Source organism: Streptomyces sp. NPDC002588, from assembly GCF_040295925.1.
Taxonomy (GTDB): domain Bacteria; phylum Actinomycetota; class Actinomycetes; order Streptomycetales; family Streptomycetaceae; genus Streptomyces.
On sequence record NZ_JBEOWF010000005.1, the window covers coordinates 57,672 to 114,562 of the forward strand.

Genomic DNA, 56,891 nt, shown 5'->3' on the forward strand with positions numbered 1-56,891 from the left:
GACGTTGACCACGTCGACGCGGTGTTGTTCGCAGTAGGCGGTCAACGCCTCGGCGTCGCGTCGGAGTTCCTCGTCGCAGACGTGCACCTCATGGCCCTCGACGAGCCAGAGCAGTTCCTCCCAGGACATGTCGAAGGCGAAGGACACGGTGTGCGCGACGCGCAGCCTGCGCCCGCCGGCCGAGGCGATGGCGGGTTCGAAGATCTCCTTCTGGTGGTTGAGCTGCATGTTGGTCAGGCCCCGGTAGGGGGTGACGACGCCCTTGGGGCGGCCGGTGGAGCCGGAGGTGTAGATGACATAGGCGGGGTGCTCCAGGCTGAAGCGCACCCGCACCGGCTCCGCGGAGAGGCCGTCCAGTTCGGCGCGGGTCCGCGGGTCGTCCAGCAGGACGCGCGGCATCTCGCCGTCGAGGGTGGCGGAGACCGCGGAGGTGGTCAGGAGCAGCAGCGGGCGGGCGTCGGCCAGCATCAGGGAGAGCCGGTCGGCCGGGTGGTCGAGCTCCAGGGGCAGGTAGGCGGCGCCGCTGCGCAGGACGGCGAAGAGCGCCACGACCATGTCGAGGGAGCGCCCGAGGCCGAGCGCCACGACCCGCTCGGGACCTGCGCCCCGGTCGATGAGCAGCCGGGCCATGCGGTTCACGGCCGCGTCGAGTTCGGCGTACGTCAGGGTGCGCTCGCCGAGGACCAGGGCGCGCGCGTCGGGCGTGCGGCGGGCCTGGGCGGCGAGCAGGTCGGCGACGGTGTCCTCGGGATCGGGGACCCGGCTCGCCGCCCACTCCGCGGCCAGCGCGGCGCGCTCCTCGGGCAGGGCGGGGTCGAGGGAGCCGACGGGCGCGGACAGGTCGGCGGAGAGCCGGTCGATCAGCAGGGCGAAACGATCCAGCAGAATCTGGGCGCGGTCGGCCGGGACCTGGTCGGGGCGGTGGGTCAGGGTGACCTGGATGCGCTGCCCGGGGGTGACGACGAGGTTCACCGGGTAGTGGGTGGCGTCCACGTTGGCGACGGCGGTGGCGCCGTGCCGGGTGCGCAGGCCGGCGAGCCGCTCCTCGGTGTCGCTGTTGCGGAGCACGAAGAGGGTGTCGAACAGTTTGCGGTGGCCGGTCTCCGCCTGGAGCACACCGAGGCTCAGGTGCTCGTGCGGCATGAGGTCGAGCCGCTCGGCCTGGATGCGCCTGAGCAGGTCGAGTACCGGCTCGGCGGGGTCGTAGGCGATGCGGGTGGGGACCGTGTTGAGGAAGAGGCCGATGATCCGCTCGACGTCGGGGACCTCGCTGGGCCGGCCCGCGACGGTGGTGCCGAAGACGACGTCGGCGCGGCCGGTGGCGGAGGCCAGGGTGAGGCCCCAGGCCGCGTTGAGGAGGGTGTTCAGGGTGAGGCCGTGGGTGCGGCCGGCCGTCCGCAGCCGCTCCCCCAGTTCGACGGGCAGCCGTATGTCCAACCGCTCGGGGATGACCGGGTCGAGGCCGTCGGCGGCCGGCACCAGCAGGGTCGGCTCCTCCAGGCCGGCCAGGGCGGTGCGCCAGGCGGTGGTGGCATCGGTGTCGTCCTGCTCCTCCAGCCAGGTCAGGTAGTCGCGGTAGCTGCCGGGGGCGGGCAGCGCGGAGGCGTCGCCGCCGGAGGCGTACAGCGCGAACAGCTCGTCCAGGAAGAGCCAGGCCGACCAGCCGTCCCACAGGATCAGATGGCGGCCGACGACCAGCCGGTCGCCGCGCTCCGCGCCGAGTCGCACCAGCAGCAGCCGCAGCAGCGGGGGCGCGGACAGGTCGAAGCGGCGGCCCCGCTCGTCGTCGGTCAGCTCCGCGAGCCGGGCGTCCTGTTCGGCGCGCGGCAGGCCGGAGAGGTCGGCCTCCTGCAGCGGGATCCCGGGGTCGTCGACGATGAACTGCACCGGGCGGCTGAGCCCGTCGCTGGTGAACCCGGCGCGCAGCCCGGGGTTGCGGGCCAGCAGGGTCCGTACGGCGGCGCGCAGCCGGGCGGTGTCGAGGCGCTCGGCGAAGTCGAAGGTCTCGTGGACGGTGTAGACGTCCAGGGCGGGAGCGCCGTCCGGGGTGTCGTGCCCGGCGTCGAAGGTGGAGTGGAAGAACAGGCCCTCCTGGAGGGGTGCCAGGGGCCAGACGTCCGCGACGGCCGCGGGAGCGGCCAGGGCGTGCACGCGCGCCCGCTCTTCGTCGGTGAGGGCAGCGGACGAAGAGGCCCGCGGCCCGGCCGTGGCGGAGATGACGGGAGCCGCTCCGGCCAGGGCCGCGGGGGTCCGGTGGGTGAACACGTCGCGCGGGCTCAGGTCGAGCCCCGCGGCTCGGGCCCGGCTGGAGACGCCGATGGAGCTGATGCTGTCGCCGCCGAGCAGGAAGAAGTCGTCGTCGGGACCGGCGTCCTCGAGACCGAGGACGGCGCCGAAGATCTCCGTCAGCAGCCGTTCCCGGCTGTTCGCGGGCGCACGGCGTACGGCGGCCCGCTCGGCCTCGGGCGCGGGCAGCGCGGCCTGGTCCAGCTTGCCGCTCGGGGTGAGCGGGAGGGCGTCGAGGACGACGAAGGCGTCCGGGACCATGGCGGCGGGGAGTGCGGCAGTGAGGGCGGCTCGCAGTCCGGCTGCGTCGGGTGCCGCGGCGACGGGGACCACGTACCCGACCAGGCGCTGCTCGCGCACCGTCACCGCGGCCTGCGCGACGGCGGGCTGCGCGGCCAACGCGGCCTCGATCTCGCCGAGTTCGACCCGGTTGCCGCGCAGCTTGACCTGGCGGTCGGTGCGGCCGAGGTATTCGAGGCTGCCTCCCCCGGCCTCCGGCCGGGAGGACCCCAAGGCGCGGCGGCGCACCAGGTCGCCGGTGCGGTACATGCGCTCGCCTGGCTCGCCGAACGGGTCGGCGACGAACCGGTCGGCGGTGAGCGCGGGCCGCCGGTGGTAGCCGCGGGCGAGCTGGACGCCGGTGAGGTACAGCTCGCCGGGGACGCCGTCGGGCACCGGGCGCAGGCAGGAGTCGAGGACGCGCAGGCCGGTGTTCCAGACCGGGCGGCCGAGCGGCACCGTCGTGTCGTCCGCACCGGCTGCTCCGTCGTAGGGGTGGTGGGTGACGTCGACGGCGGCCTCGGTGGGGCCGTAGAGGTTGTGCAGCGGCACCCCGGTGAGCGTGTGCCAGCGGGCCGCGGCGTGGCCGGGCAGGCCCTCGCCGCTGCTGAACACCCGGCGCAGGGAGGCCGCCCAGCCCGGGTCGGCGGTCACCTCGTCCGAGGCGAGGAAGGCCTCCAGCATGGACGGGACGAAGTGCAGGGTGGTGACGCGCTGTTCGCGGATGACGCGGGCGAGGTAGGCGGGGTCGCGGTGGCCGTCCGGGGCGGCGAGGACGACGGCCGCGCCCTCGCGCAGCGCCCAGAAGAACTCCCAGACGCTGACGTCGAAACTGGCCGGCGTCTTCTGCAGCACCCGGTCGTCGGGGCCGAGTCGGTACGCGTCCTGCATCCAGGCCAGCCGGTTGCCGATGGCGCGGTGGGTGACGACGACGCCCTTGGGGCGGCCGGTGGAGCCGGAGGTGTAGATGAGGTAGGCGGGGTGGTCGGGGCTCGGCGACACGCTTGGTTCGTCGCTTGCTGCGGCGTCGAACTCGTCGTCCACGCAGAGCAGTTCCAGGCCGTCCGCCTCGGGCAGCCGGGCGGCGTCCCGGGCCGTGGTGACGACGGTCCGGGCGCCGGAGTCGGCGAGCATGTACGCGATGCGGTCGGCCGGGTAGTCGAGGTCGACGGGCAGGTAGGCGGCCCCCGTCTTCAGCACGCCGAGGAGGGCCACCATCAGTTCGGCCGAGCGCGGGACGGCGACGGCGACGAACCGCTCGGGTCCCGCTCCCCGGGCGCGCAGCCGACGGGCCAACGCCTCGGCGCGGGAGTCGAGTTCGGCGTAGGTGAGGGTCGTGCTGCCGTGAATCACGGCTGTCGCGTCCGGGGTGCGGGCGCTCTGCGCGGCGATCGCGGCCTGCAGGGTGGTCGCGGGTACGGGGTGCCGCTCGCCCTGCGGGTGCACGGCGTCCCGCTCGGCCGGGGTGAGCAGGTCGAGAGCGGCCACCGGACGGCCGGTGTCGGCGGCGAGGGCGTCCAGGACGAGGGTGAGCCGGTCGGCGAGGGTCTGCACGGCGTCGGTGGACAGCCGGTTCGCGTGGTGCTTGAGCCGCAGGCCGAGCCGCCTGCCGGGCTTCACGACGAGCGCGAGCGGATAGTGGACGGCGTCGTGGAAGGCGTGTCCGGCCAGCCGGACGGTGCCGGTGGGGTCGGTGACGTTCGGCTCTGCCGGATAGTTCTCGAACACGACGAGGGTGTCGAAGAGTTCGCCGCCGCCCGGGTGCCCGGCGGCCCGCTGGATGTCGGCGAGGCCGAGGTGCTGGTGGTCCAGGAGGGCGCTCTGCTCCCGCTGGAGGCGTTCGAGGACGGCACCGAGGGTGTCGGCGGGCGCCCAGGTCAGGCGGGTGGGCAGGGTGTTGATGAAGAGGCCGACCATCGAATCGATGCCGTCCACGGCCGCGTCCCGGCCCGAGACGGTGGTGCCGAAGACGATGTCGCGGCGATCCGTCAGCCCGGCGAGCAGCAGACCCCAGGCCGCCTGCAGGACCGTGCCGAGGGTGACGCCGTGCTCGCGGGCCCGGGCCGCGAGGCGGGCGGTGGTGCGCTCGGGCAGCTCGACGCGGATCTGGGCGGGCTCGATCGGTCCGGCGGCGGGGGTCTCGATCAGCCGGGTGGGCCCGTCGATCCCGGCCAGCGCGGAACGCCAGGCGTCGCGGGCGGCCTCACGGTCGGCGCGGGCGATCCGGGCCAGGTAGTCGCGGTACGGGGCGACTTCGGGCAGGGAGGCGGGCTCCTCGCCGTAGAGGGCGAGCAGTTCGCGGTGCAGGACGGGCAGCGACCAGCCGTCGGCCACGATGTGATGGAACGTCAGGACCAGTCGGCTGCGGTCTTCGCCGAAGCGGACCAGCGCGCAGCGCAGCAGCGGCGGGCGGGCGAGGTCGAAACGGCGGGCGCGTTCGTCGGCCGCCACGGTCTCGGCGAGGCCCGCGCGGACGCCGGGCTCCTGGGCGGACAGGTCCACCTCGCGCCAGGGCAGGTCCACGCCGGCCGGGACGACCTGGGCGGGACGGCCGTCGGGGAGCTGACGGAAGCAGGCGCGCAGCGGGGCGTGGCGGTCCAGCAGGCGCTGGGCGGCGCGGCGCAGGTGGTCGCCGTCGACGGGGCCGACGAGTTCGATCACCTGCTGGACGACGTACGCGTCGTGCTCGGTGCCGTCGACGAGGGCGTGGAAGAAGAAGCCCTCCTGGAGGGGGCCGAGCGGCAGCACCTCGGTGATCGTGAGCGGGAATCCGCCCTGGAGCGTGGCGAGTTCGTCCTCGGTGGGCTGCGGCCAGGGAGCGTCCGCGGACTCGTCGGGGTCGGCGGCGGTGCGGGCGACCGTGGCGAGCTGGGCGGCGGTGCGGTGCCTGAACACGTCGCGCGGGGTGAGCTCCAGGCCGGCCCGGCGGGCCAGGACCAGCAGCTGGATGGCGACGATGCTGTCGCCGCCGAGCGCGAAGAAGTCGTCGTCGATGGTGACCGCCGGCACGCGCAGGGCCCGGGCGTACAGATCGCACAGCAGTCGTTCGCGCTCGGTGCGCGGGGCACGTCCCGAGCTGAGCAGCCCGTAGTCCGGGGCGGGCAGCGCGGCCGCGTCGAGCTTGCCGCTGGGGGTGACGGGGAGCCGGTCCAGGGGGACGAGGGCGGCCGGGACCATGTACTCGGGCAGGAACTCCGCGGCGTGCGCGCGCAGGACGGTCATCAGCGCGGTGACGTTGCGGAACGGCGCCGGACGGTTGGCGTGCGGGTGGGGCCGGCCGGGGCGGTAGAGCGGGCCGGGCGGGGCGCTGTCGCCGAGCGCGAACACCGCGTCGAGGCTGCCGTCCTCGGCGTCCGCGGTCCAGGTGAGGGCGGCCCGGTAGCCGTGGCGGGCGGCGGTCTCGTGCAACGCCTCGGGGTCGACGCCCGCGCCGCCGGTGACGGACCTGCTGCTGTCGTCGAGGGTGCCGAGCGCGGCCAGGTCGGGGGCGAGGCGGGCGTTGGGGATGCCGGTGACGCGCAGGAGGGCGGGGTGCTCGGCGAGACGTGCGGAGAGTGCCTCAGGCGTGCCGAGCGCGGACCACGGAAGGTCCGGTGCGCCGACGGCGGGCGTCTCGGCGCCGGGGCTCAGGACGACGTCGTACCGGTAGCGGGTGAGCTCGTTGTGGTGGACACCGCGCTTGATCCGTACGTCGGCGGTGAAGCCGTCCAGTGCGGCGAAGTAGTCGGGATCGACGAGGAGTTCGCCCTCCCATGCGACGGCCCGGTCGACGGCGGCGCGCAGGGCGTCCTTGTCGCCGTCCGGGTCGCCCCGGTGCGCACGGCCGGACTCGACGGCGGCGCACAGGGTGCGCAGCAGGCGCAGGTTGCGGACGTCGCCGACGAACAGGGAGCCCCCGGGCGCGAGCAGCGCGGCGGCGGCGCGCAGGACACCGGTGAGGTAGTCGGCGCTCGGGAAGTACTGGATGACGGAGTTGACGACGACGGTGTCGAAGCGGCCCTCCGGCAGTCCGGTCAGGTCGTGCGCGGGGCGGGCCAGCAGCGTGACCTTGTCGGCCAGTTCGGGCACTTCGTCGACCTGGGCGCGCAGGGCGCGCACCGCCTCCTCCGAGAGGTCGGTGCCCCAGTACTCCTCGCAGCCGGGGGCGATCCGGGACAGCAGCAGACCGCTGCCGACGCCGATCTCCAGGACGCGCCGGGGCTTCAGTTCCCGGATCCGGGCGACGGTCGCGTCCCGCCACTCGCGCAGGTCGGCGAGCGGGATCGGCAGCCCGTCGTACATGCTGTTCCAGCCCGCGAAGTTCTCCTCGAAGCCTTCCGAACCGGCGGCGGAGTAGAGGAGTTCGTGCAGGTCCTTCCAGTCGGCGACGGAGTCCTCGCCCTCTGTGGGGCCGTCCAGGGAGGGCACCACGTAGGCGGCGAGCCGGCGGTCGCCGGGGCGGTCCTCACGGACGACGACCGCGGCCTGGTCGACGGCCGGGTGGGCGCGCAGCACCGACTCGATCTCGCCGGGCTCGATACGGAAGCCGCGGATCTTGATCTGGCTGTCGACCCGGCCGTGGAACTCCAGGCGGCCGTCGGCCCTCCAGCGGACCAGGTCGCCGGTGCGGTACAGCCGCTCGCCGGGCGGGCCGAACGGGTCGGCGACGAACCGCTCCGCGGTGAGCGCGGGGCGGCCGAGGTAGCCGCGGGCGAGACCGGCACCGCCGAGGTACAGCTCGCCCACGACACCGGCCGGCACGGGTCGCAGCCGGTCGTCGAGGACGTAGGCGCGGGTGCCCGGGTCGGGGACGCCGATCGGCACGATCGTGCCGGCCGGGGTGTCCGGATCGCACAGTCCCAGCGTGGAGTTGGTGGTGGCCTCGGTGGGGCCGTAGGCGTTGAACATCATCCGGCCGCGCGCGTAGCGGCCGACGAGTTCGGGCGAGACGCGCTCGGTGCCGGCCAGCAGGGTGGCCGTGGGCGGGAGCCGGACGTCGTCGGGCATCGCGGCCAGCAGGGCGGGCGGCAGGATCATGAAGGTGACGCCGTGCTCGTTCGCGTAGTCGGCGAGGGGTGCGCCCGGCACCCGGCGGTCGGCAGGCACGACGACCAGCCGGCCGCCGGAGAGCAGGCCGAGGCACAGGTCCCAGAACGCCACGTCGAAGCTGGGCGAGGCGAACTGGAGCACCCGGCTGTGCGGGCCGATCCCGAAGCGTTCGTGCTGGGTGGCCACCAGCTTGGCGACACCGCCGTGGGAGAGCACGACGCCCTTGGGGCGGCCGGTGGAGCCGGAGGTGTAGATGACGTAGGCGGCGTGCGCGGTCGTCAGGTCGCAGGCCGGGTCCTGGGCGGGGTGCCCGGCGAGTTCGGTCTCGGTCTCCGCGGCGTCCAGGACCAACAGGTCGGTGCCGGGGGGAAGTTCGGCGGCGATCTCGGCGGTGGTCAGGACGCAGACCGGTTCGGCGTCGGCGAGCATGTACGCGATGCGGTCGGCCGGGTAGTCGGTGTCGACCGGCAGATGGGCGGCGCCCGACTTCAGTACGGCGACCTCGGCGACGATCAGGTCCGCCGAGCGGGGCACGGCGATCGCGACGACCTTCTCCGGGCCGGCGCCGCGCGCGGCCAGCGCCTGCGCCAACCGGGCGGCGCGGTCGTGGAGTTCGGCGTAGCTGAGCCGGACGTCCTCGTGGATCAGCGCGATCTCGCCGGGGCGGGCGGCGACCTGGTCGGCGAACATCCGCGGCCAGGTGCGGGCCGGGACCTCGTGGTCGGTGTCGTTCCACTCGACGAGTACGCGCCGGTGTTCCGACTCCTCCAGCAGGTCCAGGTCGCCCACCGGGGCGTCCGGGCGGGCGAGGGCGTCGGCGAGGAGGGTGGTGTAGTGGCCGAGGATCCGGTCGGCGGTGTCCGGTGCGAAGAGGTCCGTGCGGTAGGTGAGCCGTAGTTCGACCGCTTCCCCGGAGGTCTCGGTGACGGACAGGGCGATGTCCAGCGGACCGCCCTCGTCCCAGGGGGCCGGGCCGAAGCCCGTCGCGCACAACAGGGCCCCGCCGCGCCCGGGTTCGGGGGCCAGCAGGGTGAGAAGGTCGGTGGTCGGAAGACGGTGGGCCTCCGCGTCGGTCAGCGCGGCGGCGACGCGCTCACGGAGAACCGCGAACGGGGTGTCGCCGTCGACGGCGACGCGCAGCGGCAGGCCCGCGTACGCCACGGCCACGTCGGCCCGCTGTGCGGCCGCGCCGCCGTACCGGTGCAGGAGGGCGATCTGGGCGGCGAGCAGCACCTGGTCGGCGGGGCGGGGCAGTGTGAGCGCCCACGTCCGGCCGGCGGTCGGCGCCGGCCCGGCCGGTCCGTGCGGCAGGGGCAGGTCCACCGGCAGGGCCGCCTCGCGCGGCTGCCGGGCGAACCGCCGCCGCCAGTGTTCCCGAGTCGCCACGTCCTCCGGGGCGTTCGCCCCTTCGGTGATCGCCTCTTCCGCAGAACGCGAGTTACCCGACACAGCCGCCCGTGCCTCCCTAGCGAGACGGAAACCGGCTCCGACGAGCCGCAACCGCTCGCATAGTAAGGTAAGGATTGCCTAACTTGATAGCCCTCTCGGGAGATGGAGGCCTACGGCACAGCCACTGAGGTTATGCTCACCTTACCTGCGAACAAGGCACCCCCGAACGGGCGATGACGTGGAGAGGCCAGTGGCTCCAGGCAGAAAGCTGCGCAGCTCGGTGCTGGTCGGCGTCCTCGTCGGCCTCCTCGTGCTGCTTTCCCTGCTCTCCGTGGCACTGGGCGCCCTGAGCATCCCGCTCGACCAGGTCGTCCGGACCCTGTTCGGGGACTCGCCGAGCAGACTCGTCGACAACGTGATCTGGTCGGTGCGGATCCCGCGCACCCTGCTGGGGCTGACGACCGGAGCCGCGCTCGGCATGTCCGGCGCGCTGATGCAGGCGCTGACCCGCAACCCGCTCGCCGACCCCGGCATCCTCGGGGTGAGCGGCGGCGCGTCGTTCGCGATCGTCGTCGCGGTCGGCGTGTTCGGGGTCTCCTCCCTGTACGGCTATGTGTGGTTCGCGTTCGCCGGGGCGTTCGTGGCCAGCGTGGTCGTGTTCCTCCTGGGCCGGCTGGGACGCTCCGGGGCCACCCCCGTGAAACTCGCCCTCGCCGGGGTCGCCGTCACGTCGATGCTGTCGTCGGCCACGAGCGCGATCGTCCTCACCGACCCGGACGCCCTCGACCGCTACCGCTTCTGGTCGGCCGGTTCGCTCGCCGACCAGGACTCCGGTGAACTGCTGCGCATCGCGCCGTTCCTGGCGGTCGGCGCCGTCCTCGCGCTCGCGAGTGCCCCCGCCCTCAACAGCCTCGCCCTGGGCGACGACGTGGCGGCCTCGCTCGGCCGCCGGCTCGGTCTCGTACGGCTCCGGGGTGTCACCGCGGTCGTGCTGCTCACCGGCGCGTCGGTGGCCGTGATCGGCCCGGTGGTCTTCCTCGGCCTGGTCGTGCCGCACATCGCGCGCGTCCTGGCAGAGGCGGCCGGCATCGGCCCCGACCACCGCTGGCTGCTGCCGCTGTCGGCGGCGATCGCGCCACTGCTGCTGCTGACCGCGGACATCGTCGGCCGGCTCGCCGCCAGGCCGACCGAGATCCAGGCGGGCGTGCTGGTGGCCTTCATCGGCGGTCCGTTCTTCATCGCCCTGGTACGCCGACGGAAACTCGCGGAGGTGTGAGGTGCCCGTCCGGTCCGCTCCCCCGGTCACCCCGCCGGTGCCGTACACCCGCCGCGGCCGGCCCTTCCGGCTCGCCGTACCGCCCGTGTCGGGCATCCTGCGGCCCCGGCTGCTGCTGACCGGGGTCCTGGTCGGCGTCGCCGCCTTCCTGCTCTTCTGCTGGGGGCTCACCCTCGGCGACTACCCGGTGGCGTTCGCCGACGTGGTGCGCGCGCTGTGGGGCGCGGGCGATCCCGGGACGGTCGTCGTCGTGCAGGACCTGCGGCTGCCGCGCGCGCTCACCGGACTGCTCGTCGGGATCGCCTTCGGGGTCTCCGGCGCGGTGTTCCAGACGATGACCCGCAACCCGCTGGCCAGCCCCGACATGATCGGGCTGACCGCGGGGGCCGGTACGGCCGTGGTGGCCGCGACGGTGCTCGGCTGGACCGGCGGGCTCGGCCTGCAGACCCTGGGCCTGCTCGGCGCCCTGGTCACCGCCCTGCTCGTGTACACGCTGGCGTGGAAACGCGGGGCGACCGGCTACCGGATCATCCTGGTCGGCATCGGCGTGTCCTGGATCTGCACCAGCGCCACCGACTTCCTGGTGGCCCGCGGCAACCGGTTCGAGGCGCAGGCGGCGGTCGGCTGGCTGGTGGGCAACCTCAACGGCCGTACCTGGGACCAGGTGAGCGACCTCGCCCTGGCGATGGCGGTGCTGCTGCCGGTCACCCTGTGCATGGGCCGCTGGATGCGCACACTGCAGCTCGGCGACGACGTGGCCGCCGGGCTCGGCACCCCCGTCCAGAAGGTGCGGCTCGCGCTGCTGCTGGCGGGGGTGGGGCTGGTCGCCTTCGGTACGGCCGCCGCCGGGCCGGTCGCCTTCGTGGCCCTGGCCTCCCCGCAGATCGCCCAGCGGCTCGCCGGGACCTCCTCCCCGCCGCCGGTCGTCTCCGGGCTCACCGGCGCCCTCGTCGTCCTCGGGTCCGACCTCGTCGCCCGCGAGGCGATCCCGGGTACGGAACTGCCCGTGGGAATCGTCACCGGTGTGCTCGGCGCACCGGTACTGCTCTGGCTGCTCATCCGCGCCAACCGCGCGGGCTCAGGAGGCTGATCGCATGGCGTCCACCGACTCGCCCACGCTGCGGACCGGACTCGACACGGGGCAACACCCGCTCCCCGGGCCCCGGTTGACCGCCCAGGACCTCCATCTCGCCTACGACGGACGGACGGTGGTGGAGGGCCTGGACCTGGCCGTCCCGACCGGCCGGATCACGGCCATCGTCGGCGCCAACGCCTGTGGAAAATCAACCCTGTTGCGTGCCCTGGCCCGGCTGCTGACTCCGCGGCAGGGAGCCGTGGAGCTGGACGGCGCGGCGCTGCGCTCCATACCCACCCGGGAGTTGGCCCGCAAGCTCGGCATCCTGCCGCAGACGCCGGTGGCACCGGAGGGGCTGACCGTCCTCGACCTGGTCGGCCGGGGACGCTCCCCGCACCAGACGTGGTGGCGGCAGTGGTCGGCGGCGGACGAGGAGGCCGTGCGCGGCGCCCTGGCGGCGACCGGTCTGACGGACCTCGCCGACCGGCCCGTCGACGAACTCTCCGGCGGCCAGCGGCAGCGGGCCTGGATCGCGATGGCGGTGGCCCAGGGCACGCCCGTCCTCCTCCTCGACGAGCCGACGACGTACCTCGACCTCGCCCACCAGATCGACGTGCTGGACCTGATCACCGACCTCAACCGGCGCGAGGGCCGCACGGTGGTCATGGTCCTGCACGACCTCAACCAGGCCTGCCGGTACGCCGATCACGTCATCGCCATGAAGGCGGGCCGGGTCGTCGCCGAGGGCGCACCGGCCGAGGTGGTGACCGAGGAGACCGTGGAACACGTCTTCGACCTGCGCTGCCGCGTCACGACGGACCCGGTCAGCGGCACCCCCCTGGTGATCCCGCTGGGCCGCCACCACGACGACTCGCCCACGGAAGCACCCGCCGCCGCGGCCGACCGAGGGGCGACGGCCTGAGCGGGGACGGCCCGGCCGGCGCCCCCTTGCACGGATGACGGCTGTCGGCCTACGGCTTACGGACGCGACGTCAGATAGCCGCCCATCGTGCGGAAGTAGTCCGTCGCGGCGAGTTCCGTGCCGTCCTCGGTGCGTATGCGGCGGACGAGGAGGCCGGGGGCGCGGCCCGTGTGCGCGTCGGGTCCGGCCACGACGACCACGCCGTCGCCCTCACGGATGAAGATCCGGCCGGGCGTGCCGCCGTAGCGGCCCTCCGAGACGGCCGCGGAGACGATCCTGAGGCGCTGCCCCCGGTGGAAGGCGTACGCGTTGGGGTACGGGTCCGACTGGGCCCGCACGAGCCGCTCCAGCCGCTCGGCGGGCCAGCTCCAGTCGATCCGGCTGTCCTCGAGCGACCGCTTGTGGAAGAAGCTCGCCCGGCGGCGGTCCTGCGGCTGCCACTGCCCGGCGTCCCGCCCGGAGGCGATCAGGTCGAGCGACTCCCGAACGATGGGGGCGATGAGGTCGACGGTCCGGTGGAACAGATCGGTCGCGGTGTCGGTCGGCCCGACGACCACGGACCGCTGCACCAGGATGTCGCCGGCGTCGAGTTCGCCGTTCATCCGGTGCGCGGTGACCCCCACCCGCTCCTCGCCGTTGACGAGGGCCCAGATGATGGGCGAGAAGCCGGCGTACGACGGCAGCAGCGAGTCGTGGACGTTGAGCGTGCCGTGCGGCGGCAGGTCGAACAGCTCCGGCGGCAGCCAGGTACGCCAGTTGTTGGCCACGATGATGTCGGGCCGGGCCTCGCGCACCGCGGCGAGCAGCTCGGCGTCGTCGGGCCGGTTGCGCAGCAGCACGGGAACGGCGTGCTTCTCGGCGAGTTCGGCGACGTTGTCGTCCCAGATCTTCTCGTAGGCGTGCTCGCTCTTCGGATGAGTGACGACGAGGACGACCTCGTGATCGGAATCGAGCAGCGCCTGCAGGGTGCGGTGACCCCAGGTCTGGTAGCCGAGCATGACGACCCGCATCGCGGTTCTCCCCTTCGACGACTCCATTGCTAGGTAAGGCTAACCTTATCTAACATGTGGCTGCCTGAGGGAGGCGATGCCACGGTGAAGTCACCGCTCGCAGAATCCGACATCGTCCATGATGTCCTCGGAATCGGGTTCGGCCCGTCGAATCTCGCACTGGCCATAGCAGTTGAGGAACACAACACGGGTAGCCCGCGGGAGGAGCGCCTCTCGGCCTGCTTCCTGGAACGCCAGCCCCGGTTCGGCTGGCACCGGGGCATGCTCATCGACGATGCCACGATGCAGGTGTCGTTCCTCAAGGACCTGGTCACCCTGCGCAACCCGACCAGCGACTTCAGCTTCCTGTGCTTTCTGCGGGAGCAGGACAGACTCATCGATTTCCTGAACCAGAAGACCCTTTTCCCGCTGCGCGCCGAGTTCCACCAGTACTTCGAGTGGGCCGCGGACCGGATGGGGCATCTCGTCGAGTACGGCAGCGAGGTCACCGCCGTCGAACCGGTGCGCGACGAGGACGGCCGCGTCGCCTTCTTCGACGTGTTCAGCCGGGACCCCGGCGAACCCGGCCGCACGATCCGGCGCCGGGCACGCAACATCAGCGTGGCGATGGGCCTGGAACCCCATGTGCCACCGGGCCTGGAGCTGTCCGAACGCGTCTGGCACAACAGCCGGTTGATCCCGGGTGTGAGCGAACTCACCGCAGCCGGACGGTCGGTGCGCCGTGCGGTGGTCCTGGGAGCCGGACAGAGCGCCGCGGAGGCGGTCGACTACCTGCACCGCTCCTTCCCGGAGGCGGAGGTCTGCGCGGTGTTCGCCAAGTACGGCTACACACCCGCCGACGACAGCCCGTTCGCCAACCGCATCTTCGACCCGGATGCGGTGGACGTGTACTTCGGCTCTCCGGCCGAGGTGAAGCAGTCCCTGATCGACTACCACCGCTCGACCAACTACTCGGTGGTCGACATGGAGTTGATCGAGGCGCTGTACGCCACCGCGTACCGCGAGAAGGTGGCCGGTCACGAGCGGCTGCGCTTCCTGAACGTCTCCCGCATCCGGGACGTGCGGGACAGGGCGGACGGCCCGCTGGACATCGCCGTGGAATTCCTCCCGACCGGCGAACACCACGTGCTCGAGGCCGATCTGCTCGTCCTCGCCACCGGTTACCGCCCGCGCGACCTGACCCGGCTGCTCGGCGAGTCGGCCAAGCTCTGCCTGCGGGACGACGGCGACGCGCTGCGCGTGGGCCGCGACCACCGGGTGGAGACGGCACCGGAGGTCACGGCCGGCGTCTACCTCCAGGGCGGTACGGAGCACACGCACGGGCTGACCAGCACGCTGCTGTCGACCACCGCGGTCAGGGCGGAGGAGATCCACCGGTCCCTGCTGAAGGGACGTTTCGCCGACGCCGTCTGAGGCATCGTCCGAGCCGATGCCGCCCAGGGTCACCCGTCACCCGCCGCCCCGGACGGGGGCGGGTGACCCACGCGGGGACGGGTTTCCGCCCTGCCGCGGACGGCGGTTCAGCGGCCGCCCGCCGGCGCGGCGGCGTCTTTGAAGGCGAGGAGCACCTTGCCCGAGACCGAGGCGTCGGAGGCGACGGCGAACGCCTCCAGGGCCTCGCCGGCCGGGAAGACATGGGTGACGACCGGCCCGATCGGCAGGGAACCGTCGGAGACCGCCGCGATCACCTCGTCGATCTCGTCGTTGAAGCGGAACGAGCCGATGAGGCGGAGTTCCCTGGTGATGGCGTGCGCGACGGGGACGGGCTGGTCGCCGTTCGGCAGCAGGCCGACCATGACGACCGTTCCGCCACGGGTCGCGCCGCTGACGGCGGACGCCAGACCGCGGTGGTTGCCGGAGGACTCGATCACCACGTCCGCGTCCACGGCGGCGACGGCCTCGGTGTCGGTGGCCGTCAGGGTCCGGGTGGCCCCGACGGCGGACGCGATGCCGAGAGGCTTCTCGTGGAGGTCGACGGCCACGATCTCGGCGGCTCCGGCGCGCCTGGCGACCGCGACGGCGAGAGCGCCGATGGGCCCGCTGCCCACGACCAGGACCCGCTTGCCGCCGAGATCGCCCGCCTGCGACACGGCGTGCCAGGCGACGGCGGCCGGCTCGACCAGCGCCGCCACCCGGAGGTCGGTTCCGTCGGGCAGGGTCCGGAGCATCGCGGCGGGCAGCACGACCTCGTCGGCGAAGGCCCCCTCCGTGTGCGGGAACCGCGCGGCCGAGCCCAGGTAACGGACCCCGGGAGAGAGGTTGGGCCGGTTCTCGGGGAACCGGACGTCGGTGTGCTCGTGCGTGGCCGGGTGGACCGCGACCCGGGTGCCCGCGGCGGGGCCGGTGCCGTCGGCGGCGGCCCGCAGGACGGTTCCGACCACCTCGTGCCCGAGCACCATCGGTGCCCGCAGGACGGACTCCCCGACCGCGCCGTGCCGCCAGTAGTGCAGGTCGGAACCGCAGATGCCGCCGTAGGCGACGGCGACGACGGCCTCCCCGGGCAGGGGCGGCCGGACGGCGATCCGCTCGACACGGAGGTCGTCCGCGCCATGGGCGACGACCGCGGTGGTGGTGCGGGGACTTGGGTTCATGGACCTTTCCGATCTCGGCATGACCGCTGCCGGGGTGTCAGACGACGACCGTCATCCCGCCGTCGATGAAGATGACCTGGCCGTTGACGTAGTCGGACGCGCCGGACGCCAGCCACACGGCGGGGCCGACCACGTCGGCGACCGTCCCCCAGCGCCGGGCGGGGGTACGGCCGAGGATCCAGGTGTTGAACTGCTCGTCGTCCACGAGGTTCTGCGTCATCTCGGTGTGGATGTAGCCGGGCGCGAGCCCGTTGATCTGGAGCCCGTCGCCGGCCCACTCCGCCGTCATGACGCGGGTGAGGTTGCGCAGGGCGCCCTTCGCCGCGGTGTAGGGGCCGATGGTGGGCCGGGCGAGGTCGGTCTGGACCGAGCAGACGTTGACGATCTTTCCGGCGCGGCGCGGCAGCATGCGGCGGGCGACCTGCCGGCCGACCACGAAGGCGCCCGTGAGATCGGTGTCGACGACCCGGCGCCAGTCGTCGAGGCTCACGTCGAGGAGGGGCTCGCGGTGCTGGATGCCCGCGTTGTTCACCAGGACGTCGATCGCGCCCACCTCGGACTCGACGGAGTCGACGGCCCGGGCGACGGCGTCCTCGTCGACGATGTCGAAGGCCCGTGCCGCCACCCGGCCGTCGCCGAACCGCTCGGCGAGCGCGGTGCGCGTCGCCTCCAGCCGGTCCGGGTCCACACCGTTGAGGACGATCGTGGCGCCGGCGTCCGCGAGGCCCTCTGCGATGCCGAGGCCGATGCCCCGGCTGGAACCGGTGACCAGGGCGACCCGGCCGGTGAGGTCGAAGGGTGAGGTCATGTGCTGAGTCGTCTTCCTGGTCAGTAGAACTCGACGGTGTTCACCCGGTTGAGCAGGTCGTGTCCGTCGAGGAGCCGGGTGGCGTTGGCGGCGAAGAGTTCGGCGATGAGCCGGTCCTCCGCGGCGCTGAGCGCGGCGGTGTGGGGGCTCACCAGCACATGGTCGTGGTCCCAGAGCGGGCTGTCGGCGGGCAGCGGTTCCGTCTCGAAGACGTCCAGCGCGGCGAAGCCGACCCGGCCGCAGGCGAGGGCGTCGATCAGGGCGGCCTCGTCGACGACGGTGCCACGCCCGACGTTGACGAGGGTCGCGCCGGGCCGGAGGGCGTGGAAGAACCGCTTGTCGAGCAGGTGCCAGGTCGCCGCGGTGCCGGGCAGCGTGTTGACGACGGCGTCCACGGAGGGTGCCACCTGAACGATGCGGTCGGGACGGACGACCTCGGCCACGCCGGGGACGTCGACGTCCCGCCTGCTCGTGCCGACGACCCTCGCGCCCAGCGCGTGCAGTTTCGCGGCGACGACCCGGCCGATCCCGCCGAGGCCCAGCACGAGCACGGTCTGCTCGCTCACCTGCCGCATCGTCCAGCGGCCGGTCCACTCACGGTCACGCTGCCGGCGGCTCAGCCGGGGCAGATCCTTGGCTCCCGCGAGCACACCGAAGACGGCGAACTCGGCGAGCGGCTGTCCGTGCACGCCCGCCGAGGTGGTGAAGGCGACCCGGTCGAGTTCCGCGGAGCCGAGTCCCGCCGCCTCGACCTGGCTCCCGCCGCCGGCCGCCATGGTGTGCACCCAGCGCAGCCGCCGGTTGGCGCGAACCGTGCGGGCCAGCGCGGACGGGTCCACGTCGGGGATGCCGTACAGGGCGTCGGCGGAGTCGAGGAGCTCGTCGTACGCGCGCTGCTGTCGCGGGGTGCGCCGCCAGGACGGATCGCCGGCGAAGTCGGCGGGCCAGCGCATCGGCGGGAGGAGCGCGTGGTCGACGAGGAGATCGATCCTCGGCTCCAGCTCCCGGACACGCGCGCAGTTCTCCGCGGACAGCGGAGCGGCGACGGCGACCCGGAGCCGGCCCGCCGCCCGGGCTTCCGCCCCCATCAGGCGGCCCGCTTCCGCAGGGCCTCCACCTCGGCGTCCAGGTCCGCCTCGCGGGCCACGATCTCCTCGACCGCCGCGAGGGCCTCCTCGGCGCGGTGCGGGGGGATGACGATCACACCGTCGGCGTCGGCGGCGACGATGTCCCCGGGGTTCACCACGACCCCGCCGAGGGCGACGGGCTCGCCGATCGTGCCCGGCCCGTTCTTGAAGGGGCCGGCGGGCGTCAGTCCGCGCGCGAAGACGGGGACGCCGAGCTTCTCGATGATCGCGCCGTCGCGCACATAGCCGTCGACGACCGCGCCGACGGCGCCGAACACGTCGAACCGCTGGGCGAGGTTGTCGCCGATGACGGCGCGGCCCTCGTAGCCGAAGGCGTTGATGACCAGGATGTCGCCGGGTCGGATGTGCTCGAGTGCGGCGATCACGGCCTTGTTGTCGCCCGCGACGGTGAGCACGGGGAGCGCGGTGCCGACGGCCCGGGCCCCGTTCCAGACCGGGGCGATGCCTCCGTCGACGATGTTCAGCCGGTCGAGGGCGTCGCCGAGGTTGGCCACGGAGTGCTCGCGGAACCGGTCGAGCACACGGCGGTCGGCACGTGCCCACCCCGTGGTGACGCGCACGTTGTCCTGGGTCATCGCAGGCCCCTTCCAAGAAATGCGAAACTTTTCGCGTTTTGAAGAGCCAGTCTGCACCCATCCACCGCGCCGGACAAGAGGCCGCGATCACGTAGTAGCTGCAACAACCACGGAAACATGGCGGAATCGCAAGGTTGACACAGATGCAACTTCAACCCTTGACCGCCCCGAGAATGCGAACTTATTCTCATTCGCGATTCAAGTCGCACCTCGGCTCGAGACCGGAAGTGGGCCCATGGCAACGTCAGATCGGCTCGGTATCACCACAGATCCCTCAGAGACAGCGGTCGACGTCGTCACCGCACAGCACAAGGTCGTCCGGAAGGCGACCGTCGCGGGCGCCATCGGCTCCTTCGTGGAGTGGTACGACTACGGCATCTACGGCCTGCTCGTCACCTACCTCGCGATCAACATCATGGGCGAGGCCGAGGCCGGAGGGCTCTTCCTCACCAACCTCGGTTTCCTGATCAGCTTCCTCGCACGCCCCTTCGGCAGCGTGATCTGCGGGTACCTCGGCGACAAATTGGGGCGCAAGACGCTCCTGGCCGTCCTGCTGGTGCTCATCTCCGGGGCGACGGCCGCGATCGGCCTCGTCCCCTCCCACGCCGCCATCGGGGTCGGCGCGCCCGTTCTCCTGGTCCTGCTCCGGGTGCTCCAGGGCTTCTCGGCGGGCGGCGAGGTCGCGGGCGCCATGTCGTTCGTCGGCGAGTACGCCCCGGACGCGCGCCGCAACTACATGATGAGCTTCATCGCCGTCGGCTCCTTCGTGGCCCTGATGTTCGGCAGCACCGTCTCCGCCGTCCTCATCACCACGCTCGGCGACGACGCGATGACCTCCTGGGCCTGGCGGATCCCCTTCCTGCTCGCCGTACCGCTCGGGTACGTCGGCTTCTACATCCGCAGCCGCCTGGAGGAGACCCCGCACTTCGCGGCCCTGCGCGAGGAGAAGACCGTCGCCCGCAACCCGCTGCGCGAGGCCCTGACCTCCCCGCGGCACCTGAAGGCGATCGCGCTCACCATCTTCCTGCCGGCGCTCAACGGCCCGGGCTACTACCTGCTGTTCGCCTACATGCCGACCTATCTGAAGACCTCGCTCGGCGACCACAACTTCTCGATGGTGCGGGCGCTCATGGTCACCGCGTGCAGCCTGGTCGCCATCGTGATCAGCATCCCGCTGATGGCCCGGCTGTCGGACCGCATCGGCCGCAAGCCCGTGCTGGCCGTCTCCGCCGTCGCGATGGGCGTGGTCTCGTACCCGATGTTCCTGCTCATCACCACCGGCAGGTTCGGCCTCGCGTGTATCGGCACCGTCGTCCTCGCCATCGCCTTCTCCGGCCACGCCGCGGTGGTGCACACCATGCTCGCCGAGATGTTCCCGACCAGCGTGCGCTACTCCGCGTACAGCATCGGCTTCAGCATCTCGACGATCATCTTCGGCGGCAGCGCCCCGCTGCTGATGACCGAGCTCATCGAGTCGACGGGGTCCAACCTGATACCGGCGTTCGCCTCGATCCTCACCGCCGCGATCACCCTGGTCACCGTGGCGTTCCTGCCCGAGACCAAGGGCCGGCCGCTCGCGTCCCACTGAACCCCACTTCGGGAGACACACCATGGCATCCGCAACCAACTCGGTAGCAGTCGTCGCCGACCTCGGCGAGAGCTTCGGCAACTACACGATCGGCGACGACGCCGCCCTGCTCGGCCTCGTCACCGCGTCGAACATCGCCTGCGGTTTCCACGCGGGCGACCCCCGCATCATGGACCGCACGGTCGCCGACTGCGTGGAGCGCGGCATCGAACTGGGCGCCCACCCCGGCTACCCCGACCTCGTCGGATTCGGCCGCCGGCTCATCGAGGCCACGGAGGAGGAGATCCGCACCGACGTCCTCTACCAGCTCGGAGCGCTCGACGCCTTCGCGCGGGTGCATGGCGGCACGATCAGCCATGTCGCCCCGCACGGCCGCATGGGCTCGATAGCGCAGACCGACGCCAAGCACGCCCGCGCCATCACGGACGCCATCGCCGCGTACAACAAGGACTACATCGTCATCTGTCAGCGCGGCCTGCTCGCCGAGGAGTCCCGCGCGCGCGGACTGGAGGTCGGCTACGTCTTCCTCGCCGACCGCGGCTACGGCGACGACGGCATGCCCGTCCCGCGCTCGCACGAGCAGGGCCTGGTCCACGACCCCGAGCTCATCGGCGAGCGCTGCGTCCAGGTCGTGCGGGAGGGAACCGTGCGCTCGGTGGACGGCAACGTCGTACCCCTCGGCCACGACGTGGACGTACTCCTGCTGCACGGCGACCACCCCGAGGTGCTGGCGAACGGCCTCGCCCTGCGGGCCGCGTTGAAGGCAGCGGGTGTCGACGTCACCGGGCTGAAAGACGTGTTGGCCGAGAAGGCGAAGGCCTTGGTCTGAAGCCCCGTGACCGCCGCACAGTTCCCCGCCGTCACCGTCGAGCCCTTCGGGGACTCGGCGGTGACGGCGAGCGTCCCGCACCCCGACCCGGTCATCCGCAGGACCGCGATCGTCGCCCTCCGGGACCGGTTCCTGGCACGCCGCCCGCCCGGCGTGCTCGACGTCGTCTCCGGTCTGGAGTCGCTGCTCGTCGAGTTCGACCCGCTGCGGACCTCACCCCAGCACGTGGAGTACGCGATACGGCTGCTGGCGGAGCACCTGCCGGACGAGCCTGCCGGGCGGTCCGCGCGGTCGGGCACGGCCCTGCGGTTCGCCGTCCCGGTCGTGTTCGACGAGGAGACGGGACCCGATCTCGCGTCCGTCGCCGAAGAGGTGGGCCTGGCACCCGCCGAGGTGGTCGAAGCGATCGCGGAGTCCACGTTCACCATCTCTCTGCTGGGCGCGGCGATGGCCCCGATGATGGACGGGCTCCGGGTGCCCCGGCCGGTCCGCCGCCGCGCCGAGCCGCGCACCGACGTGGCCCCCGGAGCGATCATGATCGCGGGCACCAACGCGATCATCCAGCCGTTCCCGGGTCCGACCGGCTGGCGGGTGGTCGGGCGCACCCCGCACACCATCGTCGACATCTCACGCCCGGACCCGGTCTCGTTCGGCACGGGAGACATCGTCCGCTTCGTCCCCGTCACGCGGGACGAGGCGGCGGCGCTGGACGCGGGCTTCCTGATGCCGGTGGAGGTGCCCGTATGAGAGGCACCGGGATCACCACGGTGGGCCTCGACATCACCCGCACGGGGTGGGTCACGACGTTCCAGGACCTCGGCAGGCACGACACCGAGCGCCGCGGCGTCCCCACCGGCGGCGCGGCCGACCAGCACTCGGCGGCCGTGGCGAACGTCCTCGTGGGCAACCCGCGGGGCGCCACGCTGATCGAGAATCTCGGGGGCGAGCTGGCGTTCGTGCCCGACGCCGACGTCCTGGCCGCCGTGACCGGCGCCCCCGCCCGGGTCACCGTCGGCGGCGCGCCGGTCGACAGCTGGTCGCCGGTCGTCGTGCCGGCGGGCCGGGAGATCCGCGTGCGCGGCGACATGGGACGCGGCGCCCGGAACTACCTGGCCGTGGGCGGTGTGCTCGCGGCGCCGACCCTGCTGGGGAGCGCGGCCCCGGACGCGCGGATGGGATTCACGCAGACCCTCGGGGCGCGGGTCCTGCTGGAGTCCGGGTTCCGGGGGTTCGGGCGCGGTCACTTCACTCCCCTGCTCCTCCGCCTCCCCGTCCCCGTCCTGCGCTGCCCGGAGGGGCCCTGGACCGTCGACGTCGTCGAGAGCTACGGCGCCCGCTCGATCCCCGGGGTCCGCGAGCTGATCGCGGAGTCCTCGTACGTCGTCACCGCCCGCTCGAACCACGTCGGCCTGCGGCTCGAGGGGCCGGTTCTGCACCCGGACACGGACGCCGAGATCGTGTCGCACGGGGTGCCGATCGGGGCACTGCAGATCCCGCACGCGGACGAACTGATCGTCCTCGGCCGGTACCGGAGTCTGACGGCGGGCTATCCGATCGTCGGCGTCGCGTCGCGGGCGTCGCTCCCGCTGCTCGGGCAGGCCGGGCCCGGCCGGGAGCTGCGGTTCCGATGGGTGGACCGGGAGACCTCGGTGCGCCGGTCCGCCGAGCGGGAGGGCGAGCTGCTCGCGCTGGAGCGGGCGACGGCGGCGGTGTTCGGCGCGCTCGGCTTCACGGCGCACTTGATCCACCATAGATGAGAAACTATTCTCACTTGATACGGATATCTCACATGTGGCTGTCTCACATGTGGCTTTCCCACACGGAGGAGGAACGGTGACGAGGACCGCGCTCATCACAGGCGCAGGCAGCGGAATGGGCCTGGAGACCGCACGCCTGCTCGCCCGGGACGGCATCGCCGTCGCCCTCGTCGGCCGCCGGCAGGAGGCACTCGACAAGGCCGCGGCGACGATCCGCGCCGAGGGAGGGACCGCCCTCGCCCTCGCGGCGGACATCACCCGCACCGACGACGTGACCCGTGTCCTCGACCGGATCCACGCCGGACTCGGCCCGGTCGACGTCCTCGTCAACAACGCGGGCAGCTCGTCGTCGGTGCTCAACCCGCAGTGGCTGCCGCACGACGAATGGCGCCAGGTCCTGGACGTGAACCTCACAGCGGTCTTCCAGCTCACCCAGGCCGTACTGCCCGGCATGCTCGGCCGCGGCGGGGGCACCATCGTCACCGTCTCCTCGCTCGCCGCCGTCAACCCCACCCTGCTCGGCGGGGCCGCCTACGGAGCGGCCAAGGCGGGGGCCCGCAACTTCATGACCTTCCTGCACAACACCTTCCGCAACCAGGGCCTGCGGGCCATCACCGTGCTGCCCGGCGAGGCGGACACCCCGATCCTCGACAACCGCGCCCGGCCCCCCGCTCCGGAGGAACGCGCCCACATGCTGCGGCCGGAGGACGTGGCGGAGGCCGTCCGCCTCGCGGTCACCCTTCCCCAGCGGGTCGTCCTCCAGGAGATCGTCGTCGCCCCGACCCGGCAGCGCGACACCTCGGCCGACCTCGAGATCAGCCGTTGGGCGGGCGCACCCGCCGACGCCGGCCCCCAGGTCTGATCCCCCTTTCCCCCAGCAGCCTCCAGGAGGAGCGCATGCCGCCCACCGCCACCACCACCGCGCCGCTCCCGTTCGCGCCCGCCGGAGCCGTCGCCCGGATCGCCGCCGCCTCCCGCCGGACGCAGCAGCCCCAGTCCGGAGGCGACCTCGTCTCCCTCGCCATGGGTGAGCCCGACTTCGACACGCCCGCGCAGGTCACCGAGGCCGCGAACGCGTCGCTGCGCGCCGGACGCACCCACTACTCGCCCCTGCTGGGCGAACCGGCGTTGCGCGAAGCGCTCGCCGAGAAGCTCGGCGGCATCGCCGGGACACCGGTCTCCGCCGCCGACATCCTGATCACCCAGGGCGGCACCGCCGGTCTCGCCGCGTCGATCCTCGGCATCGTCGACCCGGGCGACAAGGTGGTCGTCCCCGACCCCACCTACTCCCTCTACGCCGACCTGGTGAACATGGCCGGCGGAGTCGTCGTCCCCGTCCCGCTCGCCCCCGACCTGCACTGGGACCTCGACCGACTGGCCGTCGCCCTCGACGGGGCGAAGCTCTTCGTGTTCTGCAACCCGGGCAACCCCACCGGAATCGTGCACGGGCGAGCCGAGCTGGAGGCGCTCGCCGGACTGCTCGACGGCACCCCGACCCTCGTCATCTCCGACGAGGCCTACGCCGACCTGGACTTCACCGGCCGGCCATTCACCTCCGCGCTCTCGCTCGACGGCCTGCGCGACCGTACGGTCTACTGCCAGACCTTCTCCAAGAGTTACGCGATGACCGGCTGGCGCGTGGGCTACCTCTGGGGCCCCTCGCCCCTCATCCAGGCCGCCGCGCGCATCCACAACACCTTCAACGGCTCGGTGAACACGGTCGCCCAGGACGCCGCGCTCGTCGCGGTCCGGACCTGCGACGCCGACATCGCGAGGATGCGGGCGGAGTACGAGGCGCGCCGCGAGATCATGCGGACGGAACTCGCGAGGATCCCGGGCCTCACGCTGAGTTCCCCCGAAGGCGCGTTCTACCAGTTCCCGCGGTACGACCTCGATCTGCCGTCGGCCGAGGTCGTGGCGGCACTGCGCACGACGTACGGCGTCGCCGTGCGGCCGGGCGGCGAGTTCGGCGCCCGGGGCGAGGGCCACCTGCGGTTGTCGTACGCTGCCGACGCGGAGTCCATCACCGAGGGCGTCCGTCGTCTGGCCAACGGCCTCGCGGACCTTCGGTGAACGCCGTCTTCACGCACACGGGGGGTCGACCCATGCGCAGTGACACCCAGCGCAACCGCCGACAGCTCATCAAGGCCGCCGCCGAGTTGTTCGAGAACTCGCCGACGCCGGTCAGCCTGGCCGAGATCGCCAAGCGCGCCGAGGTGTCCACCGCGACGGCCTACCGGCACTTCTCCTCCGTCGAGGAGGTCCTGCACGCCTTCCGGGCCCAGGTCGGCTCCGAGCTGCTCGACTTCAGCGCGGCGCAGACGACCCGCGGCATGCAGCGACTCGAGGCGGTGTCCCGCTGCTGGGTGTCGCTCGTCCTCGAACACGGCGGAGCGATGGCCCAGATGCGCTCGCACCGCGGCTATCTGGAGCGGCTGCGCGAGGGCACCGGTTATCTCGCCCCACAGGCCGAGGCGCTCACCGAACCCCTGCGGCAGACCACCGAGGACCTCGGACTCGGCGACCTCGGGGACGAGGCGCTGTACCTGTGGAACGTCCTGTTCGACCCCCGCGACATCCTCGACCTCATCAAGAGCGGCCGCACCGAGGACGAGGCCGCCTCCCGCCTCGTGGCCGCACTGCGAGGCGCCCTCATCGGCTGGTCGACGGCACCGGACCGGAGGGACGACTGAGACGAACGGCCGCGAGTCCTGCCGGGGCTGGTGTCCCGGCAGGAAACGTTGCCTGCCGGGACACTAGTCCTCGACCACCAGCCCCTTCGCCTCGAGGAGCGGGGCGAGACCGCAGACGTCGATGACCGTTCTGCCCGCCCGGTAGGCGGAGATGTAGCCGGCCTCGGCGTCGACCCGCTCCTGTGCGGCGGCGGCCACCTCGGCGGCGTCCTCGCGGCGGACGACGACCACGCCGTCGGCGTCGGCCCGCATCACGTCACCGGGGCGGACGAGCACTCCGCCGACGGTGACCGGCTCGCACATCGGTCCGACGGTCTCCTTGACCGTGCCCTTGATGGACACGCTGCGGGAGAAGACGGGGAAGCCCAGGGCGCGCAGATCCTCGGTGTCCCGGACGCCGGTGTCGGTGACCAGGCCGCCGAGGCCCTTGGCCCGGCAGGCGTTGGCGAGGACGTCGCCGAAGGAGCCCGCCTCCTCGTAGGCCCCGGCGGACACGACGACGACGTCCCCGGGGCGGGCGTAGGCGATGGCGGTCTGCAGCATCAGGTTGTCGCGCGGTGCGCACTGGACGGTGAAGGCGGGGCCGCACAGGGACATGCGGTGGTCGACCGGCTTGACGACCGAGTCGAGTGCACCCAGCCGCCCCTGTGCCTCGTGGATGGTGGCCGAGGAGAAGGCACGCAGCCGTTCGACCAGAGCGGCGTCCGGCCGCTCGAACTTCGTGCTGACGCGGATCATGACGACCTTTCAGACGGAGGCGGGGGCGGCGGACAGGTCGGCGCAGGCCGCCGCGAGGCGCGCGCACGCCTCGGTGAGGACGTCCGCCGACGTGGCGAACGAGATGCGGAAGTAGCCGGGTGCGCCGTACGCGGCTCCGTGGATCACCGCCACCTGCCGGCTGTCGAGCAGGTGGCGGGCGAAGTCCTCGTCGTCGCGTATCCGGCTTCCCGACGGTGTGCACCACCCGATGGCGTCCTGGCAGTTCACCAGGAGGTAGAACCCTCCGTCGGGGACGGTGCAGCTGAGCAGGGGAATGTCGTTGACGAGTTTCACCGTGGCGTCGCGGCGTTCGCGGTAGACGCGCACGGTCTCCCGGACGAAGTCCTGCGGTCCCGTGAGGGCGGCGGCAGCGGCGGCCTGGCTCACGGAGGAAGGGCAGGAGGAGATCTGGGACTGCAGCGTGTTGACCGCGGTCACCAGGTCCGCCGGGCCCACGCCGTAACCGAGGCGCCAACCGGTCATGGCGTACGTCTTGGAGACGCCGTTGGTGAGGAACAGCCGCTCGGCCAGGCGGGGTTCGAGGGCCGCCAGGGACGGGGCGGCCTCCTCGCGGTACCAGATCTCGTCGTAGATCTCGTCGGTGAGGACGCGCACCCGGGGATGTTCCAGCAACACCCGTGCCAGCGCGCTCAGTTCACCGGCGGTGTAGGCGGATCCGGTCGGGTTGCCGGGGGTGTTGAGGACGACCCAGCGGGTTCGCTCGGTGATCGCCGCCCGGAGCCGCTCGGGAGTCAGCTTGAAGCCGTCCGCCTCGGGGCAGTCGACGACGACCGGGGTGCCGTCGTTCGCGCGGACCATGTCCGGATAGGACACCCAGTACGGGGCGGGGACGACGACCTCGTCCCCTTCGTCCAGGGTGGCCATCAGGGCGAGGAAGATGACCTGCTTGGCTCCGCCGCCGACCGTGATCCGCGCGTCGTTGTACTCCAGCCCGTGCCGCTCGCGGAGTTTCCCGGCGATCGCCGAGCGCAGCCGCGGGGTGCCGTTCACCGGGGTGTACTTGGTCTCGCCCGCCTCGATCGCCTCGATCGCGGCGGCCTTGACGTGCTCGGGGGTGTCGAAGTCGGGCTCGCCGACGGTGAGGTCGAGGATGGTGAGCCCCTGGCTCTTGAGTTCGCGTACCCGCTGGGCGGCCGCCGTGCTGGGCGAGGGGTTGATACGCCGCACGCGCTCCGCGATGTCCATGCCCATGGCTCAGCCCTCGCGGCGCTCGAAGTTGAGGCCGCCGGGGACCTGGAAGGTGGGCAGGATCTCGATGTGGCCGATGTTGACGTGCCGGGGCGAGTCGACGGCGAACTCGATGGAGTCGGCGATGTCCTCGGGCTTGAGGGACTCGTAGCCGTCGTAGAACCGCCGCCGGGCCTCCTCCATGTCTCCGAGCAGGCGGCCGAAGATCTCCGTCTCCACGCGCCCCGGGCAGATCTCGGTGACGCGGACCCGGCTTCCGTAGCCGTCGACCCGCAGCTGGCGGGAGAGGGTGTGCACGGCTGCCTTGGTTGCGTGGTAGATGGTGTTGCCGCCGAAGTTGTAGACGCCGGCGATGGAGCTGATGTTGACGATGTGGCCGAGGTCGCGCTCGACCATGCCGGGCATGAGCAGCCGGACCAGGTGCAGGACGGCCTGGATGTTGACGGCGATCTGCTCGTCGACGGCGAACTCGTCGGCGGTCAGGATGTTGCCGGTGCGCGAGACACCCGCGTTGTTGACGAGGACGTCGATCTCCAGGCCGTCCAGTTCGGCGGTGAGCGCCTCGGTGTCGGTGATGTCGACGGCGTGCGGGACGCATCCGGTGTCGCGGGCGAGGGCGTCGAGCCGTTCGGCGTTGCGCGCCACCGCGTGCACCTCGACGCCGCGCTTGGCGAGCCGCTCGACGACCACGGCTCCGATGCCGGTCGACGCTCCGGTGACGAGGGCCGTCCTGTAGTCGGAGATGGGCATGCTGGTGTGCTCCTTGGTGTGGGGGTGTGCGGGTGTGCGGGTGCGTGGGTCCGTCAGGCGTCGCGCAGGGGCAGGTGGGCCCGGTCCGTCACCCGCGAGACGGCGATGAGCGTGCCGAGGGCGGTGACGACGGCGTAGAAGGCCGGCATGTCGACGTTGCCGGTGCGGTCGATGAGGTAGGTCATCAGCAGCGGGGCGGTGCCGCCGAAGAGCGCGGAGGACACGTTGTAGCCGAGGCCGTAGGCGGAGTAGCGCACCCGGGTGGGGAAGAGCTCGACGAGCAGGATGTGGATGACGCCGGTGTGCCCGGCGAACACGACGGCCATGACGCAGGCGCCGACGACGGCGAGGGCGACGTTCCCGGTGCCGATCAGGAGGTAGCAGGGGATGCCGACGACGGCCATGGCGACCGCGGCTGAGGCGATGACCTTCTTGCGTCCGACCCGGTCGGACAGGCGTCCCATGCAGGGGATGGCGAAACAGATCGCGACCAGGCTGGAGGCGGTGACCAGGAGACCCTGGACCTTCGTGAAGTCCAGCTCGCTGCTCATGAAGGTGGGCATGTAGCTGAACAGGACGTAGTAACCGGAGCCGTTCATCAGGGGGATGAACAGGGCCAGCAGCATGGCGCGGCGGTGCTCGGCGGAGGCGAACGCCTCCTTGAGGGGGTTCTTGGCCAGGCCGCCTTCTTCCCGCAGGCGCGTGAAGTTGGGGGTGTCGCTGATGCGCTTGCGGATGTAGATGCCGGTGACGCCGAGCGGGACGGCGAGCAGGAACGGGATGCGCCAGCCCCAGGACTCCATGCGCTCGCTGCCCAGGCCGCTCGTCATGGCGGCGGCGATCAGGGTGCCGGTGAGCAGCGAGAGGAACGAGGCGATCTGGGCGTAGCTGGTGTAGACGCCGCGTTTTCCCTCCGGGGCGTGCTCGGCGAGGAAGCTCATCGCGCCGGACGCCTCGCCGCCGACGGAGAAGCCCTGGGCGACGCGCAGCAGGATCAGCAGGGCGGGCGCGGCGACGCCGATGCTCGCGTAGGCCGGCAGGACGCCGATGGCGGCGGTGGCGACGCTGATGAGCAGGATGACGAAGACCAGCATCCGTTGGCGTCCGATGCGGTCGCCGAGGTGACCGCAGATGATGCCGCCGAGGGGGCGGAAGAAGAAGGAGACGGCGTAGCCGAGGAAGACGAGCTGGATGGCGTTGTCGGAGCCGGGGAAGAAGACGGCGGCGAGCGTACCGGCCATGAAGCCGAAGATGCCGTTGTCGTAGAGCTCGGCGAAGATGCCGACACAGCCGGCCAGGGTGACCTTTCTGGCTGCTGCGGGGTCGACGGTGTTGGGTACCGGCTGAGCGGCCATGGTGGTCATGGCGTCTCCTGTCCTGGAGCGGGTGTGGGATGGGGTGTTCGACTCCGTGCGGGCGGATGGGGAGGGCGGATGGGGACGGGGGTTCAGCTGTCCGCGGGGACGGGGATCTTCAGGGCGTCGAAGACCGTGCGGACCCGGGCGCGCAGTGCGTCCACGGCGCCGCGCTGGGCGCGGTGGGCGGTGACCGCCTGGTCGAGGGTGCGGTGGCGGAAGCGGATGGTCTGCCCGGGGCGCACCTGCCCCAGGGCGGACAGACCGGTGGCGGTGACGACGGCGAGGACGGGGTAGCCGGCCGTGACGCCGCGGCCGCGGTGCAGCACGAGGAGTTCGTCCCCGGCCGGCACTTCGACGGCGCCGATGGGAACGCCCCGGGAGAGGACCTCCCCCTGCGTGACCCGGCGGGGCACCTCGCCCTGCAGTCGCAGGCCGATGTGGTTGCTCCGCGGGCTGACGGTGAAAGGGGCGTCGAACAGCCGGCTTCCGGTGTCGCCGAACTCGGCCCGGTCGGGGCCGTCGGTGACGTCGATGGTCCAGGTGGCGGGGAACGGGAGGAGGGGGGCGTTCAGACGGAACAGCGGGATCCGTGAGAAGGGATGATCGACGGGCGGGCAGACCGTGCGCAGCACGAGTGTGTCGCCGCCACGCAGGGCGGGGCCGAAGCCGAGGATGGTGTCGGGAGCACAGCTGCCCTGAAGGTAGTCCGCTTCGAACGAGCCGAGCACGGCCAGGTAGACGCGCAGCCCCCGCCGGATGCCGGTGACGCGGACGGTCTCGCCGGCCCGCACGGGGACCGGTTCCCACTGCGGGCGGACGACACCTTCGACGGTCACGTCGGCGGGGGCGCCGGTCACGGCGATGAGGATGTCGCCGGAGGGGACGCACGCGAAGTCGAGCGCCGTGATCTCCAGCAGCGGGGAGCGGTCGTCGTTGCCGCACAGGACGTTGGCGACGCGCGCGGAGTGCTGGTCGGCGGCTCCGCCCGCGGGCAGACCGTAGCGGGAGCGGCCGACCCGGCCGAGGTCCTGCACGGTGACGATGCCCGCGGTGCGGATCGTGAGGGTGTCAGCCATGGCACGCCGCCAGGGGTGTGCCGGCGTGCTCGTCCCACTCGTCGGGTGCGATGGGCACGAAACGGAAGGTGTCCCCGGGCCGGTAGGCGGTGATCGGGTCGCGGTGCGGGTCGAGGACGCGCACGGGGGTGCGTCCGAGGAGCGGCCAGCCGCCCGGCGAGGGCAGGGGGCAGATGACCGCCTGCCGGCCGGCGACGGCGACCGAACCGGCCTCGACGCCGGTGCGGGGCGACGCCAGCCGCGGTACCGGCCCCGGGAAGGGCGGACCGTCCGTCATCGGCGCCCCGGCGGGCGCGCCGAGGCAGCGTACGGTGAGGTCGGTCCCGGAGTGGAGGGCGATGACCTCGCTCTCGGTCAGGCCGAGTTGCCGGGCGACTTCGGGCAGATCGGGTCCGTGCTCGCCGCCGTAGACGACGGGGACGACGAAGCGTCGCGGAGGTGCCGTCAGTGCGGGCGCCGGTCCGAGGCGGGCGGCCTCGTGCGAGACGACCCGCCTGACGGTGTCGTGGTCGGTGCGGGTGCACTCGAACTCCACGAGCAGGGCGTCATAGGTGGGCACCACGTCATGGACTCCGGTGGGCCGGACGGCGTCGAGGGCGTCGGCCAGGGCGTGTACGAGCCGCCAGGCGTCCTCGGCGTCCAGGCCGACGGCCTTGACGGCCAGGGCGGAGTCCCCGCAGTCCGTGATCGTGAGGTTGCCGTTCATGTCAGACGCCCTTTTCGCTCAGCACTTCGCCGAGCGAGGTGATCCCGACACCGGCGGCGAGGAGTTGCGCACGGATGCGGCCGGCCAGCGCGATCGCTCCGGGGCTGTCTCCGTGCAGCAGGACGGTGTCGCAGGCGACCGGGACGTCCTTGCCTTCGACGCTGCGGATGACCCCCTCGGTGACCATGCGCAGCGTCCGCCGGGCCACCTCGTCCGGGTCGTGGATCACCGCTCCGGGCTCGGAACGGGGGACGAGTGTCCCGTCGTCGCGGTACGCGCGGTCGGCGATGCCGACGATGCCGACGCGCAGTCCGCGGGCCCGGGCGGCGTCGGCGAGCTCACCGTCCTGCGCGAGAACGATCAGCGACTCGTCCAGGGCGGCGACGGCGTCCACGACGGCACGGGCGTAGTCGGCGCGTACGGCGACCAGGTTGCCCAGGCGCCCGTGCGGGGCGACGTGCCGCACCCGGGTGCCGTGCGCGACGGCGAACGCCTGGAGGGCACCGATCTGGTACAGCACGTCCGTGCGGACCTCCTCCGGCGTGAGGTCCATCGCGCGGCGGCCGAAGCCGGCCAGATCCGGGAAGCTCGGGTGGGCACCCACGGCCACCCGCTTCTCCACGCAGGTCCGGACGGTGGCGTCCATGATGCGCGGATCACCCGCGTGGAACCCGCAGGCGACATTGGCGGACGTCAGCAGCTCCAGGAGGGCGTCGTCGTCGCCCATCGTGTAGGCGCCGAATCCCTCGCCGAGATCGGCGACGAGATCAACCATGGGGATCATGACGTCCTCCGGGGGGAATATGAGGCGGGACGACAGGAGGAAGGAAATACCGAAGGGCATTGGCGATATCCCGGAAAACATCCCGGGCCGAATGTTCCGCTCAACTTAATCCCATGCCCGCAAGACCACCAATATGCGTTCGGTCTGGCGTTATACCGAACGGTTATGACCCACCTCACACCCGAGGCCCGACGGGGCTGTGCTCCGGGGTGGCCCCTCCCTACGATGAGGCTCCGTTTCCGCGCGAAAGGCCCCGCATGGACACCAGACGTCTGTACTCGTTCATCAAGATCATTGATGCGGGGAGCATCACCCGCGCGGCCGACATCCTGCACATCGCGCAGCCCGCGCTCAGCCAGCAGCTGTCCGCGCTGGAGGCGCAGTTCGGGCAGCAGCTGCTGATCCGCAGCAAGCGCGGGGTCGCCCCCACCGAGGCGGGCCGGGCCCTGTACCGCCATGCTCAGCTGATCCTCCGGCAGGTGGACCTCGCGCACGCCGCCGTGGCGGTCTCCGGCCGGGCTCCCGCCGGCAGCGTGTCGGTGGGCCTCGCGCCGTACAGCCTGGGCGCCGCCCTCGCGCTGCCGCTCCTGAAGAGCGTGCGCGAGCGCTACCCGGAGATCCTGCTGCACATCAACGAGAACTTCGGCGGCGTGATCAGCGAGGCCATCATGACCGGACGGATGGACATGGCGTTCATCTACGGGGCCGGTCCGCTGCGGGGCGTGCAGTTCGAGCCCGTCCGCACGGAGGACCTGTTCCTGATCGGCGCGTCGGGCGCGACGGCCCCGCCGGGGCAGGGAGAGGTGGGTCTGGAGGAACTCCGCAGCGTGCCGCTGCTGCTCCCCAGCCGTATACACACGATCCGGCAGGTGGTGGACGCCGCGTTCCAGCAGGCGTCGCTCCGGCCGAACGTGGTGGGCGAGGTCGAGTCCGCGCTGACGCTCGTCAACGCCGTCGACGCGGACCTCGGTGCCACGGTCCTGCCCTGGTCGGCGGCGCGCGCCATCCTCGACGTCCGCTCCCTTTCCGTGCGCCGCATCGTGGACCCGGTCATCCAGGTCAAGCTGTCCGTGGTGACGGCCGACAACCAGCCCCTCTCGGAACCCGCCCTGGCAGTGCACGATCTGTTCCTCGAACTGATCACCACCTTTGACGGTTCTCCGGGCGAGGATAAGAATCGCCAATAGCGTCACACGAATCCGTTATTTGTTTCCGGTGACCGCCCCGGCTAGCTTTTTCCGTCACCAGCTCATTTCGGCCCCGCCGCCGGTCGGCAATGCACGGCTCGTCACTGGAGACATAGATGAAAAAGCGTGTCCTCATCACCCGTGAAGACCTCCCCGGCCGCGGCCCGGACCGCCTGTCCGGGGCGGCGGAGGTGGCGGTCTGGCCCGGGACCGGGAAGCCCGGCCCCGCCGACCTCGCCGCGCTCGCCTCCGGGGTGAGCGGCATTCTGGCGCTGGGCAACGATCCGGTGGACGGCGCGCTGATGGACGCGGCGGGCCCCTCGCTGCGGGTCGTGTCGCTGGCGAGCATGGGCTTCGACAACGTCGACCGGGCCGCCGCCGCCGAGCGCGGCATCGTCGTCACCCACACCCCCGCAGTGCTCGCGGAGACCACCGCCGACCTCGCCTTCGCCCTGATCCTCGCCGCCCGCCGCCGGATCGGCGCCGCCGGGGCGAGCCTCGCGTCGGGCTCCTGGGACCTGTTCCGGATGCGCGACCACCTCGGCCTGGACATCCACGGAGCCACCCTCGGCCTGATCGGCTACGGCCAGATCGGCCGGGCGGTGGCCCGCCGGGCCCACGGGTTCGGCATGCGCGTGCTCCACCACGACCCCTACGCGCCCGACGACGACCTGTCGACGTCGGTGGGTCTGGGCACGCTGCTGGCAGAGTCCGACATCGTGTCCCTGCACGTGCCGCTCACCGAGGAGACGCGGCACCTGATCTCCACCCGCGAACTGGCCGCGATGAAACCCACGGCCACCCTGGTCAGCACCGCCCGCGGCGGTGTCGTCGACGAGGCGGCCCTGCTGCACGCCGTCCGGACGGGACGACTGCACTCCGCCGGCCTCGACGTCTTCGAACGCGAGCCGATGGGAACGGAGTTGTCGCCGCTGGTCGCCGAGCCCCACGTGGTCACGCTGCCCCACATCGGATCGGCCACCGAGGCCACCCGAGCCGCCATGGTCGACCTGGCGGTCGACAACATCCTCGACGTCCTCGCCGACCGCCCCGCCCGCACCCCCCTGCCCGGCAGCCCGGCGGTGCCCGGCGCCCCGGCCGAAGCCGCCGGAGTCCGCGCATGAGCCACCCGCTGTTCGACGTCACCGGAAAGACTGCCCTGGTCACCGGCTCCAGCAGGGGCATCGGCAAGGCACTGGCCAAGGGCCTCCTGGAGGCCGGCTGCACGGTCGTCCTCAACGGACGCGACACCACCGCCCTGCGAACGGCCGCAGCCGAACTCACGGCCTCCTTCGGGGACCGGGTACGGACGGCCGCCTTCGACGTGACGGACTCGGCGGCCGTCGCCGCCGCGATCGCCCGGATCGAGGAGGAGACCGGACCGGTCGGCATCCTGGTGAACAACACGGGAGTCCAACACCGCAGCCCGATCCTGGAGTTCAGCGACGCCGACTGGCACCGCCTCCTCGACACCAACCTCACCGGTGCCTTCCTCGTGGGACGCGAGGCCGCCCGGCGCATGGCGCCCCGCGGCCACGGCAAGATCGTCAACATCTGCTCGCTGCAGAGCGAAGCGGTCCGGCCGGGTATCGCCGCCTACTCCGCCACGAAGGGCGGCCTGAAGATGCTCACCAAGGGCATGTGCGCCGACCTCGGCCCGCTGGGCATCCAGGTCAACGGCATCGGACCCGGCTACTTCGACACCGAACTCACCTCGGCCCTGGTGGCCGACGAGGAATTCAGCTCCTGGGTACGCGGACGCACCCCGGCCGGCCGCTGGGGCGCCGTCGAGGACCTCGTGGGCGCCCTGCTCTTCCTGGCCTCTCCCGCGTCCGACTTCGTCAACGGCCAGATGCTCTACGTCGACGGCGGCATGCTCTCCGTCCTGTGACGGACTCCGCAACGGAAGGAACCCCCACCATGCAAGCCTGCGTCGTCCACACGGCAGGCGACCTCCGGGTCGAGCACCGCTCCCCCGTCCGGCCCGGCCCCGGCCAGGTCACCGTCGCCGTCGCGCTCGGCGGAATCTGCGGATCGGACCTGCACTACTACCGCCACGGCCGGGTCGGCGACTTCACCGTCCGGGAACCGCTGGTGCTCGGACACGAGGTCGTGGGGCATGTCGCCGCCCTGGGAGCCGGCACCGAGGGACCGGCCGTGGGAACCCCGGTGGCGGTCCACCCCGCCACCCCGTGCGACCGCTGTCCCGACTGCGTGGCCGGCCGCCGCAACATCTGCGCCGACACCCGCTACCTGGGCAGCGCCGCCCGCACGCCCCACGTCCAGGGCGGTTTCGCCCAGGTCGTCACCGTGCCCGCGGCACAGATCCGCCCGTTGCCGCCGGAGCTCGACCTGCGCCGTGCCGTCCTGGCCGAGCCCCTGTCGGTGGCCCTGCACGCCGTGCACCGGGCCGGCGACGTGAAGGGCAAGCGGGTCCTGGTCACCGGGGCGGGACCGATCGGCTGCCTGGTCACCGCCGTACTGCGGCACCGGGGCGCCGCCGAGATCGTCGTGAGCGACCTCCTCGACACCCCCCTGCGTATCGCCGCCGCGTCCGGGGCCACCGCCACGCTCCTGGCGGGCGATCCTGAGGGTGGCGCGTGGACGGACCCCTTCGACATCGCCGTCGAGGCGTCCGGAGCGCCCGCGGGGCTGCGAACCTGTGTCGAACGGGTTCGCCGTGGGGGCACCGTCGTACTCCTCGGCCTGCTGCCACCCGGCGAGGTGCCCCTGCTGGGCAACATCGCCGTCACCCGCGAACTGGAGGTCCGCGGCGCCTTCCGCTTCGACGCCGAGTTCGACGAGGCGATCGGCCTGCTGCTCCAGGGCCTGCCCGTCGACCCGATCGTGACGCACGTCTTCCCGCTCGCCGAGGCCCGCGCCGCCTTCGACCTCGCCCACGACCGGACCGTCGCCTCGAAGGTCCTGCTTGACCTGACCCTCGCCTGACGCTCCGTCGGCCCCGGACTCGGGGGGCGAGAGGCGGGGTGCGGCCGGATCGCGGCGGCGGGGACGGCCCGGCGCCGGGAGGGCCGGGGCGGCTGCCCTCTCAGGCGACAGGGCCGTGGGCGTTCTTCTTCCGTTCGGCGAGCATCTCGATGAGTTCGCCGGCGCTCGCCATGGTGTGGCTTTCCACCTCGGCATCGATGGTGGCCGGGTCGCCGTCGAGGATCGCCTGGATGAGCCGCTCATGGACGTGCAGGGCGCGGTCGGGATCCGAACGGGTGCTCTCGTCGACCGAGATGGCGATGTTTATCTGGGCTTCCACGGTCGGCCACAGGCGTTCGAGCATGGTGTTCTCGGAGGCGGTCCACACCGTCCAGTGCAGGTTGACGTGGGCCTGGTGGAGGCGGTCCGGGTCCTGGGCGGCATGGGCCGCCCGGTACTCCTCCCAGCTGCGGCGGAGCATCTCCTTCCGGGAGCCGTCCGAATCGTCGGCCAGGGCCCGGGCGGCCAGTTTTTCCAGGGCGACCCGGACCGCGGCCACGTCGGTGATGAACTTCTCGTCGATGTCGGTGACGACGACCCCGCGGTAGGGCTGCTGTTCGAGGAGTCCTTCGTGGGTCAGCTGGTAGATGGCCTCGCGCAGGGTGGGACGGCTGACCCCCATCTGCTGGGCGATCTGGACCTCCCGAAGCCGTTGCCCCGGTCCGAGTTCTCCGGCCAGGATGGCCCGCCGCAACTCGTTCACCACGGCGTCGCGGCGGGTCTGGTTGTTGACCGGCCGGGGCCCGATGGCTGATGGGGGGGCGTGGTCACTCATGGGTCCTCCGCAGATTGTCAGACCACATCCTAGCCACCGCCATGACATCCGTGTGGTCCGGGTCCGGGTGGGAGTCCGGGTCCGGAAGAGCGGACCGGCCGCCCTGCGGGTGATCAGGCGCCGTACTCGGTGACGCGCTCGGCACTGACGGTGACCACCACTCTGGGCGTCGTCGCGGTCTCCTGCCAGGGCCGGCCCTCGTACTTGTGGGAGAGCTCGTCGATCAACTCCGGCCCGCCGTCCCGGGTGAGGGTGACCGGTCCGCGGACCACGGCGTAGACGTAGGGGTTGTCGCGGTCGGTGATCAGGATGCTGGCGCGGGGGTCGCGCAGCAGGTTGAGGTGTTTCACACGGCCCTCGACGGTGGAGAAGGCGATCCCGTCACCGGCGGCCTTCACCCAGACCGTGGTCTGCTGGGGCAGGCCGTCCTTGCCGATCGTGGCGAGTGTCGCGAAGTTGGGCCCGGAGGCCAGTTTCCGTGCCAGCTCGGTGAGTCGGGGCATGTCGGTGACCTTTTCGGTAGGAGACGGACCTTCCGGGAGGGTATCCGGGAGGAGGTGGTGGCAGGCCCCGGGGGAGGAAGGGACGGGGCCCGCCACCGCGCGCGGCCCCGCCCGTACCGGCGCAGCGGAGGCATGACCGGCCGGTGCGGTGGGCGGGGTCGCCGTTCCAGGCCGGCCGCGGGGGCCGTTCAGAAGCGGACGGCGTCGATGAATGCCTGAAGTCCTGGTGTCTGCGGATCGTTGAAGGCCCGGTCCGGTGGCGCGTCCTCCTTGATCAGGGCGTCCTCGAAGAAGCAGATGCGGTCGGCGGCTTTGGACGCGAAGGCCATGTCGTGGGTGACGATGCCGCAGGCGATGCCCTGCCATGGGCTGGTGCTCCAGTGCTAGAGGCCGAGTGGTGCTGGGTGCGGCGGGGGGATCCAGTCGGTCCCGGGTGCGCGGCGTCGCGTTCGGCGGTGGGTGAGCGGACGGCTCGGGTGACGTGGAAGGCGCCGCTGCAGGCGATGCCGCTGGAGGCGTAACGCTCCCGCAGGACCGCCGCAGATTGTCAGACACGCAGCAGGATGCCGGAAGGCCAGGAACGCGGCCCCGCCGTGTCAATAGCCGAAATCGTGATGTTCCGCTGCGGCGATCAGTCGCCCCCCCCCAGCCCGCGACGGCGGGCATCCACGGCGCGAACGGGGCCTTGACCTGCACGTAAGGGGCGACCCGGAAGCCGCTTCCGGCGTCGGGCGCCACGGCGCTCGGCCCGCACGAACGGACCGCGAAATGGGTCCGCGACCGCGCCGGGCCGGTCGACTCATTGACTTCCGGGCATTGACCGCGCCGGGCGGCGCGGTCTAGCGTCGGCCGAACCGCCGATTGTTTGACAATCAGCGATCTCGAAAGGGGGGCCCATGGGGTTCAGCCGCGCCCTGAACGTCGTGGACACGCATGCGGAGGGCAAGTCCGGCAAGGCAGTCGTCGCCGTACTGCCGTCCCGCGACGCGCAGGCCGACATGGGACACATCATCCTGGAGTCGACGGAGTACCCCGTGATGTCCGGCTCCGGCGCCATGTGCGTCGCCACGGTGCTCCTGGAGACCGGCATGCCGCCCATGACCGAGTGCGCCGACGGCAAGGTGCGGCGGGTGAAGCCGGCCGGGCTCGCACGGCGCCGCCTCCGACCGCTCCCCCCGCGGCACGGGCATCTCCGCCCGCCTCGGTCCTCCTTCGATCAGCTGGTCCCCGATCCGGCAGACCCGTTCCGGAACGGCTTCGTGGCGGGACGCCCTGGGAGCCGGCGGTCCGACCGCGCTGCGGCAGCCGGGACATTGACGACAGGGCCATGGCCGGCCCGCTGTTCGAGAGGCGCCGCAGGCGCCCTGTGAGGAGGTACACGACCCCATGCGGACCATCGTTGTGGGAGCCGGCGCCGTCGGCCTGGCAGCCGCCTACCGGCTGGCCAAGAGCGGCTGCCAGGTGACCGTTCTCGACGCCCGGAGCGCGGGCTCCGCCGCCTCACACGGCAACGCGGCCAAGATCGCCCTGGCCGAGAGCGGCCCCGTACCGGCGCCGGGCGTGATCCTGCAGTCCCTGAAGTGGATGCTGAAACCGGACAGCCCGCTCTACGTCAGACCCTCGCTCAACCCCGCCTTCGTGAAGTTCATGCTGACCATGGCCCGGCACTGCACCGCCCGGGACTTCCGCCAGGGCCTGGAGACGACCCTGCGCCTCGCCGAGGGCACCATGGACCTCCTCGACGACTGGACCCGGGACGGCATCGCCTTCGAGATGCACAAGGCGGGCGTCCTGCTCGCCTTCGAGACGCGGGAACGCTACGAGGAGCAGCTCGCCTCCCTCGACATCTTCGAGAGCTTCGGCATGGTCGCCGAACACCTGCACGCAGACGCCGTCCAGGCCAGGGAACCGGTGCTGCACAGCCGTATCAAGCACGGCCTGTTCTTCCCGGACGACCGCCAGGTCGAGCCCGACTCCCTCACCCGGGGCCTGCTCAAGCGGTGCGCCGAACTCGGCGTGGAGATCCACGAACACACCCCCGTACGCCGCTTCCTGCGCCAGGGCGACACCGTGACCGGCGTGCTCACCGACAAGGGCGAGTACACGGGCGACACCCTGCTGCTGGCCGGCGGCGTGTGGACCGCCCGCATGGCCGCCCAGCTCGGCGTCCCCCTGCCGATCCGGCCGGGCAAGGGCTACAGCGTCGACTACTCGCCCTCCCCGGTGCCGCTGCGCACGCCCCTCACGCTGGAGGACGCCCGTGTCGCGGTGACCCCGCTGAACGGCTTCCTGCGACTGGCGGGCACCATGGAGTTCGGCGGCCTGGAGGAGAACATCAACCCCCGGCGCATCGCCGCCATCAAGCAGGCGGCGGCCGACTCCCTCACCGGCTGGGACAACCCGCCCGGAGAGGCCCGTCCGTGGGCCGGGCTGCGCCCGATGACCCCGGACGGCCTGCCGATCATCGGCCGCCTCGATCCCCTCCCCAACGTCTACGTCGCCTCGGGCCACGGCATGCTCGGCCTCACCCTCGCCCCGGCCACCGCCGAGATCATCACCGAGGCCATCACCACACGCCGCCTTCCGTCCGTCGCCGAGGCCGTCTCACCGCGCCGTTTCACCCGCCGGTGACCGGCCCCGGTCTCCGCGTGCCCGTCGCCCCCCTCTCCCTCATGCTGATCCCAGGAGTCCCTTCATGAGCGCCCCCCAGTTCACCGGCATCCTCGCCGCCGTCGTCACCCCGCTGACCCCGGACGGCTCCGCCGTCGACGCCGACGGCATCCGGCGCCAGGCCGAGCACATCATCGGCGGCGGCATCCACGGCCTGGTGCCCGGCGGCAGCACCGGCGAGTTCACCACGCTGAGCCTCGACGAGCGCAAGCGGGTCACCGAGCTGTACGTCGAGGCAGCCGCCGGACGTGTCCCGGTCGTCGCCGGGACGGGCGCGCTCAGCACGGCGGAGACCGTGGAGCTGAGCGTGCACGCGGAGAAGGCGGGCGCCTCCGCCGTGATGATCGTGCCGCCGTTCTACGACGCCCCCGCCTTCGACGAACTGCTGGGCTTCTTCGGCGCGGTCTCCGACGCCGTCGACATCCCGATCATGTACTACAACATCCCGTCGGCCACCGGCGTCCGCCTCGCGCCCGAGGAACTGGCGAAGCTGGCCCGGGAGACCGCGATCACCTCCTACAAGGACACCGGCGGCGACTTCACCTGGTTCTCCACCGTCCAGCAGGAGCATTCGCGGGACATCACCGCCCTCAACGGCTGGGACACCCTCACCTTCGCCGCGCTCGCGAGCGGAGCGCAGGCGGGAGTATGGGGTACCGCCAGCGTGATCCCCGGGCTGTGCGCCGAGCTGTACGACGCCCTCGCCGTCCGCGGAGACCTCATCGCCGGGCGCGCGCTGTGGGCGAAGATCTTCCCGATCTGCCGGTTCCTGGAGTCCCACAACTACGCGTGCGGCATCAAGACGGGCCTCGATCTGGTCGGCGTCGGCGCCGGCCCGACCCGCCGGCCGGTGCTGCCGCTGGCCCCGCAGTACGTCGAGGAGTTCCGCGGCCTGCTGATCGCCGCCGGGGTCGCCGTGGCGGACGAAAGCGTGGCCGCCTGATGCCTTCCTACGGCCGTGTCCACGCCGTCGACGTCCACGCCGAGGGCGAGCCCGGCCGCGTCCTGATCGGCAGCCATCTGCACGTCAAGGGCGCCACGATGGCCGAGCGGCTGGACTACTGCGAGAAGCACCTCGACGACCTGCGCCGGCTGCTGCTCCAGGAGCCGCGCGGCTACCCGGCCCTGTGCGGCGCCCTGGTGCTGCCCCCGGCCGACCCGGCCGCCGACTTCGGCCTGGTGGTACTGGAACAGGGCGGCTTCCGCCCCATGTCCGGCTCCAACCTCATCTGCGCGGTCACCGCACTCGTGGAGACGGGCGCGGTACCGGTGAGCGAACCGGTCACGGAACTCACCGTGGACACCGCGGTCGGCCTCGTCCGGGTGCGCGCCGAGGTGTCCGGCGGCAGGGCCATCCGGGTCACCTTCGCCAACGTCCCGGCCTACGCGGTGGCCCTGGACCACGAACTGGACCTGCCCGAGTACGGCCGTGTCCCGGTCGACATCGTCTTCGGCGGCCAGTTCTTCGTCCAGGCCCGCGCCGCCGACCTCGGCCTCACCCTGGAACGGGCCTCGGCCAAGCAACTCACGCGCGCCGGGGCGGTGTTGCGCACAGCGGCCCAGCAGCAGTTCCCGGTCAGCCATCCGCTCAACCCCGGCATCGACCAGATCGCCCTGACGATGATCCACGGCCCCTCGCCCACACCCGGCGTCTCCGGCCGCAACACCGTCGTCCTGCCCAACGGCGAGGTGGACCTGGCCGACCCGGCCACCTGGACCGGCTCCCTGGACCGCTCCCCGTGCGGCACCGGCACCTGCGCCCGCATGGCCGCCCTGCACGCCCGGGGCGAACTCCCCCTGGACACCCCCTTCGTCCACGAGTCGATCATCGGCACCACCTTCACGGGCACCCTGCTCGACACCACCCGAGTCGGGCCGTACGAGGCGGTGCTGCCGACGATCAGCGGACGCGGCTGGATCACCGGCTTCAACCAGTACGTCCTGGACGACACCGACCCCTTCCCGCACGGCTACACCCTCGGCGACCTGTGGGGCGCCACCGAACAGGAGCGCTGATGGAGACCACCGGAACGCAGTTCATCGCGGGCAAGCGCCGCCCCGGCACGTCCGGCGAGGAGTTCTCGGTGACCAACCCGGCCACCGGAGAGGTCCTGGCGACCGACATCCTGGCCGGCGTCGAGGACGTCGAAGAGGCGGTCGCCGCCGCCCGCGAGGCCTTCGCGGACTGGTCGCGCACCACTCCCGCCGACCGTTCCGAGGCGCTGCTGCGCTGGGCGGACCGACTCCAGGCGCGCGCCGAGGAGTTCGCCGAGGTCGAGAGCCGTATCGGCGGCAAGCCGATCAGGCTGACCAGCGGCTTCGACATTCCCGGCACCATCGACAACGTCCGGTTCTTCGCCGGTGCGGCCCGCAACCTGGAGGGCCGCGCCTCCGGCGAGTACTCCGGCGACCACACCTCCACGATCCGCCGCGAACCCGTCGGTGTCGTCGGCTCCATCGCCCCCTGGAACTACCCGTTGCAGATGGCGGCGTGGAAGGTGCTGCCCGCCGTCGCCGCGGGCAACACGATCGTCCTCAAGCCGTCCGAACTCACCCCGCTCACCTCGGTGATGTTCGCGGAGGCGGCCCAGGAGGCGGGCATCCCCGACGGTGTCGTCAACATCGTCACCGGCACCGGGCCCGTCGCCGGGCAGGCGCTGGTCACGCACCCCGACGTCGCCATGGTCTCCTTCACCGGTTCCACGGCGGTCGGCCGCCGAGTCGCCGCGCAGGCGGCCGGGTTGGTCAAGCGCGTCCACCTCGAACTCGGCGGCAAGGCTCCCTTCGTCGTCTTCGACGACGCCGACCCGGAGGCCGCGGCGCGCGGTGCGGTGGCGGGTGCTCTCATCAACGCCGGCCAGGACTGTACGGCGGCCACGCGCGCGTATGTCCAACGGCCGCTGTACGAGGCGTTCGTGGCCCGCGTCGCCGAGCTGATGGACGCGGTGCGCCTGGGGCCGGTCGACGACCCGGCCACCGACATGGGCTCCCTGATCTCCCTCCGCCGGCGCGACAAGGTCGCGGGCATGGTCGAGGACGCCCGCCGGACCGGAGCCACCGTCGTCCGCGGCGGGAAGATCCCCGACGGACCGCTCGGCCGGGCCGCCTACTACGAGCCCACCCTCATCACCGACGCCGCACAGGACTCCGCCATCGTGCAGCTGGAGATCTTCGGCCCGGTCCTCGTCTGTCTGCCCTTCGACGGCGACGACGAGGCGCTCCGCCTCGCCAACGACACCCCGTACGGGCTCGCCGCGTCCGCCTGGACGACCAACGTCTACCGAGCCGGGCGCGCGAGCCGGGAGATCCAGGCGGGCTGCGTCTGGATCAACGACCACATCCCGATCATCAGCGAGATGCCGCACGGCGGCTACAAGACCTCCGGCTTCGGCAAGGACATGTCCGCCTACTCCTTCGACGAGTACACCAACGTCAAGCACGTCATCTCGGACATCACCGGCGCCTCGCACAAGGGCTGGCACGACACGATCTTCACCAGCCACTGAACCCCTGAAGGGGAATGTCATGACCGACTCCGCAACCGCCTCCCGCTTCCGGGGGAAGGTCTGTGTCGTCACCGGCGCGGGCGGCGGCATCGGATCCGCGATCGCCCGGCGTCTGGCACACGAGGGTGCCACCGTGGTGGTCTGCGACGTCGACCGAGCCGCGGCGGCCGAAGTCGCCGCGGAGATCACCGCGCAGGGCGGGACGGCCGAGGTCTCGCGGTTCGACCTCGCGGACGCGAGCGCCTGCGTCACGGCCGTCGACGACGTGATCGCCCGCCACGGACACCTCGACGTGCTGGTGAACAACGCCGGCGTCAACCGACGCGGCGACCTCCTGGCCCTCTCCGAAGAGGACTGGGAGACCAGCTTCGCCATCAACGTGCACCCGCTGTTCCACCTGTGCCGGGCGGCACTGCCGCACATGGCGTCCCACGGCGGTGGAGCCATCGTCAACACCGCCTCGCAGTGGGGCCTGCAGCCGGCGCCGGGACACATCGCGTACAACGTGACCAAGGCCGCCGTCGTGGCCTTCACCCGCAGCCTGGCCCGGGACCACGCCCACCAGGGCGTCCGGGTCAACGCCGTGTGCCCGGGGGAGATCCGCACACCGATGGTGGAGGCGCATCTCGCCCGGACCGGACGCAGCGTCGCCGACCTCGCCGCCCTGGTGCCGTTCGGCCGGGTCGGGACACCGGAGGAGGTCGCGGCGCTGGTCGCGTTCCTCGCCTCGGACGAGGCGCCGTACATGTGCGGATCCGTCGTCGAGATCACCGGAGCGCAGGCAGTCGCATGAGCAGCGAGACAACTTCCCCCGGCAGCCTGCTCCTCACCGGAAAGACGGTCCTCGTCACCGGTGCGTCGCGCGGCATCGGCCGGGCGACAGCCCTCGCCGCTCACCGCGAGGGCGCCCACGTCGTCGCGCACTGGGCCGGCAGTGAACAGGCCGCCCTCAGCCTCCGGCACCGGCTGGGAGACCGCGGCCGCCTGGTCCGCGCCGATCTTCGGGACCCGGGCGGGACGGAGACCCTGTGGCAGGAGTCCCTGGCCTGGCGCGGCCGTGTCGACGTCCTTGTCAACAACGCGGGAGCCTGGCTCGGATCGCCTCTCGAAGACGCGGCGCGGTGGCGCCAGGGGTGGGCCGACAACCTGGCGCTCAATCTCACCGCCCCGGCAGACCTCAGCCGCAACGCGGTGCTGCACTTCCGTGAACGCGGCGGGGGCATCGTCGTCGGCGTGTCCAGCCGTTCCGCACACCGCGGGGACGACGCGGAACACCTGGCCTACGGCGCCGCCAAGGCGGGCTTGCTGGCCCTGACCAAGGGCATCGCCCGGGGCTTCGCGGCCGACGGTGTCCTCGCCTACTCCGTGGCCCCCGGGTGGGTCGCGACAGACCTCGCCGAGGCAGGCGCAGCGGACGGTACCGGCCTGCCACTGGGTGAGATCACTCCGCCGCAGGACGTGGCCGAGATGATCGTGTTCCTGGCGTCCGGCCGTTCACGCCATGCGACGGGCGCCACGATCGACATCACCGGCGCGGACTACATCCGCTGAGGCGTGGCCTGTGGTGACGGCGTGGAGTGGAGGGGCCCACCGTGCGGCTGCGCCGGGAGATCGGTCCGCCGGCTGTCGACGGTGGTGCCCGGACAGCGGGACGCTCCGGAACAGGCGGCGCCTCCGTGCTGCCACGGCCGACGGCGTCAGGCGGGCCTCTCCTCCTGGTTGGTGATGAAGTCGGCCGGCACCTCGGGGCTCCAGACGGCGGGAGGGCAGTCCCAGTCGTTCGGCTTCCAGTTCTCGGTGATGCAGTCCATGTCGCCGGAGTACTCGATCCAGCTGCCCCAGGGGTCCTGGATGTAGTGGAAGAGGTTCGAGCCGAGGGTGTGGCGGCCCAGGCCCCAGCCCTTGGAGTAGCCCGAGGCGGCCATGTTCTGCGCACCCAGGGCGATCTGGTCGATGTCGGCCACCATCCAGCTGGAGTGGTGCAGGCCGGGGTGCGTTCCCGGGACGAAGCCGAAGACGTGGTGGTCGCCGGGCCCCGAGTTCAAGAAGACCGGCCCGCCGACGATGCGGTCCGACAGGCGCAGCCCGAGGGTGCGGGTGTAGAAGGCTTCGGAAGCGCCGATGTCCGAGCTGAAGATCAGCATGTGCCCGAGGCGCTGGGGGCGGGGTTTCCCGTCCGCGTGCAGCCAGCGCGCCTGGTCGACCCGGCGAATGCGGTCGCCGACGTTGGCGTCCTGTGCGTCCGTGGTGCCGAATGGGCGCCAGGGCACGATCCCCTCGTCACGAAGGTTGATCAGGTTGTCCTCGTGATCGCGCAGCCACAGCCCGCCGGGCACGTCGGCGGGCGCGTCGAGCAGCTTCAGGCCGAGACTTTCCAGGTGACGCCGCCACTCGGGCAGCGAGCCCGGCTCCACGGCGAAGGCCACGTGGTGCAGCCGCTTGACCGGCCCTTCCATCAGCACCGTCTGGTCCTGCTTCCGGCCGTCGCAGCGGATCACCACCGCGTTGCCACGCTCCGCCGTCTCCAGCCCGAACGCGTGGTAGAAGCTCGCGCCCGTATCCAACGACGGCACCTGGAGCCCGTAGTGCAGAAGACCTTTGACACGCAACATGTGCACTCCTCATGGTTCTGATGGAGCCGCGTCGTAGCAAACTCCACCCTCCCCAAGTGTGTACACATCTGCCGGTCGGCGTCCAGACCGCGGAGAGCACCATTTCCGATCTTTTCGGGTTCACGGTACCCCTGTCGGCACCTTCGAGGCGGATCCGTGCGACGCAGAGACACTCGAGGTGGGCGGCGTCCGGGGGGCACCCGGCCTCGGTGTCCCGCAACCTACCCTTCCCTCAGCAATGTGTATGCACTATGGTTCAGCTGCTTCAGAGAGAGCCGCTTGTTGGAGGAGCCATGAAACCGCCTGAATGGTCGCTGGTGCAGTACCGGGTCGACGACTCGGAGAAGGTCACCGTCGGCATGAGCGTCAACGGCACGGTGGTTCAAGGGCCGTCCGAGACCGCGGGTCTCACGCTGATGGACGTGCTGGGCCACTGGGACTCACTCGCACCGCTGCTGCGCGACTGGACACCGGCAGGGTCCGAGGCCGTCTCCGGCGCCCGGCTCGCTCCCCCGCTGACGTATCCGGGCAAGGTGCTCTGCGCGGGCGCCAACTACTGGGACCACATCGCGGAGATGGGCGTCGAGCGCCCTGACGCGCTGGGTGACCCGTTCTTCTTCCTCAAACCGCCGACGACGACCGTGACGGGACCGGGCGACCCGGTGCCGCTGCCCGGCTACGCGGGCGCCCGGGTCGACTGGGAGGCCGAACTCGCCGTGGTCGTCGGCCGGGCCGGGCGCGACATCGCACCCGAGCGGGCCCTGGACCATGTGGCCGGCTACCTGGCGGCGAACGACATCTCCGCCCGGGACCGCCTCACCTCGGCGATGCCGGTGGCGGAACCGTTCGCCTACGACTGGCTCGGCCACAAGGGACAGGACGGCTTCTGCCCGCTCGGCCCCGGCCTCGTGCCCGCCTGGCAGATCCCCGACCCGCAGAACCTGCGGATCCGGCTCAGCGTCAACGGCGTGGTCAAACAGGACTCCTCGACAGCGCAGATGATGGTGCCGATACCCGAGGTGATCGCGGCGGCCAGCCGCCTCACCCGGCTCGAACCCGGGGATGTCCTCCTCACCGGCACCCCGGCCGGCTGCGGGGTGCCGCGCGGGGAGTTCCTCGCCGCCGGGGACGAGGTCATCGTCGAGATCGAGCGGATCGGCCGCCTGGAGAACAAGGTGGTGACGTCATGAACAGCGCTGCGGCCGCTCCGGCGCACGGCTGGCCCGAGCCGATGCCCGTACCCGAAACCATGCGCGCCATGGTGTTCCGCCGCTTCGGACCGCCCGACGTCCTGGAAGAGGCCACGATCGGCACCCCTCGCCCCGGCCCCGGCGAAGTCCTGGTGCAGGTCGCGGCAGTCGGCGTCGGCCGGCTGCTCGACCTCACGGCACGTGCGGGCCACCACCCCTACGCCCACTTCCAGCTGCCCCACGTCCTCGGTGCGGACCACTCCGGCGTGGTGGCCGCCGTGGGAGACGGGGTGGAGTCCGTCCGGGTCGGCGACCGAGTGGCCGGGTATCCCGCGGTCGCGTGCGGCCACTGTGGCCACTGCGCGGAGGGCCGCGAAGAAGCCTGCGCCGGCCTCTCCCTCATCGGCACGCACCGCCCCGGCGCCTACGCGCAGTTCTGCGCGGTGCCCGCGCGCAACGTCCACCCGGTCCCCGACGGCATTCCGCCCGCGATGGCCGCCTCCCTGGCCCTCGTCGGCCCGGTGGCCGCCAACCAGCTGGCCCAGGCAGGACTGCGCCCCGGGCACTGGGTGCTCGTCCAGGGCGCCGCCTCCGCACTCGGCTCCACCACGGCCGCCCTCGCCCAGTACCTCGGCGCGAGGATCATCGCGACCTCCCGCTCGCCCGAGAAGCGCAAGGCGCTGGCTGCGGCGGGCGCCGACGTCGTACTCGACACCGCCGCCCCCGACTTCGTCGAGCGGGTGCGCGAGGCCACCGGCGGCCACGGCGTCGACATCGCCGTCGACAACCTCGGCGACCCCACGGTGTGGGACGCCACCCTCGGCTCCCTGGCCCGCGGCGGCACCGTGGTCACCTCCGGCGCCTTCCTGGGAGGCAAGGTCCAGATCGATCTGCTTCGCCTGTACTCCGACTGCCACCGCATCATCGGCGTACGCACCGGAAACCCGGCCTCGGTCAAGGCCCTGTGGACCCAGGTGGCACACGACTTCCGTGCCGTCGTCGACCGCACGTTCCCCATCGCCCGTGCCGCCGACGCCCACCGCTACATGGAGGACGACAACAACGTCGGGCGCGTGGCACTGACCCTGGGACCGCGGGACTGGGACGCCTGACGACACGGAACCCTGCGGCCGATTCCGGGCGGATCCTTCTTCGGGGGCGATGCGAGAGCATCGCCCCCGAAGACTGCCCCGAGACCCGCTCGGTGCGGCCAGGGCGTCATCGCCGGACTCCGATCACGCTCCGGCCCCGGCGCGGTCGACCCGCTCTCCTCCTACGCCGTGCGCCGCCTTCAGGACCGACCGCCGCCGACGATGCCCAGCGCTGTCCGAGTGGCCGCGGGTTCGTACTCGGGGGCGGCCTCGGCCAGCACGCTCAAAGCGGTGCGGGCGAGATGACGGGCGACCACGTGTGCGGCCTCGGCGGGGTCACTCCCCCGCAGGGCCGCCAGCAGCGCCTCATGCTCCTTGTGCGCCCGGGCGTGTGAGCCGGGGACGCCCAGCTGGGCCAGCCGGATGTACCGCTCGCTGTGTTCGCCGAGCGACGCGAGCATCCGCTGCAGATGCGTCCCCACCGCCTGGGTCGCGATGCCGTGGAACTCCTTGTGGGCGGCGTACCACTCGTCCGGCTGGTCGTTGCCCGCCAGTTCCTGCATCCGCTGGAGAACGTCGCTCATCCGCGCGAGGTCCTCAGCCGTGAGCGACTTGGCCGTCACACGGACAGCGAGGGTTTCGAGCATGATGCGAGCCCCGTACACACCGTCCAGGTCCTCGGGGTCCACCGCCTTCACCCGTGCCCGCTGGTCGGGCCGCGCGTCGATGAGCCCTTCTTCCTGGAGCAGCCGGAACGCCTCGCGCATCGGCGTACGGCTGACACCCAGCTTCCGGGCCATCTCGGCCTGCAGCAGCACCGACCCCGGAGGCAGTTCCCCACTGAGGATCATGGCGCGCAGCCGCCCGTGAACGTCAAGGGCAAGCCGACGTCCGCCCCCGTTTCCGTCCGGCCACTGCTCCTTGAGGGACTCACTCATGCTCGCGCTCACGCCGGAAGTCTACCCAGGTGTATGCAGCCTGTTCCGGGTAACAGCGAAGGATCGGGTCAGGACAAGCCAACCGGGTGGCGAACCCGCATACACCCACTTGTCACTGTATCCACTCGCCCCGGGGACTCCGCCCGGTGGGCGCGACTCAGGGTTGCGTCGGCGACTCCCGCAGAACCAGCTCGGCGTCATGCCCGTAGAGCCACTCGTTGTGCGCCAGAGGGTCCTCGCTCGTGAACGAGGCGTCCCTGGCCCGCTGGGCGGGCCCGTCGGGCAGGTGGTTGCTCTCTGCCCTGCCCCGGCTCATCTGCTGCACGCGCGTGGCACGCGGGCGGCGGATGTCCTCGTATCGGCGCAGCGCGGCAGGCGGGTCCTCCGGCAGGCCGGCGAGGCAGCCCGCAAGGACGGCGGCGTCTTCCATCGCCTGCGCGGCTCCCTGGGCGAAGAACGGGAACATCGGGTGTGCCGCGTCGCCCAGCAGGGCGACGGGCCCGTCCGTCCAGCGGGGCAGCGGATCCCGGTCGAGCAGCGCCCACCGTCCCGTACGCTCCGCGGCCGAGAGCAGCGCTTCCAGGTCGTCGGACCACCCGGCGAACTCGGCGCGCAGGTCCTCGATCCGTCCCTCGGCCGACCACGACTCCGTCGTCCAGTCGTGCGCGGGTCCGAACGCGACGATGTTGATCTGCTTGCCGGCGGAGATCGGATAGTGGACCAGGTGACGGTCGGGTCCGAGCCAGAGTGTCTGGACCGGACGGCGCGCGAACGCCGGCGCGTTCTCCGCCGCCACGAGGGATCGCCAGGCGCACATTCCCGAGAACCGCGGCGAGCCCGCCGCGGTCACGAACTGTCCCACGGTGGTGTGCACGCCGTCGGCGCCGACGACCACGTCGGCGACCTCCCGTGATCCATCGGCGAACGTCAGCTCGACACCCCGGTCCAGTCGGCGAAGGCCGGCGAGGCGCGTCCCCAGCCTCAGCCACGACTCGGGAACCGCCGCCTTCACCGCGGTGAGGAGGTCCGCTCGGTGCGCGACGTAACTCTGCTCGCCGAAGCGTTGTTCGCATTCCTCGCCGAGATTCTGGGAGAACAGCACGCGCCCGTCCTCCCAGCGTCTGAACTCCCACCCGACCTGCAACGGCACGGCGCGCTCTCGAAGGCGGTCCAGTCGGCCGAGGCTGCGCAGCAGGCGGACGGCGTTCGGTGAGACGACGAGCCCGGCACCGACCTCGGTCAGGGCCGGCGCCTGCTCGTACACCGTCGCCTCGATCCCGGCCCGGTGCAGGAACGCCGCGGTGGCGAGACCTCCGATTCCGCCGCCGACCACGGCCACGCGCAGGTCACTCGCGCGCCTTCCGTCCACGGTGTTCATCACAGACTCCTGTCGGCCGAAGGGATGCCTGTCCCCGTCGCGGTGTGCGCGGGGGCGAGGACGACGTCGAAGCGGACACCGGCCCAGGACCGGGCGCCGAGATCGCGTCCGTCGGGGGTGGGAGTGCCCGCGGGGTGCTGCACGAAGTCATGGACGAGCGAGTCCTTGACGCCGAACACCGCGTCGCGGGTGAGGAGTTCGTCACCGCGGACGAAGATATGGGTGATCAGGGTGCGCTTGCCCTCGGCGCGGACGTCGAAGTGCAGGTGCGAGGCGCGCATGGGGGAACGGCCCACGGCGTCGAGCAGCGCGCCGACCGGGCCGTCGTGCGGGATCGGGTACGGGGTGGGGGTGATCGCCCAGAAGCGGTAGGTGCCCGCCTCGTCGGTGAAGAGGTGGCCGCGCGCCGCCATGCGGTCGTCGTCGTACTGCACGTCGTAGAAGCCGTCCTCGTCGGCCTCCCACACCTCGATGCGGGCGCCCGCCATCGGTGTGCCGTCGGTGTCGGTGACCGTGCCCTCGACCCAGCACGGCTGTCCGGCGGCACCGCCGGAGAGGTCCCCGCCCAGCGGGATCTCGGGCGAGCCCTCGACGAAGAACGGGCCGAGCACGGTCGCTTCCGTGGCGTTCGCGTACGCCTCGTTGTTGATCGCGATCGTCTGCATGGACGCCCCCAGCACGTCCGACAGCAGGATGAACTCCTGCCGCTTGTCGTCGGTGATGTGCCCGGCCGCGGTGAGGAACCCGATCGCGGCCTGCCACTCCTCCTCGGTCAGGCGCACTGCGCACAGGAACGCGTGCAGGTGCCGGGTCAGCGCCTGCATCAGCTGCTTCAGCCGCGGGTCCGTCGCGGTCTCGAACGAGGCGACCACCTGCTCCACCAGGGCCTGCTCGCGCGCCTGCTGCTCAGTGGCCACCTGCTCGGTGGCCGCGCTGTTCCCATTCATCCTCGGCTCCTCTCGTTGTCGGCCGTCGCCCGCGGATCCGCGCCCTGCCATGCCGCACGCAACAGGCGGCGCAGATCGCCCGCCGTCACCGGACGCGGATTGGAGTCCGGCACCACGTCCAGTACGGCCTGCACGGCACCCTCGACATCGGTCTCGTGCCACCCGTGGTCACGCAGCGCCTTCGGCGCGTCCACGGCATGCCGGAGCCGCTGCAGCCCCTCGCTTGCCGAACGGGCGCCGAACGCGGCCGCGATCCGTTGCTCGGCCTCCGGGGCCGCGGGCGCGTTGAACGCCAGCACGTACGGCAGCACCACCGCGTGGGTCTGGGCGTGCGGCAGGTCGTACGCGCCGCCCAGCACATGGCAGATCTTGTGATGCAGCCCCGAACCCGCCGAGGAGAACGCCACCGCCGACAGGTACGCCCCGTAGAGCATCAGCTCGCGGCCCGGAAGGCCGGCCGGGTCGGCCACCACCGCAGGCAGTCCGGCCGCCAGCGCGCGGATCCCCTCTCCCGCCAGCGCCCGGTCGATCGGGTCCGCGCGGGGACCCCACATCGAGTCCACGCAGTGCGCCAGCGCGTTCAGACCCGACGCGACACTCATCGGCACCGGCAACGACACGGTCAACGTCGCGTCGTACACGACCGCGCGGGGCAGGACCCGGGCATCCGCCCCGGTGCTCTTGCGCGCTTCGTCGGTCAGGCCCCAGACATTCGTGGCCTCGGAGCCCGCGTAGGTGGTGGGAAGGGCCACGATCGGCAGACCACTCGTCAACGCGATCGCCTTCGCCAGGCCGGTGGTGGAGCCACCACCGACGCTGACCAGGCAGTCCACCGCGTTTCCGGTCGCTGCGGCCCGGGCCCGCACGGCCACCTCGAGGGGAACGTGCATGGCCACCTCGCTCCACCGCAGCACGACCGGGAGCTCGCCGGTGACCTGCCGCGCGAGCTCGGCCTCGGCAGGTGCCGCGATCACCATCACCCGTGCGGCACCCAGTCGCTCCACCTCGGCCCCGAGCATCGCCGCCGCCTCCCCCGAGGCGAAACGCACCCTCTGGGGCAGGCTCTCGTGCTCGAAGCGCATGAGGTCCTTCCTCTCCGGCCCGGGGTCATGGCCGCCGCCGACTCGCGACGTGTCGGTCATGTGCATCGCGGATTCCTCTCAGCTGTAGGGAGATCGGCGGCGTCGGTGCCGAGCGGCAGCGGCGTGGCCGACCTGAGGGAGACCTTCCGGGACCGGCCGCGCGAAGGTCAGCGCGATGTCCGCTGAACGGACATCTTTGTGCCGACGGCACCAGGGCCGGCCCTACGATGAGGCCGGCGGGAGGACCGCCGCGCAGCGAAGGGAACGTTCCGACGAACAGCAGCGAGCCGGGCCGCACGGTCACCTCTCGGGCCCTGGCGATCCTCGGCGCGTTCACGCCGGAACGCCCGGAGCTGGCACTCACCCAGATCTGCCGGCTCACCGGCCTGCGCCACGCCACCGCACACCGGCTGGTCGGCGAACTGACGGCGTGGGGGGCGCTGGAACGCATCCCGAGCGGTGCCTACGTCATCGGTCTGCGCCTGTGGGAGCTGGGTGCGCTCAACCCGCGAGGACTGCCGTTGCGCATCCGGGCGATGCCCGTCATGGAAGACCTGCATGCCGCCACGCGGCAGCATGTGCAGCTGGCCGTCCTCGACGGCACCGACGCCCTCATCGTCGAGCGGATCTCGGCGGCGCGAGCGATCCCGGTGGTGTCACAGGTCGGCGGACGGCTGCCCCTGCACGCGTCCGCCGTGGGCAGGATGCTGCTGGCCCACGCCGGCGAGGAACTGTTCACCGAGGTCGTGCGGGACGGCCTGGCCGGCTTCACGCGCACGACCATCACCGACCCGGCCGAACTGCGTCTCGCGCTCGCGGAAAGCAGGCGAACCGGTGTCGCGGTCGTACGCGAGGAAATGAGCCCGGGCGCCTACTCGGTGGCGGCGCCGATCACCGACTCGAAAGGTCGCGTGGTCGCAGCCCTGTCCGTGGTGGGCTCCGACGCCCAGACCCACCTGCTGGTCCCCGCCGTCGTGATGGCCGGCCTCGGTATCTCCCGAGGGCTCGGTCCAGGCGCCATGCCGTGAGGGGCTGCCGGCACACGGGCGCATGCGGTCGGGGCATCGCCCCGTTCATTCAGCGGACTCCGCAGCCGGCCCGACGGAAGCAGCGCGAGGACCGTCGACAGGTCGGGCGGCCGGACAGGGGGCGCCGGAAGCAGAGCCGGGGCACGCAGCGTGTGCGTGCCCCGGAGACCGGCTCGCGCCGTGGCTGTGGGCGAGTGCGAGCCGAGACGCCATTCCCCTGGGCGCCGGTCACCGGGCGATGCCCGTCGGGTGAGGCCCTGCCACCGGATCAGGTCGGCTCGACGAGGGAACGCACAGCCCCGCCTGCCTGCCCGTTTCCCACCGGGGCCGCCGTGCCCGGCGTGCGGGGCACCAGCCCGATCAGTGCGGCGCCCAGGACGCCGGGGACGGCGAGGGCGTAGAAGTTCCACTGGAACGCCCAACCGGCCCCGATGATCAGCCCGAGCACGGGCGGCGCGAGCATCGAACCGAGGCGGCCGAACCCGAGCGTCCAGCCCATCGCCGTGGCACACATCCGCACCGGATAGTGCTTGGAGATGTAGGCGAGGACGAACGTCTGCGTCCCTATCGCCCCCACACCTCCCAAGGCGACGGCCACGTACAGCATCGCGGTGGGCAGTCGCAGGCTGAGCAGGATCACGGACACACTGGCCAGGAGATATGTGCTGCCGATGATCGGCTTCGAGCCGAGTCGATCGGCTGCCAGGGAGATGACGACCGTGCCGACGACAGCCCCGATGTTGAACACGAGGAGGAAGGCGAGGGCGGAGCCGGCGGAGTAGCCCGCCCGGTGCATGATCTCCGGGAGCCAGGTGTTGAGTCCGTAGATCATGAACAGGCACAGGCACGTCATCGCCAGGAAGCACAGCGTCGCCAGGACGTAGCTGCGTGAGAAGAGTGCCTTCACCGACGACAGGCCGCCCGAGTCGGCGGCCGACCGCACACCCGCCGACGCCGGTCCTTCCTCCCGCACCTCGCCGAGCGGGATGTTCCAGCGGCCGGCTGTCTTCTCGGCCTCGGCGTACCGGCCCTTCGCCAGGAGGAACGCGATCGACTCGGGCAGGCAGATGACGGCCAGCGGCACCACCAGCACGAGCGGGACGAGGCCCAGCAGGAACATCGGCTGCCAGCCGAACCGGGGAATGACGAACATCCCGGAGAGCGCGGCGACGATGCCGCCCACGGGAAAGCCGCTGAAGACGATCGCGAAGACCAGATTGCGTGTCTTCGGATGCGAGTACTCCCCGGCCAGAGCGGTGGAGGTCGGCAGCACACCGCCCAGCCCGAGGCCCGCGAGCAACCGGAACACGCCGAACACCTCGGGGGAGGGTGCGATCGCGCACAGGCCCGTCATCACCGAGAACCAGATCAGGCAGCCGATCAGCATTTTTCGCCGGCCAAGCGTGTCGGTGAGCGTGCCGACGGTCGTCGCCCCTATGAGCATGCCGACCAGGGCGACCGAACCGATCAGACCGGCACCGGCCGGGGTAAGGCCCCAGCGCGGCTCGTGGAGAAGGGATGGAATCACCGCGCCGTAGACGACCACGTCGTATCCGTCGGCGACGACGGTGATCCCGCAGATGGCAAGCACCAGCAGGGTCACCGGCCGCCAGGTGGCGTTGCCACCGATTCCCTTGCGTCTGTCGTCGTGCATGACTGTTCCTTTCGCATTGGTGTGTCGGGCTGTTTCCGTGATGGCTGCGCGACGGTCGTCAGGTCCGCAGGCCCGGCCCCATCAGCGACCCGAGCGAGCAGGAGGGCCGCCAGGCAGGATCGAAGCGGCGGCGCAGACCGGCCACCGCCTCCAGGCCGCGCAGGGTCACCTCGGGCGAGGTCGACAGGCCGGCGGGGCCCAGCAGACCGGGGACGGCGGCCCGGGCGACGGCCGGGGCCCAACCGTGCCGGACCAGGGCCGCTTCGACACCCGGCGCGCCGGAGGTGAGGAGTTCCGAGGTGCTGACGCGGCAGACCTCGAGGTAGGCGCGGACGTACCACGCAGGGGCGGTGGCGCGCGCGGTGACCACCACGTTGGTGATGAGGTCACGGGCGACCTGGAGGTGGCCCCCGAGACGCGGGTGTCCCTCCTCGGCGGCGAGCACGTCGAAGGGCGGATGAAGGGTGGTGCCGTCCACGGCGCCTGTCGGCAGTGCCTGAAATCGCTGCAAGGTTCCGCCGACCGGCACGAGTTGGCTGTCGGCAACCGGGGAGCCGACGACGTCGGCGAGGATGGCGCGCAGCACGAAGGCGAAGGCGCTTCGCGCGTTGTCGACCGCCCACCGGTCAGTCGGACGCGGATCACCGGGGCGTCGGTGGACTGCCAGTTCGCCCATTCCCTCCGCCCGGACAGCCACCGGATCCCGCTTCAGCAGCGACCTCAGCAGATGGTCGGGAGAGGTGTGCATGATGTCGTAGGCGCCGTCGTTCCAGCCGGTCATCTGCTGATCGGAGGAAGCGACCTCGATCAGCCTCACCTTCAGCCCGGCCCGGTCGAAGTACCCGGAGTCGAGGGCGTTGTAGAGGTGCACGGAGCCGGCCCCGGGGAACACGGCCACAGTCAGCTGCCTTGTGGGCTGGTCGGACGGGCGGAACCTGGTCAGCCCGCTGAATTGATGTGGTGCAGGGATCTGTGACATGTGACCTCCTCGGGGTACCGGCCGCGTGACCTCGGTCCGATCGCTCAGGACGAAGCGCCGGTCGGCTGCGACGAGTCGCCGTGGAGGCGCCGAGCGGAAGCGGAGAGGGTGCACGGCCCGAGACGGCGATAGTGTGCACACATTGCGGATGCGGCGTCCATACCTCGCACGGCGAAAAATCCGCGCGAACCCACCCACGAGAGGCCTGCGGCCACGTCAATGGGCGGGGGCGGACCAGGACCAGGCATGACACTTGAACAGCGCCCGTCGCGCCGCAAGCCCATCCAACATCACAAGTGAATACACATATCGGGATCGCGTGTCATCACGGCGAGATTCCTGCGCAGGTGCGGCCGGACAATGGGGGCATCGTTGTCGTCCCGGACCTGTATGTGCACTCAACCGATGAGGGAGGACGGCATGGAGCCATCGCAACTCCGCCGCGCAGTCGAGGCAGGAGCGGCGAC

The 56,891-nt window shown here is 71.9% G+C and carries 49 protein-coding genes (2 of these 49 cut by a window edge); 26 read left to right on the top strand and 23 right to left on the bottom strand.

Going from position 1 to position 56,891, the window contains the following annotated elements; translation table 11 throughout:
* Positions 1-8,979, bottom strand: the start of a protein-coding gene (locus ABT057_RS07410) for a non-ribosomal peptide synthase/polyketide synthase (RefSeq protein WP_352341499.1). It extends 12,771 nt beyond the left edge of the window; only the first 8,979 of its 21,750 coding nucleotides appear in the window; the start codon lies at positions 8,977-8,979; its stop codon lies beyond the left edge, outside the window.
* Between the two features lie 283 nt (positions 8,980-9,262).
* On the opposite strand from ABT057_RS07410, the gene ABT057_RS07415 reads away from it, so the two are divergent.
* Genes ABT057_RS07415 through ABT057_RS07425 form a run of 3 tightly spaced genes read left to right on the top strand, consistent with a single transcriptional unit; the run spans position 9,263 to position 12,255 of the window.
* Entirely contained in the window at positions 9,263-10,258 is a 996-nt protein-coding gene (locus ABT057_RS07415; RefSeq protein ID WP_502973820.1) for a FecCD family ABC transporter permease, read from the top strand.
* Between the two features lies 1 nt (position 10,259).
* Entirely contained in the window at positions 10,260-11,348 is a 1,089-nt protein-coding gene (locus ABT057_RS07420; RefSeq protein ID WP_352341501.1) for a FecCD family ABC transporter permease, read from the top strand.
* 4 nt (positions 11,349-11,352) lie between these two features.
* Complete coding sequence (locus tag ABT057_RS07425) at positions 11,353-12,255, top strand: ABC transporter ATP-binding protein (RefSeq protein WP_352341502.1); 903 nt, start codon at positions 11,353-11,355, stop codon at positions 12,253-12,255.
* Between the two features lie 56 nt (positions 12,256-12,311).
* On the opposite strand, the gene ABT057_RS07430 is transcribed toward ABT057_RS07425, so the two are convergent.
* Positions 12,312-13,265 carry a methionyl-tRNA formyltransferase gene (locus ABT057_RS07430; RefSeq protein ID WP_352341503.1) on the bottom strand — a complete coding sequence of 318 codons (954 nt, stop codon included), beginning with the start codon at positions 13,263-13,265 and terminating at the stop codon, positions 12,312-12,314.
* A gap of 54 nt (positions 13,266-13,319) precedes the next feature.
* Between ABT057_RS07430 and ABT057_RS07435 the strand changes: the two genes are divergently transcribed.
* A complete protein-coding gene (locus ABT057_RS07435) occupies positions 13,320-14,678 on the top strand; it encodes a lysine N(6)-hydroxylase/L-ornithine N(5)-oxygenase family protein (protein WP_502973813.1) in 1,359 nt (452 codons plus the stop codon).
* A gap of 107 nt (positions 14,679-14,785) precedes the next feature.
* Here the strand turns inward: ABT057_RS07435 and ABT057_RS07440 are convergent, their stop codons facing one another.
* Genes ABT057_RS07440 through ABT057_RS07455 form a run of 4 tightly spaced genes read right to left on the bottom strand, consistent with a single transcriptional unit; the run spans position 14,786 to position 18,387 of the window.
* Positions 14,786-15,856, bottom strand: a complete 1,071-nt coding sequence (locus tag ABT057_RS07440; RefSeq protein WP_352341505.1) for an L-idonate 5-dehydrogenase — start codon at positions 15,854-15,856, stop codon at positions 14,786-14,788.
* 37 nt (positions 15,857-15,893) lie between these two features.
* Positions 15,894-16,664: an SDR family oxidoreductase gene (locus tag ABT057_RS07445; RefSeq protein WP_352341506.1), complete on the bottom strand. Its 771-nt coding sequence runs from the start codon at positions 16,662-16,664 to the stop codon at positions 15,894-15,896.
* A 20-nt stretch (positions 16,665-16,684) separates the two neighbouring features.
* Positions 16,685-17,752: a D-2-hydroxyacid dehydrogenase gene (locus ABT057_RS07450; protein ID WP_352341507.1), complete on the bottom strand. Its 1,068-nt coding sequence runs from the start codon at positions 17,750-17,752 to the stop codon at positions 16,685-16,687.
* Positions 17,752-18,387 (bottom strand): RraA family protein, encoded by a 636-nt coding sequence (locus ABT057_RS07455; RefSeq protein ID WP_352341508.1) that lies wholly within the window; start codon positions 18,385-18,387, stop codon positions 17,752-17,754. The genes ABT057_RS07450 and ABT057_RS07455 overlap by 1 nt, the downstream gene beginning before the upstream one ends.
* Before the next feature lie 235 nt (positions 18,388-18,622).
* Between ABT057_RS07455 and ABT057_RS07460 the strand changes: the two genes are divergently transcribed.
* The 7 genes from ABT057_RS07460 to ABT057_RS07490 all read left to right on the top strand — a co-directional run bounded on the left by ABT057_RS07460 (position 18,623) and on the right by ABT057_RS07490 (position 25,254).
* Positions 18,623-19,975, top strand: a complete 1,353-nt coding sequence (locus ABT057_RS07460) for an MFS transporter (RefSeq protein ID WP_352341509.1) — start codon at positions 18,623-18,625, stop codon at positions 19,973-19,975.
* A gap of 22 nt (positions 19,976-19,997) precedes the next feature.
* The gene (locus ABT057_RS07465; protein ID WP_352341510.1) at positions 19,998-20,804 is read left to right on the top strand and encodes a 5-oxoprolinase subunit PxpA; all 807 of its coding nucleotides are present in this window, start codon (positions 19,998-20,000) and stop codon (positions 20,802-20,804) included.
* A 6-nt stretch (positions 20,805-20,810) separates the two neighbouring features.
* Complete coding sequence (locus ABT057_RS07470) at positions 20,811-21,551, top strand: 5-oxoprolinase subunit B family protein (RefSeq protein ID WP_352341511.1); 741 nt, start codon at positions 20,811-20,813, stop codon at positions 21,549-21,551.
* Positions 21,548-22,561, top strand: a complete 1,014-nt coding sequence (locus ABT057_RS07475; protein WP_352341512.1) for a 5-oxoprolinase subunit C family protein — start codon at positions 21,548-21,550, stop codon at positions 22,559-22,561. The genes ABT057_RS07470 and ABT057_RS07475 overlap by 4 nt, the downstream gene beginning before the upstream one ends.
* 76 nt (positions 22,562-22,637) lie before the next feature.
* The gene (locus ABT057_RS07480; protein WP_352341513.1) at positions 22,638-23,423 is read left to right on the top strand and encodes an SDR family oxidoreductase; all 786 of its coding nucleotides are present in this window, start codon (positions 22,638-22,640) and stop codon (positions 23,421-23,423) included.
* Positions 23,424-23,458: 35 nt separating this feature from the next.
* The gene (locus ABT057_RS07485) at positions 23,459-24,634 is read left to right on the top strand and encodes a pyridoxal phosphate-dependent aminotransferase (protein ID WP_352341514.1); all 1,176 of its coding nucleotides are present in this window, start codon (positions 23,459-23,461) and stop codon (positions 24,632-24,634) included.
* 32 nt (positions 24,635-24,666) lie between these two features.
* Entirely contained in the window at positions 24,667-25,254 is a 588-nt protein-coding gene (locus tag ABT057_RS07490) for a TetR/AcrR family transcriptional regulator (RefSeq protein ID WP_352341515.1), read from the top strand.
* A gap of 63 nt (positions 25,255-25,317) precedes the next feature.
* Here the strand turns inward: ABT057_RS07490 and ABT057_RS07495 are convergent, their stop codons facing one another.
* The 7 genes from ABT057_RS07495 to ABT057_RS07525 all read right to left on the bottom strand — a co-directional run bounded on the left by ABT057_RS07495 (position 25,318) and on the right by ABT057_RS07525 (position 31,896).
* Entirely contained in the window at positions 25,318-25,992 is a 675-nt protein-coding gene (locus ABT057_RS07495; RefSeq protein WP_352341516.1) for a 4-carboxy-4-hydroxy-2-oxoadipate aldolase/oxaloacetate decarboxylase, read from the bottom strand.
* Between the two features lie 9 nt (positions 25,993-26,001).
* A complete protein-coding gene (locus ABT057_RS07500; RefSeq protein ID WP_352341517.1) occupies positions 26,002-27,225 on the bottom strand; it encodes an aspartate transaminase in 1,224 nt (407 codons plus the stop codon).
* A gap of 3 nt (positions 27,226-27,228) precedes the next feature.
* A complete protein-coding gene (locus ABT057_RS07505) occupies positions 27,229-27,972 on the bottom strand; it encodes an SDR family oxidoreductase (RefSeq protein WP_352341518.1) in 744 nt (247 codons plus the stop codon).
* Between the two features lie 53 nt (positions 27,973-28,025).
* Complete coding sequence (locus ABT057_RS07510) at positions 28,026-29,336, bottom strand: MFS transporter (protein WP_352341519.1); 1,311 nt, start codon at positions 29,334-29,336, stop codon at positions 28,026-28,028.
* Positions 29,337-29,419: 83 nt separating this feature from the next.
* Positions 29,420-30,406 carry a 5-oxoprolinase subunit C family protein gene (locus ABT057_RS07515; protein ID WP_352341520.1) on the bottom strand — a complete coding sequence of 329 codons (987 nt, stop codon included), beginning with the start codon at positions 30,404-30,406 and terminating at the stop codon, positions 29,420-29,422.
* Positions 30,399-31,112, bottom strand: a complete 714-nt coding sequence (locus ABT057_RS07520) for a 5-oxoprolinase subunit B family protein (protein WP_352341521.1) — start codon at positions 31,110-31,112, stop codon at positions 30,399-30,401. The genes ABT057_RS07515 and ABT057_RS07520 overlap by 8 nt, the downstream gene beginning before the upstream one ends.
* A gap of 1 nt (position 31,113) precedes the next feature.
* Positions 31,114-31,896, bottom strand: coding sequence for a LamB/YcsF family protein (locus ABT057_RS07525; RefSeq protein ID WP_352341522.1), 783 nt, complete (start codon positions 31,894-31,896; stop codon positions 31,114-31,116).
* A 257-nt stretch (positions 31,897-32,153) separates the two neighbouring features.
* Between ABT057_RS07525 and nac the strand changes: the two genes are divergently transcribed.
* From nac to ABT057_RS07545, 4 genes are all read left to right on the top strand, one after another.
* Positions 32,154-33,083 carry a nitrogen assimilation transcriptional regulator NAC gene (nac, locus tag ABT057_RS07530; protein ID WP_352341523.1) on the top strand — a complete coding sequence of 310 codons (930 nt, stop codon included), beginning with the start codon at positions 32,154-32,156 and terminating at the stop codon, positions 33,081-33,083.
* A 116-nt stretch (positions 33,084-33,199) separates the two neighbouring features.
* Positions 33,200-34,207 (top strand): 2-hydroxyacid dehydrogenase, encoded by a 1,008-nt coding sequence (locus tag ABT057_RS07535; protein WP_352341524.1) that lies wholly within the window; start codon positions 33,200-33,202, stop codon positions 34,205-34,207.
* Complete coding sequence (locus tag ABT057_RS07540) at positions 34,204-34,974, top strand: SDR family oxidoreductase (RefSeq protein ID WP_352341525.1); 771 nt, start codon at positions 34,204-34,206, stop codon at positions 34,972-34,974. The genes ABT057_RS07535 and ABT057_RS07540 overlap by 4 nt, the downstream gene beginning before the upstream one ends.
* Before the next feature lie 29 nt (positions 34,975-35,003).
* The gene (locus ABT057_RS07545) at positions 35,004-36,032 is read left to right on the top strand and encodes an L-idonate 5-dehydrogenase (RefSeq protein WP_352341526.1); all 1,029 of its coding nucleotides are present in this window, start codon (positions 35,004-35,006) and stop codon (positions 36,030-36,032) included.
* Between the two features lie 100 nt (positions 36,033-36,132).
* Here ABT057_RS07545 and ABT057_RS07550 read toward each other — a convergent pair whose 3' ends face one another.
* The 3 genes from ABT057_RS07550 to ABT057_RS07560 form a co-directional block, all read right to left on the bottom strand.
* Entirely contained in the window at positions 36,133-36,846 is a 714-nt protein-coding gene (locus ABT057_RS07550; RefSeq protein WP_352341527.1) for a GntR family transcriptional regulator, read from the bottom strand.
* Positions 36,847-36,959: 113 nt separating this feature from the next.
* On the bottom strand, positions 36,960-37,349 hold the full coding sequence (locus tag ABT057_RS07555; RefSeq protein ID WP_352341528.1) for a PPOX class F420-dependent oxidoreductase: 390 nt from the start codon (positions 37,347-37,349) through the stop codon (positions 36,960-36,962).
* 188 nt (positions 37,350-37,537) lie between these two features.
* Positions 37,538-37,678 (bottom strand): hypothetical protein, encoded by a 141-nt coding sequence (locus tag ABT057_RS07560; RefSeq protein ID WP_352341529.1) that lies wholly within the window; start codon positions 37,676-37,678, stop codon positions 37,538-37,540.
* A 567-nt stretch (positions 37,679-38,245) separates the two neighbouring features.
* Here ABT057_RS07560 and ABT057_RS07565 point away from each other — a divergent pair.
* From ABT057_RS07565 to ABT057_RS07595, 7 genes are all read left to right on the top strand, one after another.
* Positions 38,246-38,719, top strand: a complete 474-nt coding sequence (locus tag ABT057_RS07565) for a proline racemase family protein (protein WP_352341530.1) — start codon at positions 38,246-38,248, stop codon at positions 38,717-38,719.
* 16 nt (positions 38,720-38,735) lie between these two features.
* Positions 38,736-39,980: an NAD(P)/FAD-dependent oxidoreductase gene (locus ABT057_RS07570; RefSeq protein WP_352341531.1), complete on the top strand. Its 1,245-nt coding sequence runs from the start codon at positions 38,736-38,738 to the stop codon at positions 39,978-39,980.
* Between the two features lie 64 nt (positions 39,981-40,044).
* Positions 40,045-40,962, top strand: coding sequence for a dihydrodipicolinate synthase family protein (locus ABT057_RS07575; protein WP_352341532.1), 918 nt, complete (start codon positions 40,045-40,047; stop codon positions 40,960-40,962).
* Complete coding sequence (locus tag ABT057_RS07580) at positions 40,962-42,035, top strand: proline racemase family protein (protein ID WP_352341533.1); 1,074 nt, start codon at positions 40,962-40,964, stop codon at positions 42,033-42,035. The genes ABT057_RS07575 and ABT057_RS07580 overlap by 1 nt, the downstream gene beginning before the upstream one ends.
* On the top strand, positions 42,035-43,525 hold the full coding sequence (locus ABT057_RS07585) for a gamma-aminobutyraldehyde dehydrogenase (RefSeq protein ID WP_352341534.1): 1,491 nt from the start codon (positions 42,035-42,037) through the stop codon (positions 43,523-43,525). The genes ABT057_RS07580 and ABT057_RS07585 overlap by 1 nt, the downstream gene beginning before the upstream one ends.
* Positions 43,526-43,544: 19 nt before the next feature.
* Positions 43,545-44,318 (top strand): SDR family NAD(P)-dependent oxidoreductase, encoded by a 774-nt coding sequence (locus ABT057_RS07590; protein WP_352341535.1) that lies wholly within the window; start codon positions 43,545-43,547, stop codon positions 44,316-44,318.
* Complete coding sequence (locus ABT057_RS07595) at positions 44,315-45,076, top strand: SDR family NAD(P)-dependent oxidoreductase (RefSeq protein WP_352341536.1); 762 nt, start codon at positions 44,315-44,317, stop codon at positions 45,074-45,076. Before ABT057_RS07590 ends, ABT057_RS07595 begins: the two co-directional genes overlap by 4 nt.
* A gap of 146 nt (positions 45,077-45,222) precedes the next feature.
* On the opposite strand, the gene ABT057_RS07600 is transcribed toward ABT057_RS07595, so the two are convergent.
* On the bottom strand, positions 45,223-46,137 hold the full coding sequence (locus tag ABT057_RS07600; RefSeq protein WP_352341537.1) for a VOC family protein: 915 nt from the start codon (positions 46,135-46,137) through the stop codon (positions 45,223-45,225).
* A 293-nt stretch (positions 46,138-46,430) separates the two neighbouring features.
* Here ABT057_RS07600 and ABT057_RS07605 point away from each other — a divergent pair, with 293 nt between their 5' ends.
* Positions 46,431-47,327, top strand: coding sequence for a fumarylacetoacetate hydrolase family protein (locus ABT057_RS07605; RefSeq protein WP_352341538.1), 897 nt, complete (start codon positions 46,431-46,433; stop codon positions 47,325-47,327).
* Positions 47,324-48,439, top strand: coding sequence for a zinc-binding dehydrogenase (locus ABT057_RS07610; RefSeq protein WP_352341539.1), 1,116 nt, complete (start codon positions 47,324-47,326; stop codon positions 48,437-48,439). The genes ABT057_RS07605 and ABT057_RS07610 overlap by 4 nt, the downstream gene beginning before the upstream one ends.
* Before the next feature lie 179 nt (positions 48,440-48,618).
* Here the strand turns inward: ABT057_RS07610 and ABT057_RS07615 are convergent, their stop codons facing one another.
* The 4 genes from ABT057_RS07615 to ABT057_RS07630 form a co-directional block, all read right to left on the bottom strand.
* Complete coding sequence (locus ABT057_RS07615) at positions 48,619-49,368, bottom strand: GntR family transcriptional regulator (RefSeq protein WP_352341540.1); 750 nt, start codon at positions 49,366-49,368, stop codon at positions 48,619-48,621.
* Positions 49,369-49,513: 145 nt separating this feature from the next.
* Positions 49,514-50,734, bottom strand: a complete 1,221-nt coding sequence (locus ABT057_RS07620) for an FAD-dependent monooxygenase (protein ID WP_352341541.1) — start codon at positions 50,732-50,734, stop codon at positions 49,514-49,516.
* Positions 50,734-51,681, bottom strand: a complete 948-nt coding sequence (locus ABT057_RS07625; protein WP_352341542.1) for a hydroxyquinol 1,2-dioxygenase — start codon at positions 51,679-51,681, stop codon at positions 50,734-50,736. Before ABT057_RS07625 ends, ABT057_RS07620 begins: the two co-directional genes overlap by 1 nt.
* The gene (locus tag ABT057_RS07630; protein WP_352341667.1) at positions 51,678-52,763 is read right to left on the bottom strand and encodes a maleylacetate reductase; all 1,086 of its coding nucleotides are present in this window, start codon (positions 52,761-52,763) and stop codon (positions 51,678-51,680) included. The genes ABT057_RS07625 and ABT057_RS07630 overlap by 4 nt, the downstream gene beginning before the upstream one ends.
* A 227-nt stretch (positions 52,764-52,990) precedes the next feature.
* Here ABT057_RS07630 and ABT057_RS07635 point away from each other — a divergent pair, with 227 nt between their 5' ends.
* Complete coding sequence (locus ABT057_RS07635) at positions 52,991-53,791, top strand: IclR family transcriptional regulator (protein WP_352341543.1); 801 nt, start codon at positions 52,991-52,993, stop codon at positions 53,789-53,791.
* 268 nt (positions 53,792-54,059) lie between these two features.
* Here ABT057_RS07635 and ABT057_RS07640 read toward each other — a convergent pair whose 3' ends face one another.
* Positions 54,060-55,445 (bottom strand): MFS transporter, encoded by a 1,386-nt coding sequence (locus ABT057_RS07640; RefSeq protein ID WP_352341544.1) that lies wholly within the window; start codon positions 55,443-55,445, stop codon positions 54,060-54,062.
* 58 nt (positions 55,446-55,503) lie between these two features.
* Positions 55,504-56,424: an ABC transporter substrate-binding protein gene (locus ABT057_RS07645; RefSeq protein WP_352341545.1), complete on the bottom strand. Its 921-nt coding sequence runs from the start codon at positions 56,422-56,424 to the stop codon at positions 55,504-55,506.
* 420 nt (positions 56,425-56,844) lie between these two features.
* On the opposite strand from ABT057_RS07645, the gene ABT057_RS07650 reads away from it, so the two are divergent.
* Positions 56,845-56,891: the start of a phosphotransferase gene (locus ABT057_RS07650; protein ID WP_352341546.1), read on the top strand. It continues 796 nt past the right edge of the window; 47 of the gene's 843 nt are visible here — the first part of the coding sequence; it begins with the start codon at positions 56,845-56,847; its stop codon lies beyond the right edge, outside the window.

Bases quoted from the DNA above. Each gene is read 5' to 3' on its own strand.
- ABT057_RS07545 (WP_352341526.1), top strand. From the start codon at position 35,004: ATGCAAGCCTGCGTCGTCCACACGGCAGGCGACCTCCGGGTCGAGCAC.
- ABT057_RS07625 (WP_352341542.1), bottom strand. From the start codon at position 51,681: ATGAATGGGAACAGCGCGGCCACCGAGCAGGTGGCCACTGAGCAGCAG.
- ABT057_RS07490 (WP_352341515.1), top strand. From the start codon at position 24,667: ATGCGCAGTGACACCCAGCGCAACCGCCGACAGCTCATCAAGGCCGCC.
- ABT057_RS07455 (WP_352341508.1), bottom strand. From the start codon at position 18,387: ATGACCCAGGACAACGTGCGCGTCACCACGGGGTGGGCACGTGCCGAC.
- ABT057_RS07450 (WP_352341507.1), bottom strand. From the start codon at position 17,752: ATGGGGGCGGAAGCCCGGGCGGCGGGCCGGCTCCGGGTCGCCGTCGCC.
- ABT057_RS07565 (WP_352341530.1), top strand. From the start codon at position 38,246: ATGGGGTTCAGCCGCGCCCTGAACGTCGTGGACACGCATGCGGAGGGC.
- ABT057_RS07475 (WP_352341512.1), top strand. From the start codon at position 21,548: ATGAGAGGCACCGGGATCACCACGGTGGGCCTCGACATCACCCGCACG.
- ABT057_RS07465 (WP_352341510.1), top strand. From the start codon at position 19,998: ATGGCATCCGCAACCAACTCGGTAGCAGTCGTCGCCGACCTCGGCGAG.
- ABT057_RS07495 (WP_352341516.1), bottom strand. From the start codon at position 25,992: ATGATCCGCGTCAGCACGAAGTTCGAGCGGCCGGACGCCGCTCTGGTC.
- ABT057_RS07460 (WP_352341509.1), top strand. From the start codon at position 18,623: ATGGCAACGTCAGATCGGCTCGGTATCACCACAGATCCCTCAGAGACA.
- ABT057_RS07620 (WP_352341541.1), bottom strand. From the start codon at position 50,734: ATGAACACCGTGGACGGAAGGCGCGCGAGTGACCTGCGCGTGGCCGTG.
- ABT057_RS07630 (WP_352341667.1), bottom strand. From the start codon at position 52,763: ATGCGCTTCGAGCACGAGAGCCTGCCCCAGAGGGTGCGTTTCGCCTCG.
- ABT057_RS07485 (WP_352341514.1), top strand. From the start codon at position 23,459: ATGCCGCCCACCGCCACCACCACCGCGCCGCTCCCGTTCGCGCCCGCC.
- ABT057_RS07560 (WP_352341529.1), bottom strand. From the start codon at position 37,678: ATGGCCTTCGCGTCCAAAGCCGCCGACCGCATCTGCTTCTTCGAGGAC.
- ABT057_RS07505 (WP_352341518.1), bottom strand. From the start codon at position 27,972: ATGCCCATCTCCGACTACAGGACGGCCCTCGTCACCGGAGCGTCGACC.
- ABT057_RS07585 (WP_352341534.1), top strand. From the start codon at position 42,035: ATGGAGACCACCGGAACGCAGTTCATCGCGGGCAAGCGCCGCCCCGGC.
- ABT057_RS07550 (WP_352341527.1), bottom strand. From the start codon at position 36,846: ATGAGTGACCACGCCCCCCCATCAGCCATCGGGCCCCGGCCGGTCAAC.
- ABT057_RS07590 (WP_352341535.1), top strand. From the start codon at position 43,545: ATGACCGACTCCGCAACCGCCTCCCGCTTCCGGGGGAAGGTCTGTGTC.
- ABT057_RS07500 (WP_352341517.1), bottom strand. From the start codon at position 27,225: ATGGGCATGGACATCGCGGAGCGCGTGCGGCGTATCAACCCCTCGCCC.
- ABT057_RS07605 (WP_352341538.1), top strand. From the start codon at position 46,431: ATGAAACCGCCTGAATGGTCGCTGGTGCAGTACCGGGTCGACGACTCG.
- ABT057_RS07425 (WP_352341502.1), top strand. From the start codon at position 11,353: ATGGCGTCCACCGACTCGCCCACGCTGCGGACCGGACTCGACACGGGG.
- ABT057_RS07435 (WP_502973813.1), top strand. From the start codon at position 13,320: ATGTGGCTGCCTGAGGGAGGCGATGCCACGGTGAAGTCACCGCTCGCA.
- ABT057_RS07430 (WP_352341503.1), bottom strand. From the start codon at position 13,265: ATGCGGGTCGTCATGCTCGGCTACCAGACCTGGGGTCACCGCACCCTG.
- ABT057_RS07510 (WP_352341519.1), bottom strand. From the start codon at position 29,336: ATGACCACCATGGCCGCTCAGCCGGTACCCAACACCGTCGACCCCGCA.
- nac (WP_352341523.1), top strand. From the start codon at position 32,154: ATGGACACCAGACGTCTGTACTCGTTCATCAAGATCATTGATGCGGGG.
- ABT057_RS07600 (WP_352341537.1), bottom strand. From the start codon at position 46,137: ATGTTGCGTGTCAAAGGTCTTCTGCACTACGGGCTCCAGGTGCCGTCG.
- ABT057_RS07575 (WP_352341532.1), top strand. From the start codon at position 40,045: ATGAGCGCCCCCCAGTTCACCGGCATCCTCGCCGCCGTCGTCACCCCG.
- ABT057_RS07610 (WP_352341539.1), top strand. From the start codon at position 47,324: ATGAACAGCGCTGCGGCCGCTCCGGCGCACGGCTGGCCCGAGCCGATG.
- ABT057_RS07555 (WP_352341528.1), bottom strand. From the start codon at position 37,349: ATGCCCCGACTCACCGAGCTGGCACGGAAACTGGCCTCCGGGCCCAAC.
- ABT057_RS07515 (WP_352341520.1), bottom strand. From the start codon at position 30,406: ATGGCTGACACCCTCACGATCCGCACCGCGGGCATCGTCACCGTGCAG.
- ABT057_RS07580 (WP_352341533.1), top strand. From the start codon at position 40,962: ATGCCTTCCTACGGCCGTGTCCACGCCGTCGACGTCCACGCCGAGGGC.
- ABT057_RS07570 (WP_352341531.1), top strand. From the start codon at position 38,736: ATGCGGACCATCGTTGTGGGAGCCGGCGCCGTCGGCCTGGCAGCCGCC.
- ABT057_RS07640 (WP_352341544.1), bottom strand. From the start codon at position 55,445: ATGCACGACGACAGACGCAAGGGAATCGGTGGCAACGCCACCTGGCGG.
- ABT057_RS07645 (WP_352341545.1), bottom strand. From the start codon at position 56,424: ATGTCACAGATCCCTGCACCACATCAATTCAGCGGGCTGACCAGGTTC.
- ABT057_RS07525 (WP_352341522.1), bottom strand. From the start codon at position 31,896: ATGATCCCCATGGTTGATCTCGTCGCCGATCTCGGCGAGGGATTCGGC.
- ABT057_RS07520 (WP_352341521.1), bottom strand. From the start codon at position 31,112: ATGAACGGCAACCTCACGATCACGGACTGCGGGGACTCCGCCCTGGCC.
- ABT057_RS07440 (WP_352341505.1), bottom strand. From the start codon at position 15,856: ATGAACCCAAGTCCCCGCACCACCACCGCGGTCGTCGCCCATGGCGCG.
- ABT057_RS07595 (WP_352341536.1), top strand. From the start codon at position 44,315: ATGAGCAGCGAGACAACTTCCCCCGGCAGCCTGCTCCTCACCGGAAAG.
- ABT057_RS07540 (WP_352341525.1), top strand. From the start codon at position 34,204: ATGAGCCACCCGCTGTTCGACGTCACCGGAAAGACTGCCCTGGTCACC.
- ABT057_RS07535 (WP_352341524.1), top strand. From the start codon at position 33,200: ATGAAAAAGCGTGTCCTCATCACCCGTGAAGACCTCCCCGGCCGCGGC.
- ABT057_RS07635 (WP_352341543.1), top strand. From the start codon at position 52,991: ATGAGGCCGGCGGGAGGACCGCCGCGCAGCGAAGGGAACGTTCCGACG.
- ABT057_RS07445 (WP_352341506.1), bottom strand. From the start codon at position 16,664: ATGACCTCACCCTTCGACCTCACCGGCCGGGTCGCCCTGGTCACCGGT.